The following is a 57,304-nucleotide window of genomic DNA, read 5'->3' as shown; positions in this document are numbered from 1 at the left end:
TGCGTGCTCTCGGCGTGCCGGCCGGAAGCCCTCGTACTGGACGTACTCGGGCTTTCGGCCGGTGCGGCGAGAGTGCGTGCCGGGCGTCGCGACGGGGCGAACGTTGCCTGTTGCGGCACTAGCGGCGGCGTTTCTTCGACGGGTTGCCCGAGCGGCGGGTGGTGCGCTTCTCGTAGTCCTCGCGGGCCTTGTCGTACTCGGCGCGGTGGAGTTTCTCGCCCGGGGCCTCGGTGAAGGTGCGGAAGAAGTAGGCCAGGAGCGAGCCGACGAAGCCGACGGCCAGCAGACCGCGCAGGGAGGCCTGGCGGTCGGGGTCGGGCCGGCTGGTGAAGCCCGACCAGGTGTGGCGGAAGGCCAGGGCGCTGCAGATCGCGAACATCACGATCATCAGCAGCGAGACGAAGCTGCCGATGTCGGCGATCTGGAGGCCCTGGTAGGCGATGCGGAGCACGAAACAGGCGGCGGCCGCCGCGGCGAGGGAACCGACGGCCAGGCCGGCCCGGCGGGCGGCGTAGCCGTTGTCGTGGTTCACCCAGGTCGTGCCGTAGAACCGGAGGGGTTCGGGGCGGGGGCCGGTGGGGGGCGTGGAGCCCGCGGGGGTGTCCGGGGTGCCGTTCTTGCCGTTCTCTGCGCTCACGGGTCGATTATGGCGCCGGAGGTGCCGCGGGCTCCGGGTGGGCTCGGGGCCGGGTGGGCTCGGGGCCGGGGGCCCTAGGAGCAGCGGGGAGCGACGTAGCCGTCGCTGCCGGTGCGGACGTACGCGTCGGAGATGTACTGGCCGTTGCCGATCTTGTCCCAGATGGACGAGGTGCCGTACGGGCCCGACACCCTCGTACCCGGCGTCTGGCAGCTGATCACGACCGAGGAGCCCTCGGGCAGGACCCGTACGACGGAGTAGCCGGTGCCGGGACCGCTGCGGACGTTGACCCGGTAGCCCGGCGCGACCGGGTAGGAGCGCAGGGCCGTGGCAGCCGCCGTGGTGACGGCCTCCGCGGTCGCGTCCTCGTCCCCGCCTCCGGATTGCGCGATCTGGTCGACAGACATGAGAAGACCTCCCCCGTTGAACCCCACGGCTGTCGTGGGGCCACGTTGATTCCCCTGTAACGGGAAGTGAAACGCGAGTTCGCAACTCGCACGCGGAGGCTAGCAAGCCTCCTCGGCCCCGTACGACTCATCGACTAGGCTCCGAGCGTCGCGCGCGCTACGGAACAGCACGGGGGTGGTCCCATGGCGCCACAGGAGAACGCCGGAGCGGGCGCGGAAGCGGAACTTCCGGAGTACGCCGGTCACTACCACCTGGAGTCCTGCCTGGGCTCGGGTGGCATGGGGGTCGTGCACCTGGCCCGGAGCACCTCCGGGATGCGGGTCGCGGTGAAGGTCGTGCACGCCCGGTACGCCATGGACCCAGAGTTCAGAGGGCGGTTCCGGCAGGAGGTGGCCGCCGCGCGGCGGGTGAGCGGGGCCTTCACCGCGCCGGTCGTCGACGCCGACCCGGATGCCGAACGGCCGTGGATGGCCACACTGTTCATTCCCGGGCCGACGCTCTCGGAAGAGGTGAAGCGGAACGGGCCGATGGACCCGGCCCAGTTGCGCCGGCTGATGGCCGGGCTCGCCGAGGCGCTGCGGGACATCCACCGGGTCGGGGTCGTCCACCGGGACCTCAAGCCGAGCAACGTGCTGCTCGCCGAGGACGGTCCGAAGGTCATCGACTTCGGCATCTCCCGGCCCAAGGACAGTGAACTGCGGACCGAGACCGGGAAGTTGATCGGTACGCCGCCGTTCATGGCGCCCGAGCAGTTCCGGCGGCCCCGGGAGGTGGGCCCCGCGGCCGACGTCTTCGCGCTCGGCTCGCTGATGGTGCACGCGGCGACCGGGCGCGGGCCCTTCGACTCCGACAGTCCGTACGTCGTCGCCTATCAGGTGGTGCACGACGAGCCCGACCTGACCGGCGTGCCGGAGACGCTCGCGCCGCTGGTGCTGCGGTGCCTCGCCAAGGAGCCCGACGAGCGGCCCACGCCGGACGAGCTGATGTTGCGGCTGCGGTCGGTGGCGGCGTCGTACGACACGCAGGCGTTCATACCCGCGCAGCGGACAGGGGACGCCGACACTCCGGAAGCCCCGGAAGCCCCGGAAGCCCCGGCGGGCGACTCGCCCGAGCCCAGGGGGGACGCGCCGGCCAGGCGGCCCGTACGGCGTCTCAGCACGCGGGCGTCCCTGGTGGCAGGGGCGCTCTTCCTCGCCGTGACCGGCGGCCTCGCCTCGGTCCAGGTGCTCGACAGCGCCGAACCGGCGCGCAGGACCGCCGCCGCGCAGAGCACGTCGGGCGGCTTCGGCGCGTGGGAGACGGTGGCTGACGCGGAGGGTGGTGGCATGCCCCAGTGCTCGTACGGGCCCGAGAGGCTGCTGTGCGCGCGGCCCGGCCTGGTCTTCGCGCTGGATCCGGCCGACGGCCGCACGCTGTGGCGGCACGAGGTCGTGGAGGCGACGCGGAACGAACCACCGGTCGTCTCGGGCGGGCTCGTGCAGCCCGAGGTCGGCCTGATCGGTGACCTGGAGGCGCTCGACCCCGCCACGGGCAGGCCGGTGTGGCAGGAGGACATGCCCGAGTACGACGGACTGCGGTGCGTGGGCGACATGCTGCTGCTCACCCGCGCGGACGGGACGGTCACCGGCGTGGACAGCGCCTCGGGCCGGACCAAGTGGTCCCACCGGATCCCGGGGCAGTCCGTGCCGTACTTCACCTCGTTCGCCGGGGACCCTTCGGCGTACGCGACGACCGTGTCCGGGGACGGGGCGAGCACGCACGTCACCGCGGTGGACCCGGTGACGGGCGAGGTGCGGTGGAACGCCGATCTGGAAGGGGCGCTGACGCCCGTGGGGGCGGCGGACGGGTCCGTGTACTTCCTCGGGGGCGGCGCCGTCCACGGGAACGCACAGGCCGTGGTCCGCCACACGCCCGGCACCGGATCCACCCGCCGGGTGACGCTGCCGGTGCCGGTCGAGCAGGCGGAGGCCGGCGTGCACGGGGCCACCGTGTACCTCATGGGCGCGGGCGGCTCACTGGTCGCCGTCGACATGGCCGCGGGATCCCAGCGTTGGCGGCTGGAGACGGGCGTGAGCCGGGGCTCGGTGCCCGTCTCCGACGGGCGGCACGTGTACGTCACCGCTCCCGACGGGCGGCTCCTCGGCGTGGACGCCCTGAAGGGCAGGCTCCTCGGGCAGACGCGCCCGCGTCTCGGTGCCGACTCCGACCGTGTCCCCGCTGCGCTGCCCGAGCCCGTGCTCGCGGGCGGCCACGTCTACGCCGGGGCGCCCGACGGGACCGTGTTCGGCGTGGCGGGAGGGGACCCGGCCGCCTGGTAACGGCCGCGGGCCCGCGAGTCCGGGCCAGGCCGGGACCGGGCCCAGCCGGACCGGAGCCAGGCCGAGGCCGGTCAGCCCAGCTTGGTCACGTCGCGCACCGCGCCCTTGTCCGCGCTCGTCGCCATCGCGGCGTACGCCTTCAGGGCCGCGGAGACCTTGCGGTCGCGGTTCTTCGGGGCGTACACGCCGTTCAGGGCCTGCTCGCGGCGGGCCAGCTCGGCGTCGTCCACCAGCAGCTCGATGGAGCGGTTCGGGATGTCGATGCGGATGCGGTCGCCGTCCTCGACCAGGGCGATGGTGCCGCCGGCCGCCGCCTCCGGCGAGGCGTGGCCGATGGACAGGCCCGAGGTGCCGCCGGAGAAGCGGCCGTCGGTGACCAGGGCGCAGGCCTTTCCGAGGCCGCGGCCCTTCAGGTACGAGGTCGGGTAGAGCATCTCCTGCATGCCGGGGCCGCCCTTGGGGCCCTCGTAGCGGATGACGACGACGTCGCCCTCCTTGACCTGCTGGGTGAGGATCTTCTGGACGGCTTCCTCCTGCGACTCGCAGACGACCGCCGGGCCCTCGAAGGTCCAGATGGACTCGTCGACGCCGGCCGTCTTCACCACGCAGCCGTCCACGGCGAGGTTGCCGCGCAGGACCGCGAGGCCGCCGTCCTTGGAGTAGGCGTGCTCGACGGAGCGGATGCAGCCGCCCTCGGCGTCCTCGTCCAGGGAGTCCCAGCGCTCGGACTGGGAGAAGGCCTCCGCCGACCGCACACATCCGGGAGCGGCGTGCCACAGCTCGACCGCCTCCTGCGACGGGGAGCCGCCGCGCACGTCCCAGGTCTTCAGCCAGTCGGCCAGGGACGGGCTGTGCACGGAGTGGACGTCCTCGTTGAGCAGGCCCCCGCGGTGCAGTTCACCGAGGAGGGCGGGGATGCCGCCGGCGCGGTGCACGTCCTCCATGTAGTACGTGCGGTCCTTGGCGACGTTGGGCGCGACCTTGGCGAGGCACGGGACGCGGCGCGAGAGGGCGTCCATCTCCGTGAGGCCGAAGGGGACCTCCGCCTCCTGGGCGGCGGCCAGCAGGTGCAGGATCGTGTTGGTGGAGCCGCCCATCGCGATGTCCAGCGCCATGGCGTTCTCGAAGGCCGCTGCGGTCGCGATGTTGCGGGGCAGGACCGAGTCGTCGTCCTGCTCGTAGTAGCGGCGGGTCAGGTCGAGCACCGTGTGCGCGGCGTTCTCGTAGAGCGCCTTGCGGGCGGTGTGGGTGGCCAGGACCGAGCCGTTGCCCGGGAGGGAGAGACCGATGGCCTCGGTCAGGCAGTTCATCGAGTTGGCGGTGAACATGCCGGAGCAGGAGCCGCAGGTGGGACAGGCGTTCTCCTCGATCCGGAGGATGTCCGCGTCGGAGATCTTGTCGTTGACCGCCTCCGACATCGCGTCGACCAGGTCCAGCGTGCGGACCGTGCCGTCGACCAGGGTGGCGCGGCCGGACTCCATCGGGCCGCCGGAGACGAAGACCGTCGGGATGTTCAGCCGCAGGGCCGCGTTGAGCATGCCCGGGGTGATCTTGTCGCAGTTGGAGATGCAGATCAGGGCGTCGGCGCAGTGGGCCTCGACCATGTACTCCACGCTGTCCGCGATCAGGTCGCGGGAAGGCAGGGAGTAGAGCATGCCGCCGTGGCCCATGGCGATGCCGTCGTCGACGGCGATCGTGTTGAACTCGCGGGGGATGCCGCCGGCCGCGACGACCGCCTCGCTGACGATCCGGCCGACCGGGGCGAGGTGCGTGTGGCCCGGCACGAACTCCGTGAAGCTGTTGGCGACGGCGATGATCGGCTTCCGCCCGATGTCCGCGCCGGGTACACCGGAGGCGCGCATAAGGGCGCGGGCGCCCGCCATGTTGCGGCCGTGGGTGACTGTGCGGGACCTCAGTTCGGGCATCGTCGCTCGCTCCTTCGGAGAGTTATGACTGCCGTCGAGCGTACGCCGGTCATCCAGGGATCGGGACGGGGCGTCCGAAATACGGGACGCGCGTCTCGTGGACGGCTCGGCTCCGCCGAAGGCGATCTCAGGGGCCGGTGAGGTGTTGCTGTACGACCGGTGCCACCCGCGCGATGATCCGCTCCGGGTCCGCCGAGGCCAGGTGCTCCACCTCACTTAGCGGAGCATCGCGCACCCCACCAGCTGCGCCGCCGTCGGCTCGGCGACCTGCTCCTTGGTACCGAAGCAGTGGTGCGCGAGCGCCGGGTCCACCCCGGCCGCCTTGGCGATGCCGCGTACGGACGTCTTCTCGTAGCCGCGCCCGGAGAACTCCTCACGGGCCGCGGTGAGGATGCGGTCGCGGGTGCCGGCGGACTCCGTGCGGGGGGGCGACCGCGGCGGCGGGTACCCCCGACGGCCTCGCTCACCGCCGGTGCGCCTTCGCCGACGGGGCCGCCGACGCCAGGTGCAGGCGGGTGAAGGCCAGCGCCTCGGCGAGATCGGCCTCACGTTCGGCGCTCGACATCGCGCGTCGGGTGTTGACCTCGATGACGACATGGCCGTCGAAGCCGATGTGCGCGAGGCGCTCCAGCACCTCCGCGCAGGGCTGGTCGCCGCGACCGGGGACGAGGTGCTCGTCCTTGGCGGAGCCCTTGCCGTCGGCGAGGTGGACGTGGCCGAGGCGGTCGCTCATGCGGTCGAGCATGTCGAGGGTGTCGGTGCGGGACGTGGCGGCGTGGCTGAGGTCGATCGTGAAGTGGCGGTAGTCGTCCTTGGTCACGTCCCAGTCGGGGGCGTACGCCTGCATCTCGCGGTCGCGGTAGCGCCAGGGGTACATGTTCTCGACGGCGAACCGCACGTCCGTCTCGTTCGCCATCCGCCAGATGCCGTCGACGAAGTCCCGGGCGTACTGCCGCTGCCAGCGGAACGGCGGGTGGACGACGACGGCGGACGCGCCGAGCTTCTCGGCGGCGGCCCGGGCGCGCTGGAGCTTGACCCAGGGGTCGGTGGACCAGACGCGCTGCGTGATGAGCAGGCAGGGGGCGTGCACGGCCAGGATCGGCATCCGGTGGTAGTCGCTGAGCCTGCGCAGCGCGTCGAGGTCCTGGCTGACCGGATCGGTCCACACCATGACCTCGACCCCGTCGTATCCGAGGCGTGCGGCGATCTCGAAGGCCGTCGCCGTCGACTCCGGGTAGACGGAAGCCGTCGACAGGGCGACCTTCGCGTCCGGGATGCGGACAACGTCCCTTGGTTCTGCCACGAGGGTCAGGTTACGGGGTGAGGGTTGGGGGGTGCGGAGTACCTGCTGGCCGTTGTGGTGATTGCCATACGCGCGGGTGCGGGTTTGCCGTGGTCGCTCGCGCCCACGCGGCGGAGCCGACAGTGACACGGCCGCCCCGCGTTCTTTTCGGGGTGGGTCATCCCTGACCCATGTGATCCAGGCTGCGCAGGATCACGCCCTCGCGCAGCGCCCACGGGCAGATCTCCAGGTTCTCCACGCGCAGGAGGTCCATCGCGGCCTCGGCCACCAGGGCGCCGGCCAGGAGCTGGTTCGCGCGGCCGTCCGAGACGCCGGGGAGCTCGGCGCGCTCGCCGGCGGTCATGGCGGCCAGGCGGGGCACCCAGGCCTCGAGGGAGACCCGCTTCAGCTCGCGCTGGACGTAGAGGCCCTCGGCGGAGCGGGCGGCGCCGGCGATGCGGGCCAGCTGCCTGAAGGTCTTGGAGGTGGCGACCACGTGGTCGGGGGCGCCGAAGCGGCTGAAGTCGCCGACCGTACGGGCGATCTCCGTGCGGACGTGGCGGCGCAGCGCCCTCACGTCGTCCGGGTGGGGCGGGTCGCCGGGCAGCCAGGAGGCGGTCAGCCGGCCCGCGCCGAGCGGCAGCGACACGGCGGTGTCGGGTTCCTCGTCGATGCCGTAGGCCATCTCCAGGGAACCGCCGCCGATGTCCAGGACCAGCAGCCGGCCGGCGGACCAGCCGAACCACCGGCGGACGGCCAGGAAGGTGAGCCGGGCCTCCTCGGCGCCGGAGAGGACCGTCAGCTCGACGCCGGTCTCGGCCCGCACGCGCGCGAGGACGTCGTCGGCGTTGCTCGCCTCGCGCACGGCGGAGGTGGCGAACGGCAGGAGGTCCTCGACGCCCTTGTCCTCCGCGGCCTGCAGTGCCTCCTTGACGACCGCGACCAGCCGGTCGACGCCGTCGGGGCCGATCGCCCCGGCGTCGTCGAGGAGTTGGGCGAGGCGCAGCTCCACCTTGTGCGAGTGCGCGGGCAGCGGGCGCGCGCCCGGGTGCGCGTCCACCACCAGCAGATGCACCGTGTTCGAACCCACGTCGAGGACACCGAGTCTCATGTACGGAACGCTACTGCGAGCGGGGCGGGCAGCGGTGCCCTCCCGCGGTCCGGGCGACTTACCCTGGACTGGTGCCAAAGACGAAAAAGGCGAAGGACGAAAAGCCGACCAAGAAGGACAAGGGCAGCAAGAAGACCAAGAAGGACAAGAGGGACGTGCTGGGCGGTATGGCGGCCACGGGTCCTTCGGCGCGCTCTTCTGCGGGGTCTCCTGTGGGGTCTTCGGCGGGTTCTTCGGGGGTTTCTTCGGGGGGCGACGAGAAGGGTCTCGACTTCGCGCGCGCGTGGGTGGAGTTTCCGGATCCGGCGGACGACGAGCAGGTCTTCCGGTGCGATCTGACCTGGCTGACCTCCCGCTGGAACTGCATCTTCGGCAGCGGCTGCCAGGGCATCCAGGCGGGCCGCGCGGACGACGGGTGCTGCACCCTGGGCGCCCACTTCTCCGACGAGGACGACGAGAAGCGGGTCGCCGGGCACGTGGCGCGGCTCACGCCGGACATCTGGCAGCACCACGCCGAGGGCACCGAGCACGGCTGGGTCTCCGAGGACGACGAGGGCTCCCGCCAGACCCGCCCGTACCAGGGCTCGTGCATCTTCCAGAACCGCCCCGGCTTCTCCGGCGGCGCGGGTTGCTCGCTGCACATCCTGGCCCTGAGGGAGGGCCGCGAGCCCCTGGAGACCAAGCCGGACGTGTGCTGGCAGCTTCCGGTCCGGCGGACGTACGAGTGGATCGACCGGCCCGACGACACGCGTGTGCTCCAGGTGTCGATCGGTGAGTACGACCGCCGCGGCTGGGGGCCGGGCGGGCACGACCTGCACTGGTGGTGCACGTCGGCGACCTCGGCGCACGGCGCGGGCGACCCGGTGTACGTCTCGTACCGGCCGGAGCTGATCGAGCTGATGGGCAAGGCGGGCTACGACCGGCTGGTCGAGCTGTGCGAGGAGCGGCTGGCCTCGCAGCTGCCGCTGGTGGCGCCGCACCCGGCGGACCCGGCCCGCTGAGCCCGGCGCCAGGGCCTGCCTGACCATTCCCGTCGTCCGCCCGCAGCGCGGCAGGCGGCAATGGTCAGACAGGCTCTGGCTAGGCCGGGGACCGGCTCGGGTCGCCGCTGTCGCCCGGCGGCGGTGACGAGCCGCCCGTGCCTCCGGTCGGGGACGGTTCGGTGGACGTCGGGCCCGGGTCCGGCGACGTGGGCGGCGGGTCGCCGGTGGGCGTGGGGTCGGGGGGTGCCGAGGCCGTCGGGGACGGGTCGGGGCCCGGGGCGGACGGGGACGGGGAGACGTCCGGCGTGCCGGGGCGGGAGGCGCTGGGCGCGGTGCCGTAGCCCTCGATGGAGACGACGGCGCCGACGGGCGAGACGGCCACCCGTGCGCTCCAGTGGCCGGACGGCTCGCGCAGGTGGTCGACGTACACCCTGATCGTCAACGCCTCGCCGGGGCGGAGGGTGCCCGACGCCTGGCTCAGGTAGAGCCAGGCGGCGTCGACGGACGCGGACCAGTGCACCGGTGCGTCGCCGGTCGCGGTCAGGGTGACGAGCGTGGTGTCGCCGTCGTGTCCGGCCGTCACCCGCAGGTGGCCGGCGCCCTTCTCGCCGGCGCCGGAGACGCTGACGACCTCCACGGAGACGTCGGCCTTGCCGTCCTCGCCGAAGCGGGCGCCGGGTCTGGTACTCGCGTTGCCGGCGTTCTCGTAGCCGTAGCCGCCGCCCGCCGACTCGCCCTCCAGACCGCCGGGGCCCTGTGCCTCGGGGGCGCTGGCCGAGCGGCCGTCCTCGCCCTCGACGACCGGGGTGCCGCGGTAGGCCGCCCACAGGGCGAGCACGGGGGCCGCGACGACGGTGGCCACGACGGTCGTGGTGACGGCACGCGCGCGGAGACGGTCCCGCCGGGCCGCGCGGTCCTTGGGGTCCATCGGGAAGCCGCGCCGGTCGAAGCGGGGGGCCGCGCCCCGCGCGCGCGGGGGGTGCGCCATGGCGAGGTGCAGTGCCGCGCGGGGTGCCTCCAGGACGGGCAGTTCGGCTGGCGTCACGCTCGTACCGGGCCAGCGGCCGGGGATCGCCCGCTCGGCGCCGCGGCGGCAGCGGGGGCAGTCGTCGACGTGCCGGACCAGCTCGCGGCGCAGGGCGGCGCTCAGCACGTACCGGTTGTCGCCGGTGAGGCGGGCGACGCCCGGACAGGTGCCGGACTCGACGACGGCGAGGGCGGCGCGGGTGCGCTCGACCTCACAGGCGGCCGAGGCGAGCAGTTCCCGCGCGGCGGCCAGGTCCATGCCGAGGACGGCCGCCACCTCGTGGGCGGCCAGGTGGTGGCGCACGGCGAGTTCGAGGGCCTCGCGCTGCTCCGGGGTGGTGCCGGCCGCCTCCGGCCAGGCGAGCTGGGCCAGCCGGCGGCGCTGCGCCTCCTGGTCGGTCCCGGCCGACGGTGCCGGGGGCACGGGCGGGATGGCGGGCTGCCGCGCGGTGCGCCGACGGCCGGGGACGGGGCGGCCCGCCGCGTGGCTGCTCGTACGTTTCTGCTTGGCCTCGGCCAGCTTGCGCAGGCATGCCCAGCGGGCCAGCGCGTACAGCCAGGCCCTGCGGTCCGCGGCGGACGCGGGTCCGCGGTGGCCGCGGCGCTCGGCCAGCGCGAGGGCGTCGCCCAGGGCGGCGGTCGCGGCGTCGTGGTCGCAGAGCACGGACAGGCAGTACGTGAACAGACCGTCCAGATGCGCGTCGTACGCGGCGTGGCGCGCGGGCGGCCGCTGCGCCAGCGTGCGCGCCGCGGCGCGGTCACGCGCCTCCCGGTGTGTCCGGTGTGTGCCGGTCGTGCGGGTCATGGTCTCCGGACTGCTCCTCATCACCCGGCGACCGTAGGGGGCCATGGGTGGCGCGGACTGGCGCGTTGGGCAGTTTTAATCCGTACGGGTGAAACGATCGCTCATAAGGGGACAGGAAGCCGGTGTTCCGCTGGCTGGTTCAGGGTGCCGGGTGGCCCGTTCGGGGGTGTGGGGCCTGTCGGGGGGCGGTCCGGGAGGTCCGTGTGGGGCTCCGATCGTCCGGGGCGGGCCGGCCGGAGGGCGGGCCGGTCGAGGTGGCGGCGGGCGGGCCGGTCGAGATGGCGGCGGGGCGGCGGAGCGGGGCGGGCCTCGTCGCCGTGGGACGGGCTGTCAGTGGGGGCGGTTACGGTTCGTGCATGGCTGCCCGTACGAAGACCACCAAGGAACGGCCGTCCTACCGCTGCACCGAGTGCGGCTGGCAGACGGCCAAGTGGCTCGGCCGCTGCCCCGAGTGCCAGGCCTGGGGCACGGTCGAGGAGTACGGCGCGCCCGCGGTCCGTACGACCACACCGGGGCGCGTCACCACCTCCGCGCTGCCCATCGGCCAGGTCGACGGCCGTCAGGCGACCGCTCGCCCCACCGGCGTGCCCGAGCTGGACCGGGTGCTCGGCGGAGGGCTGGTGCCCGGTGCCGTGGTGCTCGTCGCGGGCGAGCCCGGTGTCGGCAAGTCCACGCTGCTGCTGGACGTGGCGGCCAAGTCGGCCAGTGAGGAACACAAGACCCTGTACATCACGGGTGAGGAGTCGGCCAGTCAGGTGCGGCTGCGCGCCGACCGCATCCACGCCATCGACGACCATCTGTACCTGGCCGCCGAGACCGACCTCGCGGCGGTCCTCGGCCACCTGGACGCGCTCAAGCCGTCCCTGCTGATCCTCGACTCCGTGCAGACGGTGGCCTCCCCAGAGATCGACGGCGCCCCCGGCGGCATGGCGCAGGTGCGGGAGGTGGCGGGCGCCCTGATCCGCGCCTCCAAGGAACGCGGCATGTCCACCCTCCTCGTGGGCCACGTCACCAAGGACGGGGCCATCGCCGGCCCCCGCCTGCTCGAGCACCTCGTGGACGTCGTCCTGCACTTCGAGGGCGACCGCCACGCGCGCCTCAGGCTGGTGCGCGGCGTCAAGAACCGCTACGGCACCACCGACGAGGTCGGCTGCTTCGAGCTGCACGACGAGGGCATCACGGGCCTGGCCGACCCCAGCGGGCTGTTCCTCACCCGCCGCGCCGAGCCCGTCCCCGGCACCTGCCTGACCGTCACCCTGGAGGGCCGCCGCCCGCTGGTGGCCGAGGTGCAGGCGCTCACCGTCGACTCCCAGATCCCGTCCCCGCGGCGCACGACGTCCGGCCTGGAGACGTCCCGCGTGTCCATGATGCTGGCCGTCCTGGAGCAGCGCGGTCGCATCAGCGCCCTGGGCAAGAGGGACATCTACTCCGCCACGGTCGGCGGCGTGAAGCTGTCCGAGCCGGCCGCCGACCTCGCCGTCGCCCTCGCGCTGGCGAGTGCGGCGAGCGACACCCCGCTGCCCAAGAACCTCGTCGCGATCGGCGAGGTCGGACTCGCCGGTGAGGTGAGACGGGTCACGGGCGTGCAGCGCAGGCTCGCCGAGGCGCACCGCCTGGGCTTCACGCACGCTTTGGTACCGACCGATCCGGGCAGGGTCCCTGACGGCATGAAGGTCCTGGAAGTCGCGGACATGGGGGACGCGCTGCGGGTGCTTCCGCGGTCGCGTCGGCGAGAGGCCCCACGGGAGGCGGAGGACCGCCGGTAGACTTTGCCCTGGTCTCGCCCGTCCGTACGAACCGAGTACGCGAAACGGGGGCGCCCAGAACCTGCGACCGGAGGAGTGCAGTGGCAGCCAACGACCGGGCAGCAGCTCCCGGAAAGTCCGGTGGGAGTGCCGGTGCCGATGGCCTGATGCGCGCCTCGCTGAGCGCCGTGGCGCCCGGCACGCCCCTGAGGGACGGCCTGGAGCGGGTCCTTCGCGGCAACACCGGCGGCCTGATCGTGCTGGGCTCCGACAAGACCGTCGAGTCGATGTGCACGGGCGGCTTCGTGCTGGACGTCGAGTTCACCGCGACCCGGCTGCGCGAACTGTGCAAGCTGGACGGCGGCATCGTGCTGTCCTCGGACCTGTCGAAGATCCTTCGGGCCGGCGTGCAGCTGCTGCCCGACCCCACGATCCCCACCGAGGAGACGGGCACCCGGCACCGTACGGCGGACCGGGTCAGCAAGCAGGTCGGCTTCCCCGTCGTCTCCGTCTCCCAGTCCATGCGGCTCATCGCCCTCTACGTCGACGGTCAGCGCCGCGTCCTGGAGGACTCCGCGGCGATCCTCTCCCGCGCCAACCAGGCCCTGGCCACCCTGGAGCGCTACAAGCTCCGCCTCGACGAGGTCGCGGGCACCCTGTCGGCGCTGGAGATCGAGGACCTGGTCACCGTCCGGGACGTCTCGGCGGTCTCCCAGCGGCTGGAGATGGTGCGCCGCATCGCCACCGAGATCGCCGAGTACGTGGTGGAGCTCGGCACGGACGGACGCCTGCTGGCGCTCCAGCTCGACGAGCTGATCGCCGGCGTGGAACCCGAACGCGAGCTGGTCGTGCGGGACTACGTGCCCGAGCCGACGGCCAAGCGCTCCCGTACCGTCGACGAGGCGCTCACCGAGCTGGACAAGCTCAGCCACGCCGAGCTGCTCGAACTGATCACGGTGGCCCGCGCGTTGGGATACACCGGCTCTCCCGAGACCCTGGACTCCGCCGTGTCGCCCCGCGGCTTCCGGCTGTTGGCGAAGGTGCCGCGGCTGCCGGGGGCGATCATCGACCGCCTGGTGGAGCACTTCGGCGGCCTGCAGAAGCTGCTCGCCGCCAGCGTGGACGACCTCCAGACGGTGGACGGTGTCGGCGAGGCCCGCGCGCGCAGTGTGCGGGAGGGACTGTCGCGGCTGGCGGAGTCGTCGATCCTGGAGCGTTACGTCTAGAGGGTCCTGCCCGGACCCTCACTTCTGGAGCGTTGTGCGTCACGTCCGGCGCGGGTGCGGCCTCGGCGGTCGCGCCCGCGCCGTGTCGTCTCGGCCGTCGCCGTCGCCGTTCGCCTCGGTCGCCTCAGTCGCTCTTCAGCACGAACGACGTCTGCACCTTCGCGAAGCCCGCCGCCTCGACCTCCACCAGGTACGTCCCCGCCCCGGCCGACCCCGCCCCGGGCGTCCCGCACTCGGCGGCGCTCGGCTTGCGGTCCCACTTCACGGTGTAGGTGATGCCGCTGCCGGCGGCCACCCGGTACTGCAGGCTCCCCGTGCCCTTGACGCAGTCGTCGGACGACCAGTACGCGTCGTCGCCGCCGGTCGGCGTGATCGTCAACACCGCGTGCTTCGGGCCGAGATCGACCTTGCAGTCGCTGCCGGAGGTGTTGCGCGCGGTCAGTTCGAAGGTGGGCGTCTGGCCGGGCGCGTAGTTGTTGCGCACGCTGCGCAGGCTCAACTCGACCGCCCCGGGGGTGCAGTTGGGCAGGCCGGAGCCGCTCGGCAGCGCGTCGCCCGCGCCGACGCCGGTCGCCGCACCGCCCGCGGAGCCACCTCCGTCGCTCCCGCCGGAACCGTCGCCGCCCCCGGACCCACCGTCACCGGAACCGGATCCGTCGCCCGTACCGTCCCCGCCCCCGGACCCCGCGCTCGACCCCGAGCCGCCGGAGCCTCCGCTCCCCGACTCGTCCCGCCCGCCCGGGGCCTGACTGATCGCCGGCCCGGAACCCGAGGGCCCGGGAGTGATCGAGGGCGCGGGGTTCTTGCCGTTGGCGCCGTCCTCGTGGCCCTTCCCGCCGCCCCCGCCGCCGGAGACCACGACCCACGTGATCAGCAGCGCCAACAGGGCGAAGAGAGACAGCAGTACGGCCCTCCGTCGCCAGTAGATGGTGGAGGGAAGCGGCCCGACCGGATTGCGCAGAGATCCCACGGCGCAAACTGTACGAGAGATCGGCGCGTTCCCTTGTCCCACCCACCGCTTGGAGCGGCAACTTTTACGGATCATCATCCCGGAGACAGGCCCGGCACCCCTGTCGATCGTCAGGTGCCGTACGTGTCGATCGCAGGGTGTGACCGCACCACGGCTCTGACTACCGTCCGTGACCATGACCTTCGAGGACGACGAGCTCTACCGCGACATCACCGGCTTCGCCCACGACACCCCGACGTGGGTGCAGCACACGGCGGAGGTGTGGACGGAGGCGGGAATCCTGTTGTTCGGCGCGCTGTTCGTCGTCGCCTGGTGGCGGTCGCGCCGCGGCAGCCACCGCGCATTCGCGATCGCGGCCCTTGCACCCGTGGCCACAGGTGTGGCGTACGTGTGCAGCGAACTGCTCAAGTCCGGTTTCACGCAGGAGCGTCCGTGCCGGGCGGTCGCCGGGGCGGTGCCGTCCCTGGTGGAGTGCCCGCCGACCGGTGACTGGTCCTTCCCGAGCAACCACGCGACGATAGCGGGCGCCTCGGCCGTCACCCTGGCCCTGGTCCGGCGGGCGGTCGTCTGGCTGACGGCCCCGCTCGCCCTTCTGATGGCCCTGTCCAGGGTGTTCGTCGGCGTCCACTACCCGCACGACGTCGCCGCCGGGCTGTTGCTCGGCGCCCTCGTCGCCGCCGTGGCCGTACGCCTGGGCACGCGGCCGGTGACCCGGCTGACGGAGGCGATGCGTGCGTCGTCGGCGCCCGCGGTGCGGTGGCTGACCGGGCCGGGTCCGGCCGCCGTGCCCGCGACGGCGTACGTCACCTCGCACCGGCGCCGCTGACCGCGCTCAGGCGCCCGCCTCGACCAGTCCCGCCTCGTACGCCACGATCGCCGCCTGGACCCGGTTGCGTACCTCCAACCGGTCCAGGACCGCGCTCACATACGCCTTCACGGTGCCCTCGACGAGGTGCAGTCGGGCGGCGATCTCCGGGTTGGACAGGCCGGCGCCGACGAGGCCGAGCACCTCGCGTTCGCGGGGGCTCAGGCGCGCCACGCGCGCGCGTGCGTGCTCCTCGCGGGCGAGCCGACCGCCGCCACCGCCCCTGCCGAGGTCCTCGATGACGTACCGGGCGACCTTCGGCGACAGGAAGGCGGCGCCCTCCGCCACGGCCCGTACGCCGGCCATCAGTTCATAGGGGTCCCCCGACTTGAGGAGGAAGCCGGTGGCGCCGGCGGCCAGCGCGCGGGCGACGTAGGCCTGTTCGGAGAACGTGGTCAGCATGGCGACGGCGGTGCCGGGGACGGTCCGTACGATCTCCTCGGCCGCCGCGAGGCCGTCCAGGCGGGGCATGCGGATGTCCAGCAGGGCGACGTCGGGGCGGTGCGCGCGGGCCAGTTCGACCGCCTCGCGGCCGTCACCCGCCTCGGCGACGACCTCGCTCTCACCGCCGCTCGCCAGGATGGCGCGCACGCCGGCCCGCACCATCGCCTCGTCGTCGGCCAGCAGTACCCGGATCACCGTGCGGACTCCTCGTGTTCCTCGTGTTCCTCGTGTGGTCGGCCGACGCCGGGGACGACGTCCTTGGTGAGCAGCCGTCCCCGCTCGTCGAAGCAGAGCCGGAAGTGGTCGATGGAGGTGAGGAGTTCACCGCTCGCCCGGTAGTAGCGGCAGTCGGCGTCCGCCGGTGGTGCGGGGGCGCGTTCGGTGGGCGGGTCGTGGGCCTCGCGGTCCGGCAGTACGGCCGCGGCCTCGTCGTACGGCGTGCCCGGGCGCAGTTTCGCGTACGCGCTCGGGGTGAGCACCGAGTGCGTCTCGGTGTACGCGTACCAGCCGAAGGCAGCGCCGACCAGCACGGCGCCGACGCCGGCGGCGGCGCCCAGGCCGAGGGCGACGCGGCGGCGGGCGGCGGCGAGGGGTGCCACCGGGGCGGGCCGGGGGACGGGAGCGATCGTCTGCTGTGCGGGGACGTGCGCCCGCACCCGGAATCCGTCCCCGTGCGGGCCGGCCCGGAAGTCGCCGCCGACCGAGGTGACGGCGGCGCGCAGCCCGAGCAGGCCCGAACCGCCCGACGACGGGGGCGCCTTCTCGGTGGCAGGTCCGTTGGTGACGGTGACCGTCGTTCCGCGGGCCTGCCCGGTGACCGCTACGACGACGGGGGCGCCCGGCGCGTGCCGGGCCGCGTTGGTCAGCGCCTCGCGCACGATCCGGTGCAGCAGCCGTTCGGCGATGCCGCCGGGCTCCGGGGCGGGGGTGGCGGTGGCGGTGGCGGTGTCCGGTGCTTCCCAGCGGACGGGGAGTCCCGACTCGGCGGCGCGGGCGACGAGCTCCTCGACGCTCTCGCCCGCCGGGGTCAGCGGGACGGGCTCGTCGTCCTCGCGCAGTACGCCGATGATGCGGTGCAGGTGGTCGGTGGCGTCGGCGGCGGCGCCGCGCAGGTCGGCCGCGGCGGCCCGGTGGCCGTCGGCGAGGCCGGGGGCGACCTGGAGGGCGGCGGCGCGCAGGGCGAGCAGGCTCAGTTCGTGGCCGAGGGAGTCGTGCATGTCCTGGGCGATCCTGGCCCGTTCCCGGAGCCGGGCCCGTTCCTCGGCGTGCCGCTGCTCGTCCTCCAGCCGGGCCGCCCTGAGCCAGCCGGCCTCGGCCAGCGCGCGACTCTGCCGCCAGTAGCGTCCGCCGAGCCACGGGAAGACACAGCCGAAGAGCAGTGTGCAGGTCAGGACCAGGCACTCGGGGGGCGGGTCGACTCCCACGAGCACGATCCGCGCCGTGCCGACCGCGCCGACGGCGACGAAGCCGGCCACCGCGGGGCGCGCCCGTTCCGCGCGCAGGCCGAGCAGCAGGGCGAAGGTGCCGAGCGCCGGGCCGTAGGACACGGTGAACAGGGCCGGGGCGGCGGTCAGGCCCAGGCCGGCCGTCACCAGGAAGGAGCCGAGGGGCTGCCGCCGGGCCAGGGCGACCGCCACGCCGAGCACTCCCAGGCCGGCCAGCTGCTGCCAGAGGGTCCGCGGCTCGTTCAGCCCGATCCGGTCGGCGGAGACCGCCGGGAGGACGAGGACGGCCCAGAGCAGGGCACCTCTGCCCAGGGAAGCGAGCCCCGCGACGCGGGCGCGCCGCGGGGTGGGGGCAGTGCCGGGGATGGGGCCGGGGATGGGGGCAGTGTCGGGGGCGGGGCCGGGGATGGGCACAGCGTCGGGGGTGGGACCGGGGGCGGCACGGCGACCGACGCCGGTATCGCTGCCGGGGACGGCACCGGAGGCGACGCCGACGGCACCATGACCGGCGGCGCTGTCGCTCCCGGGGGTGGGACCGGGGGCGGCACGGCGACCGACGCCGGTATCGCTGCCGGGGGCGGTACGACGACCAGGGGCGAGGCCCGCACCGCGCACCGCGTGCCCATCGGTCCCGGCCGCATCGGCCGAACGGGTACCTTCCATGCGGCCGACGGTACAAGCGGCCGGCAGGGCGGCGCTCCTGCCGATCGTCAGGTGTCGTGGCCTCCTCCGGGTGGCGGTGCGCCCGTGCGGTGGTCCTCCCGTGGCAGGATCGGAGGGTCATGACTGCGCCCACTAAGCCCTCGCACAACGGCCCCTCCGACCCCGCCGCCGTCTCCGCGATCCCGCCCGCCACCGACCGGGCGACCGCCGCCACCGGCACCACCGGCACCACCGGCACCACCGGCACCACCGGCACCACCGGCACCGACCGGGTGTCCCTCGTCCCTCCGGCCGGCGAACGGGCCGTGTCCGGTGCGTCGCTGCACGCCCCCGTCATCGACTGGTTCGACGAGCACGCCCGCGATCTGCCGTGGCGGCGTCCGGAGGCCGGCGCATGGGGCGTGATGGTCAGTGAGTTCATGCTCCAGCAGACGCCGGTGAGCCGCGTCCTGCCCGTGTACGAACAGTGGCTGGCCCGCTGGCCGCGCCCCGCCGACCTCGCCGCCCAGGCGCCCGGCGAGGCCGTCCGTGCCTGGGGCCGGCTCGGCTACCCGCGCCGCGCCCTGCGCCTGCACGGCGCCGCCGCGGCCATAACGGAACGGCACGGTGGCGACGTACCGGCGGACCACGCCCAGCTGCTGGCGCTGCCCGGCATCGGCGAGTACACGGCCGCCGCGGTCGCCTCCTTCGCCTACGGCCAGCGGCACCCCGTGCTGGACACCAACGTCCGCCGGGTCTTCGCCCGCGCGGTCACCGGCGTGCAGTACCCGCCCAACGCCACCACCGCCGCCGAACGGAAGCTGGCGCGCGCCCTGCTGCCGCAGGACGACGCGAGTGCGGCCCGTTGGGCCGCCGCCTCCATGGAGCTGGGCGCACTCGTCTGCACGGCGAAGAACGAGTCGTGCCACCGCTGCCCGATCGCCGGCCAGTGCGCCTGGCGGCTGGCCGGCAAGCCCGCGCACGACGGGCCGCCGCGCCGCGGCCAGACGTACGCGGGTACCGACCGGCAGGTGCGCGGCCGGCTGCTCGCCGTGCTGCGGGAGTCGCACGGGCCGGTGCCGCAGGCGGCCCTGGACCAGGTGTGGCACGAGCCGGTGCAGCGCGCCCGCGCCCTGGACGGACTCGTCGCCGACGGTCTGGTGGAGCCGCTGGCGGACGGGCTGTACCGGCTGCCACTGAGCTGACCCACAGCCGGAGTGCAGGCGGAGCACAGCGGCGGGGTGCCCCCGTGACGGCTTCCGTCACAGTGACATCGTCCGGCACGGCCGCCTCCGCCGGACAAATCACCCCTTACCGTCTTCAAGTCACCCAGCGGTTCAGCCCGTTGCCGCCTCCGTTACACAACCGACGGACAGCCGAATGCTTGCCGCAGGCTGCTTCGCACAGCGCCGTGACAACGCTTCCCTACCTTCGTTCACGTGCCCCGCAGGCACAGGACGACTACGGACCACAGGCAGTGGGCCGACGGGGATCGGAAGGCGGTTGACCATGGCGCAGGGCGAGGTGCTCGAGTTCGAGGAGTACGTCCGCACCCGGCAGGACGCGCTGCTGCGCAGCGCCCGACGCCTGGTCCCGGACCCCGTCGACGCCCAGGACCTGCTGCAGACCGCGCTGGCGCGGACGTACGGCCGCTGGGAGACCATCGAGGACAAGCGGCTGGCGGACGCCTACCTGCGCCGGGTGATGATCAACACGCGGACCGAGTGGTGGCGGGCGCGGAAGCTGGAGGAGGTGCCGACCGAGCAGCTCCCGGAGTCCTGCGTGGACGACGCCACCGAGCAGCACGCCGACCGCGCCCTGCTGATGGACGTCATGAAGGTGCTCGCCCCGAAGCAGCGCAGCGTCGTGGTGCTGCGACACTGGGAGCAGATGTCAACGGAGGAGACGGCCGCCGCCCTCGGCATGTCGGCCGGAACGGTCAAGAGCACGCTGCACCGGGCGCTCGCCCGGCTCCGCGAGGAGCTGGTCGCCCGCGATCTGGACGCACGGGCGCTGGAGCGTGAGGAGCGGGAGCGTTGCGCGGCCTGACCGGCGGTCGGACACCCGGGGACCCCGGGAAGAACGTGCAGGCGACGAGTACGGCGGTGGCCGTGTTCGTCGCCCTCGGCGTTTCCCTCTCCGGCTGTGGCGCCGGCGGCACCGGAGCCCGTGACGAGGGGCCGGCCCACGCGGACGCGGTGGGCGGCGCCGCCTCCTCCTCGCCCGTGGCGTCCCCGTCGAAGGTCCCCGACCGCGTGGACGCGGTGCGGCTCGTCAAAGCGGACCCCAAGGTCTCCGCGGAGGTCAAGCGCGAGCTGAAGCCGTGCGTCGGGGACGAGTATCCCGTCGACGTGTCGTACGGGGAGCTGACCGGAGGTTCCGCCGAGGACGTGGTCGTCAACGTACTGACGTGCAGTGACGCCGTGGGTGTGGGCAGTTACGTGTACCGCGAGAAGGGCGGCGCGTACCAGAATGTGTTCAAGGCCGAGGAGCCTCCGGTCTACGCGGAGATCGACCGCGGCGACCTGGTGGTGACCAACCAGGTCTACGAGAAGGGCGACCCGGTGTCGAGTCCGTCCAGCGACAACGTGATCACGTACCGCTGGTCCTCCGACCGGTTCACCGAGGCGTTCCGCACCCACAACGACTACAGCAACTCGGTCGGGACCGCGCCGACGCCGGTTCCGGAGGGCTGACGCGCGCGTGAACCGATCGGGCCGTCCGCACCGATGGAGGAGCGACGGAGACGCGACGGGGGAAATGAACGCGGCGCGCGATCCGCGCGTCTGACGAGTGACCGCACACGAGGACTGAGAGCACCGGGATGGCAGAACAGACCCACGTCCTGTTCGTCGAGGACGACGACGTCATCCGCGAGGCCACGCAGCTCGCCCTGGAGCGGGTCGGCTTCGTGGTCACCGCGATGCCCGACGGGTTGTCGGGCCTGGAGGCGTTCCGGACCGACCGCCCCGACATCGCGCTCCTCGACGTCATGGTCCCCGGCCTCGACGGCGTCAGCCTGTGCCGCAGGATCCGGGACGAGTCCACCGTGCCGGTGATCATGCTGTCGGCGCGGGCGGATTCCATCGACGTCGTCCTGGGCCTGGAGGCCGGCGCCGACGACTACGTCACCAAGCCCTTCGACGGGGCCGTACTGGTCGCCCGTATCCGCGCGGTGCTGCGCCGCTTCGGCCACGCGGGCGGCGGCGACCGGGCGGACGCGGGGCTCGACGCGGACCACGGCGGGGTGCTGACCTTCGGCGAGCTGGAGGTCGACACCGAGGGCATGGAGGTGCGTCGGGCCGGGCGGCCGGTGGCGCTCACCCCGACCGAGATGCGGCTGCTCCTGGAGTTCTCCTCCGCGCCGGGCACGGTGCTCTCGCGCGACAAGCTCCTGGAGCGCGTGTGGGACTACGGCTGGGGCGGTGACACCCGGGTCGTCGACGTCCATGTGCAGCGGCTGCGCACCAAGATCGGCCAGGACCGGATCGAGACGGTCCGCGGCTTCGGCTACAAGTTGAAGGCCTGAGCGGGGACACAGGGATATGCGGGGGTTCTGCAGAGCCGCGCGGGAAACGCTGCGACGCCTCACCACCACGCCACTGCGGCGCACGGGCATCCGTACGGGTCTGAGGTGGAAGCTCAGCGCGGCCATCGCGCTGGTCGGCGCGCTGGTCGCGGTCGCGCTCAGCCTGGTCGTGCACAACGCGGCCCGGGTGTCGATGCTGGACAACGCCCGCGACCTCGCGGACGACCGGGTCGTGATCGCCCAGCGCAACTACGAGCTGTCGGGGCGGCTGAACTTCCCGAACGCCCAGATCGACGATCCGGGGCTGCCGGCGGAGCTGCGCCGGAAGATGGAGGCCGGGCGGCGGGCGACGTACGTGGCCGAGCGGTCGAACGGAGTGACGGACATCTGGGCGGCCGTGCCGCTCAAGGACGGGCACGTGATGTCACTGCACTCCGGGTTCACCGACCGCAGTGCCGACATCCTCAAGGACCTCGACCAGGCCCTGGTCATCGGCTCCATCGCGGTCGTCCTCGGCGGCAGCGCGCTCGGCGTGCTGATCGGCGGCCAGTTGTCGCGCCGGCTGCGCAAGGCCGCCACCGCCGCGAACGAGGTGGCCAGGGGCGAGCCGGACGTCCGCGTACGGGACGCCATCGGCGGAGTCGTCCGGGACGAGACCGACGACCTCGCGAGCGCCGTCGACGCGATGGCGGACGCGTTGCAGCAGCGGCTGGAGGCCGAGCGCCGGGTCACCGCGGACATCGCGCACGAGCTGCGCACCCCGGTGACCGGCCTGCTCACGGCCGCCGAGCTGCTGCCGCCGGGCCGGCCCACCGAGCTGGTGCTGGACCGGGCGAAGGCCATGCGCACGCTGGTGGAGGACGTCCTGGAGGTGGCCCGGCTGGACGGGGCCTCGGAGCGGGCCGAGCTGCAGGACATCATGCTGGGTGACTTCGTGACCCGGAGGGTGGCGGCCAAGGACCCGACCGTGGAGGTGCGGGTGATCCACGAGTCGGAGGTCACCACCGACCCGCGCCGCCTGGAACGCGTGCTGTTCAACCTGCTCGCCAACGCCGCCCGGCACGGACGGTCGCCCATCGAGGTGAGCGTCGAGGGCCGGGTGATCCGGGTCCGCGACCACGGCACCGGCTTCCCCGAGGCCCTGCTCGCCGACGGTCCGAGCCGCTTCCGCACGGGCAGCACGGACCGGGCCGGGCGGGGGCACGGGCTCGGCCTGACCATCGCGGCCGGCCAGGCCCGGGTGCTGGGAGCCCGCCTCACCTTCCGCAACGTCCGGCCCGCCGGAGCACCCGCGCACGTGCCGGCCGAGGGCGCGGTCGCCGTGCTGTGGCTGCCGGAGCACGCGCCGACGAACACCGGGAGCCACCCGATGCTGCCGGACCGGGCGAGCGGCGGGGCGTCGCCGTCCCGGGAGGCTTCACCGGAGACGTCCCGGAAACGGTGACATCCGGCTCGGCGCCCACCCGCCCGTAGCCTGAGGCGCCGGTTCCGGCAGTTGCCGACACGCTGGGCGAGGGCGAGGGCGGGCGCGGGCGCGGGCTCGTGATCGTCGCGGCGGTGGCCCACCGGTGGGGCGTCACGCCGTACGCGGACGGGCGGGGCGAGACGGTGTGGTTCGAGTGCGCCGGCACAGCGGCTCCGTCGTCGGCTCGTCCGTGACCGGCCTCTCGTCCCGCCGTGTGCCGCGCCGCAGCGAGCGTACGACGAAGGCCCCCGGGTGGCCGAGACCACGCGGAGGCCCTGTGGGCGAGGCAGGCGTCAGACCGCCTCGGTCACCGGCGCCTTCGCCGTCGCCGCGTCGTCGCCGTCGACCGGGGCGTCCGCCGCCTTCGGTCCCGCCCCCTTCAGCGGGACCTCCTTCACGAAGACCGCCGCGACGAGCGCGACCAGCGCCACCACGGCACCCAGCAGGAACGCCCCGTGGGTGCCGGAGGACACCGCGTGCTGGTAGGCCTCGCGCGCCGCCTCCGGCAGCTTGGCCAGGCTTGCCGCGTCGAGCTGCGCCGACTGCTCGGTCACCTTGGCGCCCACCGCCCCGGCCTGCTCGGCCATGACGTCCTGGACGCGGTGGTTGAACAGGGCGCCCATGATCGCGACGCCGAAGGAGGAGCCGAGGGTGCGGAAGAGGGTGGTGGACGAGGACGCGACGCCCATGTCCTTCATCTCCACGCTGTTCTGCGCCACCAGCATGGTGATCTGCATCAGGCAGCCCATGCCGAGACCCACGACGGCCATGTACACCCCGGAGGTGAAACGGCTGGTGTCGGTGTCCATCAGCGACAGCAGGTACAGGCCGACGACCATCAGCGCCCCGCCCGCCACCGGGAAGATCTTGTAGCGGCCGGTGTTGGTGGTGACCCGCCCCGCGACCATCGACGTGACGAGCATCGCGCCCAGCATCGGCAGGAGCAGCAGCCCGGAGTTGGTGGCGGACGCGCCCTGCACCGACTGCTGGTACAGCGGCAGGAAGAGGGTGGCGCCGAACATCACGAAGCCGGTGATGAAGCCGATGACGGACATCAGCGTGAAGTTGCGGCTGCGGAAGATGTGCAGCGGCACGATCGGTTCGGCGGCCCTGGTCTGCCAGAACACGAACCCGACCAGCGCGGCGACGCCGATGCCGATCAGCTCCATGATCCGCGCGGAGGTCCAGGCGTACTCGGTGCCGCCCCAGGTGGTGACGAGCACGACGGCGGTGATGCCGACCGTGAGCAGCGCGGCGCCCAGATAGTCGATCCGCGCCTGGCTGCGCTTCTTCGGCAGGTGCAGTACGGCGCTGATGGCCACCAGCGCGACCGCGCCGAGCGGCAGGTTGATGTAGAAGGACCAGCGCCAGCCCCAGTGGTCGGTGATGGTGCCGCCGACCAGCGGACCGCCGATCATCGCCAGCGCCATGACGCCGGCCATCATGCCCTGGTACTTGCCGCGCTCCCTGGGCGGTATCAGGTCGCCGATGATCGCCATGACGCCGACCATCAGACCGCCGGCGCCCAGGCCCTGGACGGCGCGGAAACCGATGAGCTGGCCCATGTCCTGGGCCATGCCGCTGAGCGCGGAGCCGACCAGGAAGATCACGATCGACGTCATGAACGAGCCCTTGCGCCCGTACATGTCGCCGAGCTTGCCCCACAACGGGGTGGAGGCAGCGGTCGCGAGGGTGTAGGCGGTGACCACCCAGGAGAGGTGTTCCAGGCCGCCCAGCTCGCCGACGATCGTCGGCATCGCCGTGCCGATGATCATGTTGTCGAGCATCGCGAGCATCATCGCGATCATGAGTGCGAGCAGGACCACCCGCACGCTCTTCGGCTGCTTGGCCCCGCCGGTGTCGACGACCCCTGCCACCGGTTCGTCCGCCATGGCTTCCACTCCCCCAGCTTCCGTGCTTACTTGCCGACCGGCAAGTTGACTACACTCGGGAAGGTAGACGCGTAACTAGCCGGTCGTCAAGTAAGTTTTTCGGAAAGTGCGCGGAGCAGGAGGTGCGTAGGAAGATGGGCGGCACGATGGACGGCACCAAGCAGCAGCGACGCCGCGGGGACACCCGCCAGCGCATCCAGGACGTGGCGCTCGAACTCTTCGCCGAGCAGGGGTACGAGAAGACCTCGCTGCGCGAGATCGCCGAGCGCCTGGACGTCACCAAGGCCGCGCTCTACTACCACTTCAAGACCAAGGAAGAGATCCTGGTCAGCATCTTCGCGGATCTCTCGCGACCGATGGAGGACCTGATCGCGTGGGGGCGCGAGCAGCCGCACACCCTGGAGACGAAGCAGGAGATCATCCGCCGTTACAGCGAGGCGCTGGCGGGCGCGGCGCCCCTGTTCCGCTTCATGCAGGAGAACCAGGCGACGGTGCGGGACCTGCGCATCGGAGAGATGTTCAAGACCCGCATGCTCGGCCTGCGCGACACCCTCATCGACCCGGAAGCGGACCTGGTCGACCAGGTCCGCTGTGTGAGTGCGCTCTTCACGCTGCACGCCGGGATGTTCGTGCTGCGGGACCTCGAAGGCGACCCCGAGGAACAGCGTGCTGCCGTTCTCGAGGTCGCCACCGATCTGGTGACCCAGGCACACCGGGGCACCGCGGGCGCGTAGCCCGGATCCTTAGACGGTCACGCCGTTGGAGCGCAGGAAGGCGACCGGGTCGACGGCCGAACCGTAGTTCGGGGTCGTGCGGATCTCGAAGTGCAGGTGCGGCCCGCTCGAGTTACCGGTGTTGCCGGACTTGGCGATGGACTGGCCGGTCTGCACGATCTGGCCGATCTTCACGTTGATCTGGGACAGGTGCGCGTACTGGGAGTACGTGCCGTTGCCGTGCTTGATGACGATCGCGTTGCCGTAGGCGGGGCCGTCACCGGCGCCGTTGCCGCCGGCCTTGACGACGGTGCCGCCGTGCGCGGCGACGACGTTGGTGCCGATCGGCACCGCGAAGTCCTGGCCGCTGTGCTTGTGCGCCCACATGCCGCCGTTCTGGGCGAAGCTGGCGCTGAGCGTGTAGTTCTTCACCGGGTCCACCCAGGAGGCGGCCTTCTTCTTGGTGGCCGTCTGCTTGGCGGTGACAGCCTTCGCCGCCTTGGCCTGCGCCGCGGCCTGGGCCTCGACGGCGCTCGCGACGGTGGAGGTGGTGGAAGCCGCCGTGGTACCCGTGGCGGCCGCGACCCCGGCTCCCAGTGCGACCGAGGCTCCGATGCCTGCGGCCATCACCGCGGCGCGAGTGCGGATGGTCGTACGGGAAGAACGGGACGTGACACGCGAGAACATTCGAACCTCATGGGGACGGGAACAGAGGGATGCCCCTCCGGCGTGACGCCGAGGCGCTCACCGGGCGGGCTCCACCTTGGTAACCCGAAGACCCCGAACCGCACAAAGGTGTGACCTACGACGATATTTAGTACATACCTGCGCAACTTCATGACCCCTGACAGAGCTCCCATTCTGGACAAAACCAGCTCAGAGCCCCGGAAATCGGCCGACACCGGGGTCCGATGTGTCCGCTTTCGTAGTTCTTGCGGCTTCCACTATTCCTTCTAGTAGGGGCCGGATCCCCTGTGCGGCACGTCACCGGCGGCCCCGGCCGAAGGGCCGGTGAATGTGACGGGGGCTACTCCCCTCGCGGCCGGTCCGACCCCCGCACAGGGCGGTTCACCTGCGCCCGAACCGTGGCCCACGCCACAGCGAACGGGCGTGCTCCACCCGACTACCGACCGGTAACCCGGCCGTCGCCTCCCCGCCACCTGTTCCGGTGAGCATGCACGCGACAACCTGATGCCGTCAGGCATCCGCGCAGGCATGAGAGGACCCCATCCCCCATGACCGGACAGACCGGACAGGCCGAGCAGACCGACCGGACGGGACAGGCCCGGCGTACCTGGAAGCGTGCCGCCGGCACGGCCGCCGTCACCGCGGCGGCGCTCACCGCGACGATCACGCCGGCCGTCGCCGCCCCGGCCGGGACGCCGCACGCCACGGTGGCGACGTCCGCTGCGGCGGACGTCGACCGCGAGACCTGGCAGAAGGACTGCCGGGCCGTGATGGACCAGGCGCTGCCGTACCTGAAGGAGCGGATCGCCGACGCCCGGCCCGGCGAGAAGCAGGTGATCGTCCTCGACATCGACAACACCGCCCTGGAGACCGACTTCGGCTTCAGCTACCCCCAGCCCGCCAACCGGCCGGTCCTGGAGATCGCCGAGTACGCCCAGGAGCACGGCGTCGCCCTGTTCTTCGTGACCGCCCGCCCGGGCGTCATCAAGGCGCCCACCGAGTGGAACCTCGCCCACGCCGGCTACGAGTCCTCCGGCCTGTACGTGCGCGGCTTCCTCGACCTGTTCCGGGACGTCGCCGAGTACAAGACCGCTCAGCGCGCCGGCATCGAGGCGAAGGGCTACACGATCATCGCCAACATCGGCAACAGCCCCACCGACCTGTCGGGCGGCCACGCCGAGAAGACCTTCAAGCTGCCGGACTACGACGGCCAACTGTCCTGACGCTCGATAGGCTCCCCCCGTCGATCGACCACGGGGGTGGCGCATGGAACCGGCGGTACTCGGCGGGAAGTTGGCGTCCAGCCTGGTCGCCCCGCTGGTGAAGAAGCTGTTCGTGACGGGCGGACCGGGCGCCGGGCTGGTCGACCGGCCGGTCCGGCTGACGCAGCTGGTGTCGTTCAGGGGCGAGCAGCGCCACCTCGGCGAGGCGGAGGTGCGCAAGCTCGCCGGGCGGCTGGTCGGGGCGTCCCTGGACTCCCCCGGCGAGCCGCCCTTCCCGCCCGATGAGGCGGACGCCGTCACCGCCGCCCTGACGTCCCGTCTGCTCGCCCTCGGGGAGCTGGACATGGACGACGTCCAGGCGGTCCGGCTGGGCCACCAGGAGCTGGCCAAGCAGTTGCGGGTCCGGGCGCCCTCGGCCACCGGGGGCCTGTCCGCCGACGCCTGCCACCTCCTCGACTCGGTGACGGAGTGGGCCTGCCTGCACATCCTGGAGTTCTTCACCCGGCGCTCCACCTTCGTCGCCCGGACCCTGGTGACCCAGACCCGCGGCCAGGCCGAACTCATCGCGAAGGTCGACGAACTGATCACGCGCACACCCCGGCCGGACGCCCGGGACACGGCGTTCGAACGCCGGTACCTGCCCTATGTGGCCGAGCGGCACAACCACCTCACCATCTACGGCATCGACCTGCGCGACTCCCCCGACCGCTGGCCCCTCGAAGTCGTCTATCTGACGCTGGAGGCGACCACGGGCGAGGAACGCGCCGCGCTCCCGGGGGAGTACGCCGAACCGGAGCGCACCGTCCGCCTCCCCGCCGAGGACGCCCTCCTCACCCACGACCGCGTGCTGCTGCGCGGCGACGCGGGCTCCGGCAAGACGACCCTCGTGCAGTGGCTGGCGGTGACCGCGGCCCGGGACGGCGACCGGGTCCCGTACGTCCTCCCGCTGCGCACGCTGATCCGCACGGGGGCCGTTCCCTCCCCCGCCGCCTTCCTCAGCGCTGTCGGCTGCCCGCTGACGCCACCCGACGGCTGGGCCGAACGCGTCCTCACGGCCGGCCGGGGCCTGCTCCTCGTCGACGGCCTGGACGAGATCCCCGCCGCCGAGCGGCACCGCACCCGCGACTGGCTGCTCGCCCTGGTCCGCGCCTTCCCCGGCAACCGCTGGCTGCTCACCTCCCGACCCACCGCCGTACGCCCCGACTGGCTGGCCACCGAGGGCTTCCGGGAACTGGCCCTGACCCCCATGGGCCAGGCCGACGTCACCACCTTCGTGCGGCGCTGGCACACGGCGGCGCAGGCCCCTGAGTACGAGGCGAAGCTGCTGGACGCCCTGCGCACCAAGCGCGACCTGGCCCGCCTCGCCACCAACCCGCTGCTGTGCGGCCTGATCTGCGCCCTGCACCGCGAGCGTCGCGGCTATCTCCCCACGGGCCGCAAGGAGTTGTACGACGCCGCACTCACGATGCTGCTCGCGCGCCGGGACCGCGAGCGGGGGATGGGCGCGGTGGACGACGGGGTGGAGCTGGGCGAGGAGGCCCAACTGGAGCTGCTCCAGCGGCTGGCGTACGCGCTGGTGCTGAGCGGGCGTACGGAGATGGACGTGGCCACGGCCGAAGGGATCGTGGAGCGCTCGCTGCCGTCGGTCGCCTCGGCGGCGGGACAGGGCGACGCGGCGACGGTCCTGCGGGCGCTGGTCCTGCGCAGCGGGCTGCTGCGGCAGCCCGCCGAGGGAGTGCTGCACTTCGTCCACCGCACCTTCCAGGACTACCTGGGTGCCCGGTACGCGGTCGAGGAGGGCCATCTCGACGTCATCGCGGGCCGCGCGGACGACACGCAGTGGGAGGACGTGATCCGCATGGCGGTGGCCCACGCCCGGCCCGGGGAGCGGGCGGTCCTGCTGCGGCGGCTGCTGGCGGAGGACACCACCCGGCTGACCCTGCTCGCCCTGGCCTGCCTGGAGCACGCGACCGCCCTGGACCCGGCGGTACGGACGGAGGTGGAGGCGCGGGCGGCGGCGCTGATCCCACCGCGGTCGAAGGAGGACGCGAAGGCGTTGGCGGCGGCCGGGCCGCTGGTGCTGGAGCTGCTGCCGGGGCCGGAGGGGCTGACGGACGCGGAGGCCCACGGCGTCACCGTCGCGGCCTCACTGCTGGCCGAACGCGAACCGGGCGGTGCCCTGGCCGTACTGCGCCGGTTCCGGGAGCACGCGGCTCTCGATGTGCGGCGGCAGCTCGTGGGGACGTGGGACCGGTTCGAAGCGCGGGAGTACGCGACGGAGGTGCTGGACCACCTGGACCGTACGGAGCTGACGCTGACGTGCGGCACGGAGGCCCAGCGCAGGACCGTCGCCGGTATGCGGTCGTGGAGCCGACTGGAGTTCCGGGGTGATCACCGGCTCGGCGACAGCACCGCCGCCGTGACGGAGCCCGACGTCGTCGAGGTACTGCGGCTCCTCCACAACAGCGCGCCGGTCGACCTGGGGGCGCTGTGGACGTTCCGCGCCCTGCGGCGCCTGGTGCTGATCGACTGCCCGTCGGCACGCGGATTCGAGCAGCTCGCGGGGCTCCCGCTCCGGGAGCTCGTGACCGCGCGGGTCGGCGATGTCACCGGCCTCCGCGAGCTGAACTCACTCCGGCTGCTGTCGTTGACGCAGAGCCTGCCCGGTACCCGGGTGGCGCGGGTGCTCCCGGCGTCCGCGCCTCTGGAGTACCTCTTCCTGGGCCGTGGCACCACGGAGCACGGCGGCCTGCGCGGGCTGTCCCACTGGAGCACCCTGAAGGTGCTCAGCCTGGCGCTCACCGCGCCGCTCGAAGCGGAGGACTGGACGGAGATCGGTCGACTGCCCGAGCTCACCGGCCTGTATCTGAGCGCGTCGCTCTTCCCTCACCGTCTCGGCCCGATGCCTGTGCTGCCCGGCGTCATCGAGCTGCGCCTCGCCGCCTTCGAGGGGGACGAGGACGTCTCGGCCCTCCGCGGCCGCCTGCCCGGTGTCCGCAGACTCGTCGTGGAGACGGCTCCCGGCGCCCGCTTCGACACCACCCCCTTCGCCGCCCTCTTCCCCGGCGCCGATGTGGTCCTGAACGAACGCTGACGCGGCAAGAGGAAAGGGGCTGCTCCGGGACCGAAGTCCCGGAGCAGCCCCTTTCCGGGCTCGCCCCGGAGGGTTACGCCTCCTTGCTCAGGTTCGGCCCGGCACCGCCGGCCGCCTGCTCGATCGGCGGGACGTCGGGGAGCGCCGACTTCTCCTCACCCCGGAAGGTGAAGGTCTTGGCGTCGCCCTCGCCCTCGGTGTCCACGACCACGATGTGACCGGGACGCAGCTCGCCGAAGAGGATCTTCTCCGACAGCGTGTCCTCGATCTCGCGCTGGATGGTGCGACGCAGCGGACGCGCGCCCAGCACCGGGTCGTAGCCCTTCTTGGACAGCAGCTCCTTGGCGGACTGGGAGAGCTCGATGCCCATGTCCCGGTCCTTGAGCCGCTCGTCGACCTTGTTGATCATCAGGTCGACGATCCGCAGGATGTCCTCCTGGCTGAGCTGCGGGAAGACGACCACATCGTCGACGCGGTTGAGGAACTCGGGCCGGAAGTGCTGCTTGAGCTCGTCCTGGACCTTGTTCTTCATGCGCTCGTAGTTGGTCTTCGTGTCGCCCGCGGCGGCGAAGCCGAGGTTGAAGCCCTTGGAGATGTCCCGGGTGCCGAGGTTGGTCGTCATGATGATGACCGTGTTCTTGAAGTCCACGACCCGGCCCTGGGAGTCGGTCAGGCGACCGTCCTCCAGGATCTGCAGCAGCGAGTTGAAGATGTCCGGGTGGGCCTTCTCGACCTCGTCGAAGAGGACGACCGAGAACGGCTTGCGGCGCACCTTCTCCGTCAGCTGGCCGCCTTCCTCGTAGCCCACGTAACCGGGGGGCGAACCGAAGAGGCGGGAGACCGTGTGCTTCTCGCTGAACTCCGACATGTCGAGGGAGATCAGCGCGTCCTCGTCACCGAAGAGGAACTCCGCGAGCGCCTTGGACAGCTCGGTCTTACCGACACCGGACGGACCGGCGAAGATGAACGAGCCACCCGGACGCTTCGGGTCCTTCAGACCGGCACGGGTACGGCGGATCGCCTTGGACAGCGCCTTGACGGCGTCGACCTGGCCGATGACCCGCTTGTGGAGCTCGTCCTCCATGCGCAGCAGGCGGGACGACTCCTCCTCCGTGAGCTTGAAGACCGGGATGCCGGTCGCCGTGGCGAGGACCTCGGCGATCAGCTCGCCGTCGACCTCGGCGACGACGTCCATGTCGCCGGCCTTCCACTCCTTCTCCCGCTTGGCCTTGGCGGCCAGGAGCTGCTTCTCCTTGTCGCGGAGGGAGGCGGCCTTCTCGAAGTCCTGCGAGTCGATCGCGGACTCCTTGTCGCGGCGGACGCCGGCGATCTTCTCGTCGAACTCGCGCAGGTCCGGCGGCGCGGTCATCCGGCGGATACGCATCCGGGAACCGGCCTCGTCGATCAGGTCGATCGCCTTGTCCGGCAGGAAGCGGTCCGAGATGTAGCGGTCGGCGAGCGTGGCCGCCTGGACGAGCGCCTCGTCCGTGATGGAGACACGGTGGTGCGCCTCGTAGCGGTCCCGCAGACCCTTGAGGATCTCGATCGTGTGCGGCAGCGACGGCTCCGCGACCTGGATCGGCTGGAAGCGGCGCTCGAGGGCCGCGTCCTTCTCCAGGTGCTTGCGGTACTCGTCCAGCGTGGTCGCACCGATGGTCTGCAGCTCACCACGGGCCAGCATCGGCTTGAGGATGCTCGCGGCGTCGATGGCGCCCTCGGCGGCACCCGCACCGACCAGCGTGTGCAGCTCGTCGATGAACAGGATGATGTCGCCGCGGGTGCGGATCTCCTTGAGCACCTTCTTCAGGCGCTCCTCGAAGTCACCGCGGTAGCGGGAGCCGGCGACCAGCGCGCCGAGGTCCAGGGTGTAGAGGTGCTTGTCCTTGAGGGTCTCGGGCACCTCGCCCTTGACGATGGCCTGCGCGAGGCCCTCGACGACGGCGGTCTTGCCGACACCGGGCTCACCGATCAGGACCGGGTTGTTCTTGGTGCGGCGGGACAGCACCTGCATGACCCGCTCGATCTCCTTCTCGCGCCCGATGACCGGGTCGAGCTTGGACTCACGAGCGGCCTGGGTGAGGTTCCGGCCGAACTGGTCGAGGACCAGGGACGTCGAGGGGGTGCCCTCGGCAGGGCCGCCGGCGGTGGCGGTCTCCTTGCCCTGGTAACCGGAGAGCAGCTGGATGACCTGCTGCCGCACCCGGTTGAGATCTGCGCCCAGCTTGACCAGGACCTGGGCGGCGACGCCCTCGCCCTCACGGATCAGGCCGAGCAGGATGTGCTCCGTGCCGATGTAGTTGTGGCCCAGCTGAAGCGCCTCGCGGAGCGAGAGCTCCAGGACCTTCTTGGCACGGGGGGTGAAGGGGATGTGACCCGACGGGGCCTGCTGGCCCTGCCCGATGATCTCCTCCACCTGCTGACGGACCGCCTCGAGCGAAATCCCGAGGCTCTCAAGGGCCTTGGCGGCGACACCCTCACCCTCGTGGATCAGGCCCAGGAGGATGTGCTCGGTGCCGATGTAGTTGTGGTTGAGCATCCGGGCTTCTTCCTGAGCCAGGACGACAACCCGCCGCGCGCGGTCGGTGAACCTCTCGAACATCGTTAATCGCTCCTCAGAGCGGTCAGGCAGTAAGGGGAACTTCCCCTCCCTGTCCTTCCGCAGCTTAGTCCCGCAAGCGGGGACCGCTCATTCCAACTGCCGACACCGTCGATGGCCTCCTGACCCCTGACGCCGACATCTGCCACAACCCGATGGTGCGAGACGATGTTCCCGCAGGCCAGGCACTTACCCCACTCACCAGTACGCCGATGGCGAACGTGAGACGGCCCATTTTGCGTATCGCCCCCTCCCACTAGGGATGTCTTACCCGCAGGGACTGACACTCCATGCCGCGCGCACCGGTTCCCTCCGCTACGGGCGAACAACCTTGCGCCACCCCACACCCCTGCACGCCCCCTTTTTCGGCACTCTGTGCATTCACACCAACACACAGCGTAACTCCGGTGTTCCTCGGGCTGTTGCACTTGGCATGATCGGCACCTCGCCCTCGGCGTCCCCCGCGGTTCCCGCCGTGCCGCTCCCCCGTCGGCCGCTCACGGCGGGCGGCGCGGGGGGACAGGAGCGGATGCGGTGGTGGTACGAGAGCGTGCTCGGCTGGCCGACCGCACCCGGAGCTCCGGTACGGCTGCGCGTGGGCGACCGCTTCGACGTCCTGGACGTCCCGGCCGAGGCCGGCCACGCGGCCCTGCGGCGGCTCGGGCGCCCCGGCCCGGCTTGCGAGGGACCCCGCTTCCCGGTGGCCGTACGGGGCGAGCGGATGCTGCTGCTCGTGGCGGCGGGCGGCGCGGACGAGCTGCCCGGGCTGCTGGAGTGGCTGGAGTGGGGTTCGCTGGAGCTCGACCTGACGGCGGTCGGCGCGGGCGGCCTCATGCGAGCGCCCCTGGTACCCGGCACCGACCCCGCCGGCCTGCCGCCGCGGACCCCGGGCCGCGACGGCTCGCAGGGGGCCGCCGTATGGCTGCGGCCCCCGGAGCCGGGGTGCGAGGCAGAGGCCTCGCTGCCGACGCTGTCGGCCCTGGGGGGAACTGGCACCGCCCTCGATCTCGCAGGGCTGGTCCGCGCACTGGCGACGCAGTGCCACCGGGTCCGGCTCTCCCGGGCGACGCGCTGAGGGGCGCTCGGGACGGACTGTGCGGCGCGGGCCGGGTGATCAGCCGTTGGCCTTCTCGTACGCCTCTCGAATGATGGCGGGAACACGGCCGCGGTCGTTGACCTCGTAGCCGTTCTCCTTCGCCCAGGCACGGATCGCCGCGGTGTCCTGGCTGCCGCCGGAGGAGGCGCGCACCTTGCCGCGTCCGCCCGAAGCACGGCCCCCGGTACGACGACCGCCCTTCACGTAAGGCTCGAGAAGGCCACGGAGCTTGTCCGCATTGGCGGTGGTGAGATCAATCTCGTACGTCTTGCCGTCCAGCGCGAACGTCACGGTCTCGTCCGCCTCGCCGCCGTCGAGGTCATCGACAAGAAGGACCTGAACCTTCTGTGCCACCGGATTTCCTTTCATCGATAACTTGAGGGCCGGAGGTCCGCCGGCGTCCGCCGTATCGCCGTCCCCTTGTTATATGCAGTACTGCAGTACGCCGGAAAGCAAACCGCTTTTGCCGGAAAAACACAAACCCCCGGCAGAGGCCGGTAGCCGCCCTCGGACCGGAAAGATACGCGTTTCGGACATAGGGAACCCATGTGGGGTCCAGTCGGTGGTCCCCGGTGCCCGACGGTCGAATAAACCTGGCGAAGGGTTGCGGATGTCCGCCGGGGCCGGCGATCACAGATGCAGAAGCATCCGGCTGTTGCCCAAGGTGTTCGGTTTCACTCGTTCGAGACCCAGGAACTCCGCTACGCCCTCGTCATAGGAACGCAGCAGCTCCGCGTAGACGTCGGTGTCGACGGGCGTCTCCCCGATCTCCACGAAGCCGTGCTTGCCGAAGAAGTCCACTTCGAAGGTCAGACAGAAAACCCGGCGAACACCGAGCCAGCGCGCCGTGTCCAGCAACTTCTCCAGCAGCCGGTGTCCGACGCCGACGCCCTTCAGGCCGGGCTTCACGGCGAGAGTGCGTACTTCCGCGAGGTCTTCCCACATCACGTGCAGGGCGCCGCAGCCGACCACCTCGGCGTTGTCGTCCCGTTCCGCGACCCAGAACTCCTGGATGCTCTCGTAAAGCGTCACCATCGCTTTGTCGAGCAGGATGCGGTCACGGACGTACGTGTCGAGGAGCCGGCGTACGTCCGGGACATCGCTGGTGCGGGCCCGTCGGACGGTGATGGCTTTTGACATGTGGGGACGCTATCGCTCGCCCACGTCCGGTACCGAGCCGGGGTTGGGCGCGGGGGTTTCCGGTCCCCGCATGATGCGGATGGCGTCTCCCAGCGCCTGGCGCTGTTCCTCGCTCATCATGCCGAAGAAGGCGATGAGGGCCGCGGTGGGGTTGTCGCTCTGGGACCAGGCGTCGTTCATCAGCGCGGCGGCGTAGGCGGCGCGGGTGGAGACCGCCTCATATCGATAGGCACGGCCTTCGGACTCGCGGCGCACCCAGCCCTTCTGATGGAGATTGTCCAAAACGGTCATCACCGTGGTGTAGGCGATCGAGCGTTCCTGTTGGAGATCTTCCAGGACTTCTCGAACGGTCACCGGGCGGTTCCACTTCCACACCCTCGTCATGACCGCGTCTTCGAGTTCTCCCAATGGGCGAGGCACTCTCCGAACGATAGTGGGAGATCCCGGCGATCGCGTGCCGGACGTGCGCTTTTGGTGGCAAACGGGCACAAAAGGGGCGTACGACTCCTTGCGATGGGCGCGTGGAGTCGTACGCGGGTGCCGGCGGCGGGGGGGCTCGGTCAGGCCTCGGGGTGTGCGGACGGCCGGTGGGCGGCCTCCGCTCGCGCGAGGGCGGCGTCGACGGCCGCGTCCTCCTTGGCCTTGTTGGCGCCGCCCTGGGTCTTCACGATCACCCTGATCACGCCGATGAAGAACACGGCCATCACGGCCGGGGGCAGGAGCGCGGAGACGTAGTCCATGGATCCAGGGTAGCCAGGCCGGGTCAGCCGGCCGCGAGGTGGTGCCGGGAGCCGGGGACGGGCGGGGCCGGGTTGCGGCGGGGGATGACCTCGCCCGGGGTGGGGACGGGGCGCTTGGGGGCGGCCGGGGCGGGGTGGGGGGCCGGTTTCTGGGCGGGCTTCTGGGGGGGCTTCTTGTCGGCCTGCTGCCCGCCGGGGAGGGCGAGGAGGTGGGTGCGGGCGGCGGGGAGCACGACCCTGGCCGTCGCGGACCGCGTGGGGGGCGTGGGCCCGCAGCGGGCCAGCAGGGCGGCCGCGGCGGGGTTGCCGCGCAGGGCTCCGAGGGCGGCGAGGTCGTCCGCGTCCGGGCGGTGTCCGGCGCCCAGCGCCTCGTCCAGGAGCGCGAGGTAGCCGGTGGCGGTGCCGGGGAGGGCGGCGCGGTACCGGGCGAGGTCGGCCACCAGGAAGGCGCGCAGCCGGGCGCTCTCCCGCATCGCCTCGTCGAGCGACTCCGCGAGGTGGAGGCAGTCCTGGGCCTCCTCGGCCGAGACGGGGCTGGGGTTCAGGGCGAGGGCGAGGGCGCGCCGGAGCACACGCAGCTCCTGAGCGCCGAACGCCATGCCGCCGCGGGGTCCGTAGGGCGTGGGCATGCGGCGACGATACGCGCTTAATCAGACAAACTCGGCATAACGGGTGGGTGTGGCGTGGGGTGCCACCCGGATGCGGGTGCCTGCGGCGGCCTGTGACGGGTTGGGTGGGGTGCGGGGTGCACGTGGGGTGGGGTGGTGGGGGGGGGGGGGGGGGGGGGGGGCCCCCCCCCCCCGCCCCGCCCCCTTCCCGCCGTACCCGGCTCTCCCGCCGTGGCTGCCTAGCTGCGGACAGCCGGTTCCGCGTAGCTGCGGGCAGTCGTGCCTCCCCCAGTGCCTGAACGGCCTGGGAGGTGCCCCCAGAGCGGCACGGGTGGGCGGTGGGGGTCCCCCCGCTCATGGGGGTCCCCCCGCTCGAGCGAAGCCGAGAGTGGGGGAGGCACCCCGCAGCGCCGGGCCGCGGCACCCGCCCCCGCCCCACACCCACGCCGGGCGCCAGGCCTCCTACATGCGGGACACGTTTCGCTCGTACACCAGGCGCAGCCCCATCAGCGTCAGCCACGGCTCGTGTTCGTCGATGACCGACGACTCGCCCAGGACCATCGGCGCGAGCCCGCCCGTGGCGATGACCGTGACGTCGTCCGGATCGTCGGCCAGTTCGCGGGACATGCGGTTGACGACCCCGTCGACCTGGCCGGCGAAGCCGTACACGATGCCGGACTGCATCGCCTCCACCGTGTTCTTGCCGATCACGCTGCGCGGCCGGGCCACCTCGATCTTGCGGAGCTGGGCGCCCTTGACGCCGAGCGCCTCGACCGAGATCTCGATGCCGGGGGCGATGACCCCGCCGACGTACTCCCCGCGCGCGCTGACCGCGTCGAACGTCGTCGCCGTGCCGAAGTCCACGACGATCGCCGGACCGCCGTAGAGCTCGACGGCGGCGACCGCGTTGATGATGCGGTCGGCGCCGACCTCCTTGGGGTGGTCGGTGAGGATGGGGACGCCGGTCTTGACGCCCGGTTCGACCAGGACCGCGGGGACGTCGCCGTAGTAGCGGCGGGTGACCTCGCGGAGTTCGTGCAGGACCGAGGGGACCGTCGCGCAGATGGCGATGCCGTCGATGCCGTCGCCCAGCTCGTCGCCGAGGAGCGGGTGCATGCCCATCAGTCCCTGGAGGAGGACCGCGAGCTCGTCGGCCGTGCGGCGCGCGTCCGTGGAGATGCGCCAGTGCTCGACGATGTCCTCGCCGTCGAACAGGCCCAGGACGGTGTGTGTGTTGCCTACGTCGATCGTCAGCAGCATGGGGTCTACTCCGCCGCTCGCAGGTCCAGGCCGATGTCCAGGATGGGGGAGCTGTGGGTGAGGGCGCCCACGGCCAGGTAGTCGACGCCCGTGGCCGCGTACGCCTTGGCGTTGTCGAGGGTGAGCCGGCCGGACGCCTCCAGGGCGGCTCGGCCGGCGACCAGGGCGACCGCCTCCTCGCACTCGCCCGGCGTGAAGTTGTCCAACAGGATCAGGTCCGCACCCGCGTCCACGACCTCGCGGAGCTGGTGCAGGGTGTCGACCTCGACCTCGATGGGGACGTCGGGGAAGCGCTCGCGGACGGCCTGGAAGGCCGCTGCCACGCCACCGGCGGCCACCACGTGGTTGTCCTTGACCAGGGCCGCGTCCGACAGGGACATGCGGTGGTTGACGCCGCCGCCGCAGCGGACCGCGAACTTCTCCAGGCCGCGCAGGCCGGGAGTGGTCTTGCGGGTGTCGCGGACCCGGGCCTTCGTGCCGTCCAGGACGTCCGCCCACGCGCGCGTGGCCGTCGCGATGCCCGACATGCGGCACAGGAGGTTCAGGGCGCTGCGTTCCGCGGTCAGGATGTCGCGGGTGCGGGTGGTGACGGAGAGGAGCTTCTGGCCGGCTTCCACGCGGTCGCCGTCCTCGACGTGGCGTTCCACCTCGAACTCGTCCGTGCAGACGACCGACATCACCGCCTCGGCGACCCTGAGGCCCGCCACCACGCCCGCCTCCCGCGCGGTGAAGTCGGCGGTGGCCACGGCGTCCTCGGGGATGGTCGCGACCGTCGTGACGTCCACGCCGCCCGCCAGGTCCTCCTGGATGGCCACGTTCGCGATGTCCTCGACCTCCACCGGGTCGAGTCCGGAGTCGAGCAGGAGGGCCGCGAGCGCGGGGTCGAGGCCGCACTCCATGTAGGTCTCTTCGTCGTTTTCCGCGCCGCAGGCGCAGCCGTCGCCGCAGCCTCCGGCGGAGGCGAGGGGAAGGTCGGGGGTGTTCACTGCTGTCACTGCTCCTGGGGACGCTGCGTCGGCTGGTCGCTGTGGGTGGTCGGGGGGAATTCTGGCGTGTTCGTGGTGTGCACGGCGAGGGAGCGGTCCGGGTTCAGGCGTACGACGATGTGGCGGCGCCAGGTGGTGTCGTCGCGGTCCGGCCGGTCCTCGCGCCAGTGGCAGCCGCGGGTCTCCTCGCGCTGTGCCGCCGCGGCCACCAGGACCCGGGCCACGCACAGGAGGTTGGTGGCCTCCCAGGTGTCGACGCCCGGCTCGGACGTCTTGCCGTTCTCGTGCAGGGCCTCGCGGGCCTCGGCGTGGAGGTGGTGCAGCTGGTCGGCCGCCCGCGTGAGGGAGTCCGCCGAGCGCAGGACACCGGCGCCCTCGGTCATGATCCGCTGGATCGTGAGGCGGGCCTCGGGCGGGAGGAGGGGGTGCTCCGGGTGTTCTCGGTGCGGGAGGGGTGCGGGCACGCGCGCGTGGAGGGTGCCGTCGGCGTGGCTCGCCGCGATGTCGGTGGCGATGCGCTCCGCGTAGACCAGGCCCTCCAGGAGGGAGTTGGAGGCCAGCCGGTTGGCACCGTGCACGCCCGTGCAGGCGACCTCGCCGCACGCGTACAGGCCCGGGACCGTCGTACGGCCGTGGGCGTCGGTGCGGACGCCGCCGGAGGCGTAGTGGGCGGCCGGGGCGACCGGGACGGGCTCGGTGACCGGGTCGATGCCGTGCGCGCGGCAGGCGGCGAGGATCGTGGGGAAGCGGTGCTCCCACATGGCCGCCCCGAAGTGGCGCGCGTCCAGGTACATGTGCTCGGCGTCGCGCTCCTGCATGCGGCGCGTGATGCCCTTGGCGACGATGTCCCGGGGGGCCAGTTCGGCCAGCTCGTGCTGTCCCTGCATGAAGCGCACGCCGTCCGCGTCCACCAGGTGGGCGCCCTCGCCGCGTACCGCCTCCGAGACCAGGGGCTGCTGGCCCTCGGCGTCCGCGCCCAGGAAGAGCACCGTGGGGTGGAACTGGACGAACTCGAGGTCGCTCACCTCGGCGCCCGCGCGCAGGGCGAGCGCGACGCCGTCGCCCGTGGAGACGGACGGGTTCGTCGTCGCCGAGAAGACCTGGCCCATGCCACCGGTCGCCAGGACCACGGCGGGGGCGTGGACCGCGCCGACGCCGTCGTGCTGGCCCTCGCCCATGACGTGCAGGGTGACGCCCGCGGTGCGGCCGTCGGCGTCGGTGAGGAGGTCCAGGACGAGGGCGTTCTCGATCGTGCGGATCCCCCGCGCGCGTACCGCCTCCACCAGGGCCCGGGAGATCTCCGCCCCCGTGGCGTCGCCACCGGCGTGGGCGATGCGGCGGCGGTGGTGGCCGCCCTCACGGGTGAGTTCCAGGGCGCCCTCGGCGGACTCGTCGAAGTGCGCGCCGGTGGCGATGAGGCGGCGTACGGCGTCGGGGCCCTCGGTGACCAGGATGCGCACCGCGTCCTCGTCGCACAGACCCGCGCCGGCGACCAGGGTGTCGTCCAGGTGCTGCTGGGGGGTGTCGCCCTCGCCGAGGGCCGCGGCGATGCCGCCCTGCGCCCAGCGGGTGGAGCCGTCGTCGAGGCGGGCCTTGGTGACCACGACCGTCGTCAGGCCGGCCGCCTCGCAGCGCAGGGCGGCGGTGAGGCCGGCGACGCCGGAGCCGACGACCACCACGTCCGCGGCGATGGCCCAGCCGGGCGCGGGGGCGTGCAGTCGTATGCCTGTGCTGGTCACGAGGCGGCTCCGAAGACGAGGGGGACGTTGTCGATCAGCCGGGTCGCGCCGACCCGGGCTGCGACGGCGAGGACGGCCTCGCCGGTGTGGTCGTCGCCGACCTCGGTGAAGTCGGACGGGTCGACCAGGGCGAGGTAGTCCAGGTCCAGCGGCGGGTCGAGGCGGGCGGCGTCGTCCAGGACCAGGCCGGCGGCGGCCCGGACGGCGTCGGGGCCGCCCGGGACCGCGTGCGAGACGGCGTGGGCGTCGGCCGCCGCGCGGGACTCGCCCAGGGCGTTGAGCGCCTCGGCGCGCGCGTGCGTGGCGGGCACTTCGCGGGCCCGCGCGCGCAGCGCCTCCTGGGCGGCGTGCCGGTCCAGTCCCGCGAACAGCGCCTGGGAGAGCGCGAGGGCCGTGCGACGCTCCCGGGGCGACAGGTAGCGGTTGCGGCTGGACAGGGCCAGGCCGTCCTCCTCGCGCACGGTGGGGACGCCGACGATCTCCACGCCGAAGTTCAGGTCGCGGACCATGCGGCGGATCAGGGCGAGCTGCTGGGCGTCCTTCTGGCCGTAGAGGGCGAGGTCCGGGCGGGTGAGGTGGAGCAGTTTGGCGACGACGGTGAGCATGCCGTCGAAGTGGCCGGGGCGGGACGCGCCCTCCAGGCGTTCGCCCATGGGGCCCGCGGTGACGCGGACCTGGGGCTCGCCGCCCGGGTAGACCTCGTCGACGGCAGGGGCGAAGACGGCGTCCGCGCCCGCCTGCCCGGCGATCGCCAGGTCGGCGTCCAGGGTGCGGGGGTAGCGGTCAAGGTCCTCGCCCGCGCCGAACTGCAGCGGGTTGACGAAGACGGTGACCACGACCTCGCCGTCCGGGCCGGCGATCCGGCGCGCGGTGCGGATCAGGGTGGCGTGGCCGTCGTGCAGGGCGCCCATGGTCATCACGACGGCCCGGCGGCCGTGACGCACGCGTGCGTGCAGTTCGCCGGCGGTGCGCAGCAGGGTGGGCGGGGCGGTGGTCATCGGGCGTCTCCCTCGGAGCCGGTTGCGGTGCCGGTGGTTCCGCCGGTGGCGTCGGCGAGTACCCCGAGGAGGTCCTCGGCGAGTTCGGGCTTGAGGAGGCCGTGGGCCAGCGCCCGGTCGGCGGTGGCGCGCGCCATCACCAGGTAGCCGGCCACGGCCTGCGGGGCGTGGTCGCGCAGCTCCGCGATGTGCGCGGCGACCGTGCCCGCGTCGCCGCGCGCGACGGGGCCGGTGAGGGCCGCGTCGCCGGAGCGCAGGGCGTTGTCGAGGGCGGCGCCCAGCAGGGGGCCGAGCATCCGGTCGGGGGCCCCGACACCGGCGCCGCGCAGCAGCTCCATGGACTGGGCGACCAGGGTGACCAGGTGGTTGGCGCCGAGGGCGAGCGCCGCGTGGTACAGCGGGCGCTTGTCCTCGGCGATCCACTCCGGCTCGCCGCCCATCTCGATGACCAGGGCCTCGGCGGCCAGCCGCAGCTCCTCGGGCGCGGTGACGCCGAAGGAGCAGCCGGCCAGGCGCTGGACGTCCACGGGGGTGCCGGTGAAGGTCATCGCCGGGTGCAGGGCGAGCGGCAGGGCGCCGGCCCGCAGCGCGGGGTCCAGGACCTTCGCGCCGTACCTGCCGGAGGTGTGCACGAGCAGCTGGCCCGGTCGCACCGCGCCGGTCTCGGCGAGCCCGGTCACCAGGTCGGGCAGGGCGTCGTCCGGGACGGTCAGCAGCACCAGCTCGGCGCGCTGGAGGACCTCGGCGGGCGGCAGGAGCGGCACATCGGGCAGGAGCGCCGCTGCGCGCCGCCTGGAGGCGTCGGAGACCCCGGAGGCGGCCACCGGGCGGTGCCCGGCGAGCCGGAGGGACGCGGCCAGCGCGGGGCCCACGCGTCCGGCGCCGACGACGCCTACGGTGAGCCGCGCGGGGCGGTCCTTGGGGTCTGGCTGTGGGCTTGTGTTCACGCGACTGCGGCCTTCCCGTTCCAGTCCGCTCGGGGTACCGGACGATTTCTCGTCATGTTAACGCGATCGGTCCGGGGGGCGTCCGGTTGTCCACAGGCTGTGGGTTTCCGTGCGGTGGCGGGGCATGCCTCCCCGCGCGGGTGGGGACGCGTGGCGGAACCTGTGGGAAACCCGGGTGCCCGGGGCGGCGTCCGCACGGCATGATCCCGGCATGAGCGATACGGCGGCACACACCGAGCAGGCGGAGCGGGCGGCGGAGTCGACGGCGGAGCGGAACCAGCGCCTCCGTGAACGACGCGTGGCCGCGCACCGGGGCGCACGGCGCGTGCTCGCGCGCCCCGGTTTCGGCACGACCTTGCGGGAGCGCCTCGCCCTGCTGGACGGAGCGGACGGGCTGTACGACCTGGACGAGCCGTCCGACATGTACGGCAACGGCATCGTGCAGGCCCTCGAGGAGAAGGTCGCCGCCCTGCTCGGCACCGAGGCCGCCGCCTTCTTCCCGACCGGCACCATGGCCCAGCAGGTGGCGCTGCGCTGCTGGGCGGGCCGCACCGGCAACCCCGTCGTCGCCCTGCACGGGCTCAGCCATCCCGAGCGACACGAGCGGAACGCCTTCAGCCGGGTCAGCGGGCTGCACCCGGTACACCTGACCGGCGCGCCCCGGCTGCCGACCGCCGACGAGGTACGCGACTTCGAGGAGCCGTTCGGGGCGCTGATGCTGGAGCTGCCGCTGAGGGAGGCCGGTTTCGTCCTGCCCACCTGGGAGGAGCTCACCGACGTCGTCGGGGCCGCGCGGGAGCGCGACGCGGTGGTCCACTTCGACGGGGCCCGCCTGTGGGAGTCCACCGTCCACTTCGGCCGCCCCCTGGCGGAGATCGCCGGCCTCGCGGACAGCGTGTACGTGTCGTTCTACAAGTCCCTCAAGGGCTACGGCGGAGCCGCCCTGGCCGGCCCCCGGACGCTGGTCGAGGAGGCCAGGGCCTGGCGGCACCGGTACGGCGGCGCGGTGTTCCAGCAGTTCCCGACGGTGCTGTCGGCGCTGGCCGGCCTGGAACGCGAGCTGCCCCGGCTGCCGGAGTACGTGGCCCACGCGCGCGTGGTGGCCGCCGCGCTGCGGGAGGGCTTCGCGGCGGCCGGGCTGCCGTCGGCCCGGGTGCACCCCGAGGTGCCGCACACCCACGAGTTCCAGGTCTGGCTGCCCCGCGACGCCGACGACGCGGGCGAGGCCGCGGTGCGGCAGGCCGAGGAGACGGGGACGGCCCTCTTCTCCTGGGCCTGGGACGCACCCGGCCCGGGGATCGCCGTCACCGAGGTGGGGGTGGAGGCGCCGGGCCTGGAGTGGACTGCCGACGACGTGAAGGCGGCGGTCGCCGACTTCGCCGCGCGGCTGACCGGCTGACCGGCTGACGTCGGATCAGGAACGACGGCGTGGTCAGCCGGTGGCGTGCGACCGCGCCGCCCACCACCGGCGCAGGGCCCGCCGTACGCGGCCGCGCACCGGACGGCCGGCGAGGACCGCGCGGAACCGGCGGTGGTCGTGCCACTCGCGCACGACCCGCCAGTCGTGGGTGCCGGGCGCGGGCGGCACGGGCACACCGAGCTGCCGGGCGCGGTAGGTGTCGAGGAGGTACTGCTGCGTGACGCTCATGGCGGATCGCCTTCTCAGCGGACGTAGGAGGGGGAATCGGGCTCCGCGGCCGCCCCGGTGACCCCAGACTGCTCCCGTACGGATCCGCGGTCGCGCCGATTGACGGCGGCGGTCAATCGGCGGCGGCGTTGTCAGTGGCGGCGTGCACCATGGGGGCATGAGCGTGCGCATCGACATCGCGGGGCTGCGGCCGGAGAGGATCGCCGTCGTGCCGTCGCCCCTGGCCGAGCTGGGCATGGCCCTGCACGCGCTGTCCGAGCCGGGGCACCACCCCGGCCTGCAGGGCTGGGCGACTGGCGTGACCGCGCGGCTCGACTCGCACCTGGCCGACCGGATGTGCGAGGCCGACTTCCTGTGGCGGACGACGTTCTCGGACCTGTTCCTGCCGTTCGCCGGTGTCCCGGGCCGCAGCACACTGCCCGGGGCCACCCTCGCCGAGGACCTGGACCTGCTCGACAAGCTGTCCGACGAGCAGTTCGTGGACGCGGCTCTGGAGTTCACCTGCGCCCTGCCGTACAGCACGGGCGGGGTCTCCGCGCTCACGGACGCGGTGGTGCGTCGGCGCGCGCTGGACCTGGCCGCCGCGCGGGGGCCGCAGCAGTTGCGCTTCAGCGAGCGGCTGCTGGCCGACCCGCCACGGATCCGGGGCTGGTTCAGGCAGTTCGCGCAGGACTGCGACAACGCGTTCTTCGCGGAGGCCTGGTCCCGGCTGCGCCACCAGCTGGCGGCGGACGCCCGCCTCAAGACCGACTTGCTGCGCCGCAAGGGCCTGGCCGAGGCGCTGGCCTCGGTGTCCCCGGCGGTCACGCTGGACGAGGCCGCCGCACGGATCACGGTCGACAAGTTGGGCGACGGCCGCTCGGCGACGGCGGACGGCGGGCTCCTGCTCGTCCCGACCAGCCTGGGCTGGCCGCACCTGATGGTCCTGCACCGGCACGACTGGCAGCCGGTGCTGCACTACCCCGTCGGCTCCCCCGAGATGGCCTCGCCGCCCTCGGTCGAGCAGCTCTCGCTGCGGATGGCCGCGCTGTCCCACCCGGTCCGCATGCGGATCTGCCGCCACCTGGCCCGCAGCGCGTACACCACGAGCGAGCTCGCGCAGGCCCACGGCATGACGGCCCCGGAGATATCCCGGCACCTGAGCGTGCTGAAGAAGGCGGGACTGATCACCACACGGCGCCGCGGACGGTATGTCCTGCACCAGCTGGACGTGACGATGGTGGCCCGGCTGGGCAGCGACTTCCTGGAGGGGATACTCCGCTGACCCGCGGGGGTGCGGTCAGTCGAACCGGATGTGCCGGATCCCGACCCGCGCCTGCCTGATCCGAGTGCGCAGCGCTCCCTCGTCGTTGGGGTTCAAGGTGAGGCCCGCCAGTACGGCGATCCGGTCGGCGGTCTTCGGGACGGTCGTGCGGTCCGTCCACAGGTGCTCGGCGAACTCCGGTTCGGCCAGCCGCTCCAGACAGTGGTCGAGCTGTTGCACGGCCCAGCTCTCGCGGCGCGGTCCGGCCCCCTTGCCGGCGACGTACCGCAGAAGGTGCCCCAGGCCGCGCTCGCGCAGCCGTCGCAGTACGGTCCCGCGATCCGCGAGGAGGGTGAAGTGGCGGACGTCGTGGCCCAGCTCGCGCAGGCGGCCGACGGTCTCGGCGAAGTACCCGGAGTCGGTGACCGTCATGGGCGCGATCACCACGCCGTCGTGCCGGGTGAGGGCCAGATCCAGGACCTCCACGACACCCTGCCGCCAGGAGGTCAGGTCCTGGAAATCGCCTCGCAGCTCGGGCGGCAGCATGCGGCGCAGGCCGAAGCCGGCGTGCTCGGGGTCGCAGATGACGCTGCCGGGCAGGCGGCGCCGTATCTCGTGCGCGGTTTGTGTCTTGCCGCCCCCGAAGGGCCCGTTGATCCACAGGAGCATGCGCAGACCCTACCGACGCGGGCCCCGCCGCGGGGCGCTGTCAGCCCTGTCCGCCGCCGGCCCGCACCAGCCCGGTCTCATAGGCGAGGACCACCACCTGCACCCGGTCGCGCAGGCCGAGCTTGGTCAGGATGCGGCCCACGTGCGTCTTCACGGTCGCCTCCGACAGCACGAGCCGGGCCGCGATCTCCCCGTTGGACAGGCCCTGCGCGACCAGCACCATCACCTCGCGCTCCCGTTCGGTGAGCCGCTGGAGCTCCTTGTGCCGGGGCTCCTGGTGGGTGGCCGGCAGCATCGGCGCGAACCGGTCCAGGAGCCGGCGGGTGGTCGAGGGGGCGACCACCGCGTCGCCGCTGTGCACCGAGCGGATGGCGGCGAGCAGTTCGCCGGGCGGTACGTCCTTGAGCATGAAGCCGGAGGCGCCCGCCTTCAGCGCCGAGAAGGCGTACTCGTCGAGGTCGAAGGTGGTCAGGATCAGCACCTTCGGGGCGTCCGGGTCCGCACAGATCCGGCTGGTGGCCTCGACGCCGTCGAGCTTGGGCATGCGGACGTCCATCAGGACGACGTCCACGGCGGTGGAGCGCAGCACCTGGAGTGCCTCGACGCCGTCGCCCGCCTCCGCGACGACCTCCATGTCCGGCTGGGCCGCCAGCACCATCCGGAACCCGGTGCGCAGCAGCACCTGGTCGTCGACGAGCATTACGCGGATCGCCATCGGGGCCTCTTCCTTACAGGTGTCAACGCCGTACATGCGTACGGGATGCGGATATCAGTGTGCGGGTTTCAACGGCAGCAGCGCGCTGATGCGGAATCCGCCGCCCGGGCGCGGACCCGCGTCCAGGGTGCCGCCGACCATGCCGACCCGCTCGCGCATGCCGATCAGGCCGTGACCCTGGCCGTCGGTGCCGCCGTCCTCGTACAGCTCGTGCGGGGCGCCCTTGCCGTCGTCCTCGACGAGCAGTCCGAGTCCGTCGTCGAAGTAGACCAGGCGCACGCTCGCGCCCGCGTTGGGTCCGCCGTGCTTGCGCGTGTTGGTGAGCGCCTCCTGCACGATGCGGTAGGCGGTGAGCTCGACGCCGCTGGGCAGCTCGCGCGGAGTGCCCTCGACCTTGAAGTCGACGGGCAGTCCGGAGGTACGGCACTGCTCGACGAGGTCCTCGATCTGCTGGACGTCGGGCTGCGGGACGTACTCGCCGGCCTCCTGGTGCTCGCCGGTGCGCAGCACGCCGAGCAGGCGGCGCATCTCCGCGAGCGCCTGGCGGCCGGTGGAGGAGATGGTCTCCAGGGCCTTCTTCGCCTGGTCGGGGGCCGCGTCCAGGACGTAGGCGGCGCCGTCGGCCTGCACCACCATCACGGAGACGTTGTGCGCGACGACGTCGTGCAGCTCCCGCGCGATCCGGGCGCGCTCGGCGGCGACCGCGACCTTGGCCTGTGCCTCGCGCTCCTTCTCCAGCCGGGCGGCCCGCTCCTCGAGCTGGGCGAAGTAGGCGCGGCGGGTGCGGATGGAGTCGCCCAGCACCCAGGCGAGGGCGAACGGCACCGCCTGGAAGACCGTTATGGCGATGTTGCCCGCCACGCTGGCGTCCGTCGTGGGCCAGCGCAGCTGGGCGAGGGGCGCGGCGCACAGCCCCATGACCAGCGCGGTCCGGGAGGCCCAGCGGGCGCCGGTCGCGGCCACCGTGTAGACGATCACCAGGAGGGCGAAGTCGGCCGGCATCGTCGACACGTCCAGCACCAGCTGTCCGAGGCCCAGTGCGGCGGCCAGCAGCAGCATCTTCTCCGGCATGACCCGGCGCAGCGCGATCACCACGCACAGCAGCAGGACGAACGGAACGATCAGCGCCGTGACGTCCGTCCCCCGGGCCTCCTGCTGCGGGGCCACGGACATGACGGAAATTCCGAGCAGAACGAGAGCCCAGAAACAGTCGACCCCGGTCGGGTGTCTGCGGAGGAAGTCGTAGAGGCGCTGCACGTAACCCAGAGTAGGGAAGGGTGATAGGTGCAGGGGTCAACCGAAGGGCCGATCCGGATGCCCCGCGCATACTCCGCAAGGTGGAGGCGTCGTTCTCCTGTGCCCCTAGCCTGAACCTGTGACACGAGGGACAGCAGACCCCGGCGGGGCCTCAGAGACGCAGGGCCAGTGGCGGGGCTGGCGGGAAGCCACCCGGGACGCGCTCTACGGGCCGGCCGGGTTCTACCGCGGACCCGAGGGGCCGGCCGGGCACTTCCGGACGTCCGTCCACGCGTCGCCGCTGTTCGCCGGCGCGGTGGCCCGCTTGCTGTGCCGGGTCGACGAGGCGCTGGAGCGGCCCGCGCCGCTGGACTTCGTCGACATGGCTGCCGGGCGCGGCGAACTGGTCACCGGGGTGCTGGCCGCGCTGCCCGCCGACGTGGCCGCCCGCACGCGCGCGTACGCCGTGGAGGTCGCCGGACGCCCGGAAGGGCTGGACCGCCGGATCGAGTGGCTCACCGAGCCGCCGCGCGGGGTGACCGGGCTGCTGTTCGCCAACGAGTGGCTGGACAACGTGCCGGTGGAGGTGGCGGAGGTGGACTCCGCGGGCGTGGCACGGCGGGTGCTCGTGCGGGACGACGGGACCGAGCGGCTCGGGGAGCCGGTGGACGGGGTGGAGGCGGAGTGGCTGGCGCGATGGTGGCCGCTGCCGGGCGAGGAAGGGCTGCGGGCCGAGATCGGGCTCCCCCGGGACGTCGCCTGGGCGTCCGCCGTCTCGGCGGTGGACGGGGGGCTCGCCGTGGCCGCCGACTACGCGCACACGGTGGACTCCCGCCCGCCGTTCGGGACGCTCACCGGCTTCCGGGAGGGGCGGGAGACGGCCCCGGTGCCGGACGGGACGTGCGACATCACCGCGCATGTCGCGCTGGACGCGGTCGCGGCGGCCCAGGCCGCGAGGCGCGCTCCGGAGCGCACGCCCCCGGGTGCTCTTCCGCGCCCCGCTCTTCTGCCCCCCGCTCTTCTGCGCCCCCAGCGCGAGGCCCTGCGCGCCCTCGGTGTCGCCGGCGTACGCCCTCCGCTCGCGCTCGCCTCCACCGACCCGGCGGCGTACGTACGCGCCCTCGCGAGCGCCTCGGAGGCCGCCGAGCTGATCGCGCCCGGTGGGCTGGGCGACTTCGTGTGGCTGCTCCAGCCGGTGGGGGCCGTCGACGCCGCCGCGCTACTTGTCGATGTCCCCGACCACGAAGAACAGTGACCCGAGGATCGCCACCATGTCCGCGACCAGCGTGCCGGGCAGCAGCTCGGTGAGCGCCTGGATGTTGTTGTACGAGGCCGAGCGCAGCTTCAGCCGGTACGGGGTCTTCTCACCCTTGCTGACCAGGTAGTAGCCGTTGATGCCGAGCGGGTTCTCGGTCCAGGCGTACGTGTGGCCCTCGGGTGCCTTCAGCACCTTCGGGAGCCGCTGGTTGACCGGCCCGGGCGGCAGCTCGGCCAGGCGGTCCAGGCAGGCGTCGGCGAGGTCGAGGGCGTTGTGCGTCTGCTCCAGGAGGCACTCGAAGCGGGCGAGGCAGTCGCCCTCCTGGCGGGTGACGACCTTCAGGGTGTCCTGGAGTTCGCCGTAGGCGAGGTACGGCTCGTCGCGGCGCAGGTCGAAGTCGACGCCGGAGGCGCGGGCGATCGGACCGCTGACGCCGTAGGCGTGCACGGCCTCCGGAGTGAGGGCTCCCACGCCCCGGGTGCGCCCCCGGAAGATCTCGTTGCCGAGCACCAGGTCGTCGAAGACGTCCATGCGCGAGCGCACGGCGGCGACGGCGGCACGCGCGCGGGTGGTCCAGCCGGCCGGCAGGTCCTCCTTGAGGCCGCCGACGCGGTTGAACATGTAGTGCATGCGCCCGCCGGAGACCTCCTCCATGACGTTCTGGAGGACTTCCCGCTCCCGGAAGGCGTAGAAGACCGGGGTGATGCCGCCCAGCTCCAGCGGGTACGACCCGAGGAACATCAGGTGGTTCAGCACCCGGTTCAGCTCCGCGAGCAGCGTCCGCAACCACACCGCGCGCGAGGGGACCTCCATGCCGAGCATCCGCTCCACGGCGAGGACCACGCCCAGTTCGTTGGAGAACGCCGACAGCCAGTCGTGGCGGTTGGCGAGCACGATGATCTGGCGGTAGTCACGGGCTTCGAACAGCTTCTCCGCACCGCGGTGCATGTAGCCGATCACGGGCTCCGCGCTCGTGATGCGCTCGCCGTCCAGCACCAGCCTGAGCCGCAGCACGCCGTGCGTGGAGGGGTGCTGCGGCCCGATGTTGAGCACCATGTCGGTGCTCTCCGCGGCGCCGCCGATACCGACCATGGTCTCCGTCGTAGGAGTCATGCGCACAGTCTCCCCTACGTACGTCCCCTACGTACGCTGGCCTCATGGAGACGGGGAGCCCTGACGACACGGGCACGGCGCGGGCGGCGAAGGGCACGGACACGGCGCGGGACGAGCCGGTGTGGACCGGGCTGCCGCCGGGGCTGCTACGGATGCGACGGCTGTTGCTGGTGGTGTGGCTCGGACTGCTCACGCTCGCCGCCGGACTGCTGCCCTGGTTCCTCATAGGTCCCGTCTGGGCGGTGCTCGCGCTGCTGCCACTGGCCCTGGCGGCGTGCGGCTGGGTGATGCTGGAACGCAACTGGCGCTCCTGGCGGTACGCCGAGCGCGCCGACGACCTGCTGATCAGCCGGGGCGTGCTGTGGCGGGAGGAGACCGTCGTCCCGTACGGGCGGATGCAGCTGGTCGAGGTGACCTCCGGCCCGGTCGAGCGCCACTTCGGCCTGGCCAGCGTGCAACTCCACACGGCGGCCGCCGCGACCGACGCGACCATCCCGGGCCTCGACCCGACGGAGGCGGAACGACTCCGCGACCACCTCACCGAACTGGGCGAGGCCCGATCGGCGGGGCTGTGACCGGGGGCGGGGCAGGGGACGGCGCGGCTGGGACCGAGGGCCCCCCGACCGGGGGCGAGGTCGGGGGCGAGCGGGCCGGATCCGGCGAGGTCTCGGCCGGGCCGCAGGACGGCTCCGAGAGGGCCGAGAGCGTCGAGCGGCGGTTGCATCCCGTGACGCCCTTGCGGCGGGCGTGGGCGCCGGTCGCCGTGCTCGTGGGGTGGGCCGTGCACGACCCCGACCAGACGCAGCGCCAGCTGGCCCGGCTGACGACCACCACACTGCTGCTCGGCCTCGCCGTGCTCATCCCGGCAGCCGCCCTGTACGGCTTCCTGACCTGGTGGTTCACCCACTTCGCGGTGACGGACACGGAGCTGCGCATCCGTACCGGACTGCTGTTCCGGCGCACCGCGCACATCCGGCTCGAACGGATCCAGGCCGTCGACGTCACCCAGCCCCTGCTCGCCCGGGTCGCGGGGGTCGCCAAGCTGAAACTCGACGTCATAGGGACCGGCAAGAAGGACGAGCTGGCCTTCCTCGGCGAGGACGACGCGCGTGCGCTGCGGGCCGAGCTGCTCGCGCGCGCCGCCGGCCTCGCGCCCGAGACCGCGCACGAGGTCGGCGAGGCACCCTCCCGGCAGCTCCTCCACGTGCCGCCCGGCGTGCTCGCCGTCTCGCTGCTGCTGACCGGCGCGACCTGGGGGACGCTGATCGCCGCCGTCGCCGTACCGACCCTGCTGTGGCTGGCCACCGACAATCTGTGGACGGTGCTGGCGACCGCCCTGCCGCTGCTGGGCGCGGCGGGTGCGAGCAGCGCGGGCCGGTTCGTCGCGGAGTACGACTGGACGGTGGCCGAGTCCCCCGACGGGCTCCGCATCGACCACGGGCTGCTGGACCGCACGCACGAGACGGTGCCGCCGGGCCGCGTGCAGACGGTGCGGATCGTGGAGCCGCTGCTGTGGCGGCGGCGCCGCTGGGTGCGGGTGGAGCTGGACGTGGCCGGGTCGTCAAACTCCGTGCTGCTGCCGGTCGCCCCGCGCGAGATCGCCGAGTCGGTCGTCGCGCGCGTGCTGCCCGGGGTGACCGTGCCGACGGGCGCGTCGCTGACGCGTCCGCCGCGGCGCGCGGGACGGTGCCGGCCGCTGTGGTGGCGCGGCTACGGTCTCGCCGTCACCGACGCGGTGTTCGCCGCCCGGTACGGGCTGTTGCGCCGCAGCCTGGCGCTCGTGCCGCACGCCAAGGTGCAGAGCGTCCGCCTCACCCAGGGGCCGTGGCGGCGGGCACTGCGGCTCGCCGACGTACGGGTGGACACGGGGGCGAACAAGACCGTGACCGCACGGCTGCGGGACGCCGACGAGGCGGCGGAGCTGCTGCGGGGACAGGCGGAGCGCTCCCGGACCGGGCGGCGGGACGCGCTGCCGGACCGGTGGATGGCCTGACGCCGCACCCGGTGGCGGCCGGTGCGGTTCGGTCTCAGGAAGCCGCGCTGCGCAGCCCCTGTACGTCGATCTGCTCCGTCTCGTCGTGGGCGGTCAGGTCGATCACCTGGCCCACGCCCCGGGACTCCTCGCCGGCCGGCTCGGATGCGGCCTCCGTCTCGGCCTTGTGCAGGGCGAGGGCCTCCTGGCCGACCACGTCGGCGAGATCCTCGTTCTGAACGGCCTCCAGGGTGTCGGGCGACGACGTCCCGTCCTCGGGGTTCTTCGTGCCGAAGAAGTCGAAGCCGCCCTCGGACACCGGACGCCGGGTGGGCGCGGGCGGTACGACGGCCGCCGCGGTCGGCACCGTGAAGTGCCCGTCGGCCTGCCGGGTGGGCCGGGTGGGCTGCACGGGCGGCTCGTCGGACTGGGTCGTCGGGGTGGCGGTGCGCTCGTGTCCGTCGGCCGCCGCGGGCTGCCCCAGCGACTCGCCCTCCTGCGCGGGCTCGGCCGCCGCGCTCTCGCCACCGCCGTTGCCGCCGCCGTTCCCGTCGTCGTCACCGCCGGGAGCACTGCCGCCGGAGGCGCTGTCGCTGTCGCGATCACCGCCCTCCGGACCGCCGGAGGACGCCTCGTCGAACCGGGCCAGCGCCGCGTTCGCCCGCAGGAACAGCCTCGATCCCTCGGGAGAGAAGACGGCGGGAACCTCGTCGCTCCCGGAGACCTCCTCGTCGCTCCCGGCGTCCATCGCCACCGTCTCCGCCGTTTCCACCGTCTCCGCCGTTGCCGCCGCCGGTGCCGGTCGTGCCGCGGGCAGGGCGGGCACCGGCGGCACGGCCTCTATCTCCAGCAGGCGACGGCCCTCCAGCGCGCTGGCGCGCTCGGTCTCCGCGGTCGCGTAGCGCCGCAGCAGGGAGGCGTGCTCGTTGCGCAGCCCCGCCAGCTCCGTGCGCTTCGCTCGCAGCCGGTGCTCCAGCTTCACGCGCAGCTCGCGCGACTCCTCCAGGTCGGACTCCAGTTCCGCGACGCGTTCCTCGTAACGCCACTCGTCGCTCGCACGCGCGCGCGTGAGGTCGGCGACGCGCCTGCCCGCCTGCGCGTCCCAGTGACGCATGACGACCGCGCCGGCGACCGCCGTCACCGCGGCGGCCGCGGCCAGGGAGCGCAGGATCATCGTCTCGCTGAACACCCAGGGGCCGAGGGCGCAGACGACGGAGACGCCTGCGATCGCCGACGGAGGAAGCAGCCTGTGCAGAGGCGGGGAATGGCGGTGACGTCCACGTGGCATGGCCAGAAACTTACCGCGCGTAGGCGAATCTTGGCGCCCCGCCCCGTAAAAACACAGCCGTCTCCGACGCGTTCACAGGGCATCAGGAATCCACCGGTTGCCCGTCGCGGCTCACCGGCAGGCGAATTAAATCAAGATCATTTCTGGTGGCCCCCGCCGTCACCGGCCACCCGGCCGCCCGGCGGCCCGTCGAGCCGCTCGCTGAGCCACTGCAGTGTCGCGGGAATCTCGCGCCGCCAGGTATTGAAGTTGTGCCCGCCGCTTTCCAGGATGATCGACGAGATCCGCGTCGGCTTCTTCTCCTTCACCCGCTCAATGAACTTCAGCGTGTCCTTGTAGTTGGTCTCGCCGGACTTGCTGCTGGTGACGAGCAGTGAAGTGTCGGGCGCCGCCGCGTTCTTGAGAAACCACCACAGGTCGGCCCGGTTCTTCCGCCCCTTGTCACCCTGGAAGAGGTCACCCGTGGTGGGATCGCTGGGCGCGTTGTAGTAGGCGGACAGACCGGCCCCGGCGGCGTACGTCCCGGGGTGGTGCATGGCGAGCTTCAGGGCGCAGTAACCGCCGGTCGAATTGCCGACGATGCCCCAGCTTCCCGGCCCCTTGCCCACGCGGTAGTGGGCGCCCACGGCCTCCGGCAGGTCCTTCGCGAAGAACGTCTCCGTCTGCGGACCGCCCGGGACGTCCACGCACTCCGTGTCGCGCGGCGGCGCCACCGTGGGCCGCAGCATCACCAGGATCATCGGCCGCATACGTCCGTCCTTGGCCAACTCCAGCGCCGTGCGCGGGTAGCGGAGCTTGTCGACCAGTGCCTCGGCCGTCCCCGGGTAGCCGGTCAGGACGACGGCCGCGGGGAACGTACGGGCGCTGTGGCGCGTCTGGAAGTACTCCGGCGGCAGATAGACGTACGCGGGTGTGGCGATGCGCGTGGTGCGGCCGACCACCCGTATCTCCTCGACCCGGCCGGCCGTCTCCGGCCGCGCCCCGCCCGCCTGCGTCACCCGCCGCTCACCGACGACCCGGAGATGTCCGTCGGTGGCGCCGGCCGAGTGGTCCACGACCACGCCCTGACCGGTCTCCCGGCCGAACAGGTCCGCCCAGCTGGCGTAGAACCCGAAGGACTGGTTCGCGGCGAGGCCGACGGCGGCGAAGACCGCCACCTGTGTGACGAGCAGCAGGCCGACCCGCCCGGCGAAGGCCCGCAGGGACCGCCCGGCCAGCCGCGGCCACAGCCACACCGTGCCGCCGAACAGCAGCACGCCGGACAGGACCGCCAACGCCAGCACCTTGTCACTTGTGAGACCCATGCGTTGTTACCTGCCTGCGCTTTCCATACGTCCGTCCGGGCTTTCCGTCCGGCTTCCCATCGGGCTTCCGTCGGAGGTGAGTGAACCTCTCCCCCCAAGACACCGTCCTAGAGGGCGCAATGTCGCCGGATGCCCCATACGGGCCCGGATCCACGATCTCTCGCAGAACTACAGGTGCGATGTCTGCCAGGACAGATGAGGAAATGTCGGGTGGGGTTCCGACGAAGCTCACCAGCGTACGTCGGGTGCTGCGCGGCCCCGCCCCGGAGGCCGTTCCCCTCCTCGTCGGCCGCGCCTGCGCGCTCGTGGGCCTGCTGGACATCGCCGCCGGCGTCTTCCCCCGCTTCCGGCACAGCCGCATGCACGCCCTCGCCGAGGTGCTGCCCGGAGCGTTCGGCCCGTTCGCGGCGGCGCTCTCGCTCAGCGCCGGCGTCCTGCTGCTGCTGCTCGCCCACGGTCTCAAACGCCGCAAGCGACGGGCGTGGCGGGCGGCGGTGGCCCTGCTGCCGCTCGGCGCCGTCGCGCAGTTCACCTACCGGCACTCCCTCGCCGGAGTACTGATCTCCCTCGCGCTGCTCGCGCCCCTGCTGCGGCACCGGAACCAGTTCGCGGCACTGCCCGACCCGCGCAGCCGCTGGCGGGCGCTCGCCAACTTCGTACTCATGGGCGCCGGTTCCCTCGCCCTCGGCCTCGTCGTCGTCAACGCCCACCCGCACCGCATGATCGGCGACCCCAGCCTGGCCGACCGCATAGCCCACGTGCTGTACGGCCTCTTCGGTTTCGAGGGCCCGGTCGACTACCGGGGCAACACCTCCTGGACGGTCGCCTTCTCCCTCGGCGCCCTCGGCCTGCTCACCGCCATCACCACCGTCTACCTGGCCTTCCGCCCCGAACACCCCGCCGCGCACCTGACGGAGGACGACGAGGCACGCCTGCGCGCCCTGCTGGCCAAGCACGGCGACCGGGACTCCCTCGGCCACTTCGCGCTGCGCCGCGACAAGGCCGTCGTCTTCTCCCCCAGCGGCAAGGCCGCCGTCACCTACCGCGTCGTCTCCGGTGTGATGCTGGCCAGCGGCGACCCGATCGGCGACGTCGAGGCCTGGCCGGGGGCCATCGAACGCTTCATGGACGAGGCCCGCGCCCACTCCTGGACCCCCGCCGTCATGGGGTGCTCCGAGACCGGTGGCGAGGTGTGGACCCGCGAGACCGGGCTCGACGCCCTCGAACTGGGCGACGAGGCGGTGGTGGACGTAGCGGATTTCTCCCTCGCCGGCCGCGCGATGCGCAACGTGCGCCAGATGGTCAAGCGCATCGAGCGCGCCGGTTACGAGACCCGGGTACGGCGCGTGGCTGACCTCGGCACCACCGAGCTGGACCGCATCCGCCGGGCCGCCGACGACTGGCGGGGCACGGACACCGAGCGCGGCTTCTCCATGGCGCTGGGCCGCATCGGCGACCCCGCCGACGGGAACTGCCTGATCGCGACCGCGCACAAGGCGGGCGAGGAGCCGGGTGAGTACGGCGACCTGAAGGCGATCCTGCACTTCGTGCCCTGGGGCGCCGACGGGGTGTCGCTCGACCTGATGCGCCGCGACCGCTCGGCCGACCCCGGCATGAACGAGCTCCTGATCGTGGCCGCGCTCCAGGCCGCCCCGAGGTTGGGCATCGAGCGCGTCTCCCTGAACTTCGCCATGTTCCGCGCGGCCCTCGCCCGCGGCGAGAAGATCGGCGCGGGGCCGGTGCTGCGTGCCTGGCGTGGGCTGCTGGTCTTCCTGTCCCGGTGGTTCCAGATCGAGTCCCTGTACAAGTTCAACGCCAAGTTCCGCCCCCGCTGGGAACCCCGTTTCGTGGTCTACCGCGCCTCCGCCGACCTGCCCCGCATCGGCTTCGCCGCCATGCAGGCCGAGGGCTTCGTCACCCTCGCCCCGCCGCTCCCCCGCTTCCTGCGCCGCCGCACGGCCGGCCGCCGCCCCTGCGCGCACCGGGTTCCGGAGCAGGAGGCCCGGGCGGTCTGACACCGCGGCGGCCTGCCTTGCACCCGGCGTGGGTGCGGGGCGCTGCGCGGCCGGGGCGTGGGCCGGGCACCCGGCGTGAGTGTGGGCCGGGTGCGGGTCGCGCGGCCCGGCGCTACCAGGGTGCCGCTGCGCCCACCCGTGCCGCCCCAGCGGCACGACTGCCCGCAGTTACGCGGGCGGAAAGCCGCGTACGGCGGGAAGGGGGCGGGTCGGGGGGTGTCCGCCCGCAGCGGTTGGCGCGTCCACGCCGTCACTTCCGTGGCCGACCGATTCCGCGCCGTTCCGAGGACGGACACCC

Annotated in this window: 49 protein-coding genes and 1 pseudogene; 20 read left to right on the top strand and 30 right to left on the bottom strand. The window is 72.8% G+C overall.

Annotated elements, in window-relative coordinates; genetic code table 11:
- Positions 1–118: 118 nt before the first annotated feature.
- Positions 119–637, bottom strand: a complete 519-nt coding sequence (locus RM812_RS31765; protein ID WP_311580327.1) for an EamA/RhaT family transporter — start codon at positions 635–637, stop codon at positions 119–121.
- A gap of 74 nt (positions 638–711) precedes the next feature.
- Positions 712–1,044 carry an SH3 domain-containing protein gene (locus RM812_RS31760; protein WP_311580323.1) on the bottom strand — a complete coding sequence of 111 codons (333 nt, stop codon included), beginning with the start codon at positions 1,042–1,044 and terminating at the stop codon, positions 712–714.
- Between the two features lie 183 nt (positions 1,045–1,227).
- Here RM812_RS31760 and RM812_RS31755 point away from each other — a divergent pair, with 183 nt between their 5' ends.
- Positions 1,228–3,363: a serine/threonine-protein kinase gene (locus RM812_RS31755; protein WP_311580319.1), complete on the top strand. Its 2,136-nt coding sequence runs from the start codon at positions 1,228–1,230 to the stop codon at positions 3,361–3,363.
- A gap of 71 nt (positions 3,364–3,434) precedes the next feature.
- On the opposite strand, the gene ilvD is transcribed toward RM812_RS31755, so the two are convergent.
- From ilvD to RM812_RS31735, 4 genes and pseudogenes are all read right to left on the bottom strand, one after another.
- Positions 3,435–5,288, bottom strand: coding sequence for a dihydroxy-acid dehydratase (gene ilvD, locus RM812_RS31750; RefSeq protein ID WP_311580317.1), 1,854 nt, complete (start codon positions 5,286–5,288; stop codon positions 3,435–3,437).
- Between the two features lie 127 nt (positions 5,289–5,415).
- Positions 5,416–5,755 (bottom strand): annotated as a pseudogene (locus tag RM812_RS31745) (helix-turn-helix domain-containing protein).
- A complete protein-coding gene (locus RM812_RS31740) occupies positions 5,752–6,591 on the bottom strand; it encodes a sugar phosphate isomerase/epimerase family protein (RefSeq protein WP_311580315.1) in 840 nt (279 codons plus the stop codon). Before RM812_RS31740 ends, RM812_RS31745 begins: the two are co-directional and overlap by 4 nt.
- Before the next feature lie 157 nt (positions 6,592–6,748).
- Entirely contained in the window at positions 6,749–7,681 is a 933-nt protein-coding gene (locus RM812_RS31735) for a Ppx/GppA phosphatase family protein (protein ID WP_311580312.1), read from the bottom strand.
- Between the two features lie 71 nt (positions 7,682–7,752).
- On the opposite strand from RM812_RS31735, the gene RM812_RS31730 reads away from it, so the two are divergent.
- Entirely contained in the window at positions 7,753–8,682 is a 930-nt protein-coding gene (locus tag RM812_RS31730; protein ID WP_394816541.1) for a hypothetical protein, read from the top strand.
- A 79-nt stretch (positions 8,683–8,761) separates the two neighbouring features.
- On the opposite strand, the gene RM812_RS31725 is transcribed toward RM812_RS31730, so the two are convergent.
- Positions 8,762–10,519: a BACON domain-containing protein gene (locus RM812_RS31725; protein ID WP_449657852.1), complete on the bottom strand. Its 1,758-nt coding sequence runs from the start codon at positions 10,517–10,519 to the stop codon at positions 8,762–8,764.
- 332 nt (positions 10,520–10,851) lie between these two features.
- On the opposite strand from RM812_RS31725, the gene radA reads away from it, so the two are divergent.
- Both radA and disA read left to right on the top strand, forming a co-directional pair.
- A complete protein-coding gene (radA, locus tag RM812_RS31720; RefSeq protein WP_311580309.1) occupies positions 10,852–12,261 on the top strand; it encodes a DNA repair protein RadA in 1,410 nt (469 codons plus the stop codon).
- An 80-nt stretch (positions 12,262–12,341) separates the two neighbouring features.
- Positions 12,342–13,466 carry a DNA integrity scanning diadenylate cyclase DisA gene (gene disA / locus RM812_RS31715; protein WP_311580306.1) on the top strand — a complete coding sequence of 375 codons (1,125 nt, stop codon included), beginning with the start codon at positions 12,342–12,344 and terminating at the stop codon, positions 13,464–13,466.
- A gap of 124 nt (positions 13,467–13,590) precedes the next feature.
- On the opposite strand, the gene RM812_RS31710 is transcribed toward disA, so the two are convergent.
- A complete protein-coding gene (locus RM812_RS31710; RefSeq protein WP_311580303.1) occupies positions 13,591–14,436 on the bottom strand; it encodes a hypothetical protein in 846 nt (281 codons plus the stop codon).
- A gap of 175 nt (positions 14,437–14,611) precedes the next feature.
- Between RM812_RS31710 and RM812_RS31705 the strand changes: the two genes are divergently transcribed.
- Entirely contained in the window at positions 14,612–15,262 is a 651-nt protein-coding gene (locus tag RM812_RS31705; RefSeq protein ID WP_311580299.1) for a phosphatase PAP2 family protein, read from the top strand.
- Positions 15,263–15,268: 6 nt separating this feature from the next.
- Here the strand turns inward: RM812_RS31705 and RM812_RS31700 are convergent, their stop codons facing one another.
- Positions 15,269–15,940 (bottom strand): response regulator transcription factor, encoded by a 672-nt coding sequence (locus RM812_RS31700; protein WP_311580296.1) that lies wholly within the window; start codon positions 15,938–15,940, stop codon positions 15,269–15,271.
- The gene (locus RM812_RS31695; RefSeq protein ID WP_311580292.1) at positions 15,937–17,853 is read right to left on the bottom strand and encodes a sensor histidine kinase; all 1,917 of its coding nucleotides are present in this window, start codon (positions 17,851–17,853) and stop codon (positions 15,937–15,939) included. Before RM812_RS31695 ends, RM812_RS31700 begins: the two co-directional genes overlap by 4 nt.
- A gap of 119 nt (positions 17,854–17,972) precedes the next feature.
- On the opposite strand from RM812_RS31695, the gene RM812_RS31690 reads away from it, so the two are divergent.
- From RM812_RS31690 to cseC, 5 genes are all read left to right on the top strand, one after another.
- A complete protein-coding gene (locus tag RM812_RS31690; RefSeq protein WP_311580289.1) occupies positions 17,973–19,037 on the top strand; it encodes an HhH-GPD family protein in 1,065 nt (354 codons plus the stop codon).
- A gap of 304 nt (positions 19,038–19,341) precedes the next feature.
- Positions 19,342–19,881 (top strand): SigE family RNA polymerase sigma factor, encoded by a 540-nt coding sequence (locus RM812_RS31685; protein ID WP_311580285.1) that lies wholly within the window; start codon positions 19,342–19,344, stop codon positions 19,879–19,881.
- Entirely contained in the window at positions 19,869–20,528 is a 660-nt protein-coding gene (locus RM812_RS31680; protein WP_311580282.1) for a hypothetical protein, read from the top strand. The genes RM812_RS31685 and RM812_RS31680 overlap by 13 nt, the downstream gene beginning before the upstream one ends.
- 128 nt (positions 20,529–20,656) lie before the next feature.
- Positions 20,657–21,361, top strand: coding sequence for a two-component system response regulator CseB (gene cseB, locus RM812_RS31675; protein WP_311580279.1), 705 nt, complete (start codon positions 20,657–20,659; stop codon positions 21,359–21,361).
- Positions 21,362–21,377: 16 nt separating this feature from the next.
- Complete coding sequence (gene cseC / locus RM812_RS31670; RefSeq protein ID WP_311580275.1) at positions 21,378–22,805, top strand: two-component system sensor histidine kinase CseC; 1,428 nt, start codon at positions 21,378–21,380, stop codon at positions 22,803–22,805.
- A 314-nt stretch (positions 22,806–23,119) separates the two neighbouring features.
- On the opposite strand, the gene RM812_RS31665 is transcribed toward cseC, so the two are convergent.
- Positions 23,120–24,718 carry an MDR family MFS transporter gene (locus tag RM812_RS31665; protein ID WP_311580272.1) on the bottom strand — a complete coding sequence of 533 codons (1,599 nt, stop codon included), beginning with the start codon at positions 24,716–24,718 and terminating at the stop codon, positions 23,120–23,122.
- Positions 24,719–24,852: 134 nt separating this feature from the next.
- On the opposite strand from RM812_RS31665, the gene RM812_RS31660 reads away from it, so the two are divergent.
- On the top strand, positions 24,853–25,452 hold the full coding sequence (locus tag RM812_RS31660) for a TetR/AcrR family transcriptional regulator (protein WP_311580351.1): 600 nt from the start codon (positions 24,853–24,855) through the stop codon (positions 25,450–25,452).
- A gap of 9 nt (positions 25,453–25,461) precedes the next feature.
- On the opposite strand, the gene RM812_RS31655 is transcribed toward RM812_RS31660, so the two are convergent.
- Positions 25,462–26,118, bottom strand: a complete 657-nt coding sequence (locus RM812_RS31655) for a M23 family metallopeptidase (RefSeq protein ID WP_311580268.1) — start codon at positions 26,116–26,118, stop codon at positions 25,462–25,464.
- A 548-nt stretch (positions 26,119–26,666) separates the two neighbouring features.
- Between RM812_RS31655 and RM812_RS31650 the strand changes: the two genes are divergently transcribed.
- Both RM812_RS31650 and RM812_RS31645 read left to right on the top strand, forming a co-directional pair.
- Positions 26,667–27,341 (top strand): HAD family acid phosphatase, encoded by a 675-nt coding sequence (locus RM812_RS31650; protein WP_311580265.1) that lies wholly within the window; start codon positions 26,667–26,669, stop codon positions 27,339–27,341.
- Between the two features lie 43 nt (positions 27,342–27,384).
- On the top strand, positions 27,385–30,435 hold the full coding sequence (locus tag RM812_RS31645) for an NACHT domain-containing protein (protein WP_311580262.1): 3,051 nt from the start codon (positions 27,385–27,387) through the stop codon (positions 30,433–30,435).
- A 73-nt stretch (positions 30,436–30,508) separates the two neighbouring features.
- Here RM812_RS31645 and RM812_RS31640 read toward each other — a convergent pair whose 3' ends face one another.
- Positions 30,509–33,034, bottom strand: coding sequence for an ATP-dependent Clp protease ATP-binding subunit (locus RM812_RS31640; protein WP_311580259.1), 2,526 nt, complete (start codon positions 33,032–33,034; stop codon positions 30,509–30,511).
- A 430-nt stretch (positions 33,035–33,464) separates the two neighbouring features.
- Between RM812_RS31640 and RM812_RS31635 the strand changes: the two genes are divergently transcribed.
- A complete protein-coding gene (locus RM812_RS31635) occupies positions 33,465–34,106 on the top strand; it encodes an SCO3374 family protein (RefSeq protein WP_311580256.1) in 642 nt (213 codons plus the stop codon).
- A gap of 39 nt (positions 34,107–34,145) precedes the next feature.
- On the opposite strand, the gene RM812_RS31630 is transcribed toward RM812_RS31635, so the two are convergent.
- The 10 genes from RM812_RS31630 to RM812_RS31585 form a co-directional block, all read right to left on the bottom strand.
- On the bottom strand, positions 34,146–34,481 hold the full coding sequence (locus tag RM812_RS31630) for a histone-like nucleoid-structuring protein Lsr2 (protein ID WP_311580252.1): 336 nt from the start codon (positions 34,479–34,481) through the stop codon (positions 34,146–34,148).
- Between the two features lie 276 nt (positions 34,482–34,757).
- Complete coding sequence (locus tag RM812_RS31625) at positions 34,758–35,267, bottom strand: amino-acid N-acetyltransferase (protein WP_311580248.1); 510 nt, start codon at positions 35,265–35,267, stop codon at positions 34,758–34,760.
- Positions 35,268–35,276: 9 nt separating this feature from the next.
- On the bottom strand, positions 35,277–35,675 hold the full coding sequence (locus RM812_RS31620) for a BlaI/MecI/CopY family transcriptional regulator (protein WP_394816542.1): 399 nt from the start codon (positions 35,673–35,675) through the stop codon (positions 35,277–35,279).
- Positions 35,676–35,827: 152 nt separating this feature from the next.
- Positions 35,828–36,007, bottom strand: coding sequence for a hypothetical protein (locus tag RM812_RS31615; protein WP_311580242.1), 180 nt, complete (start codon positions 36,005–36,007; stop codon positions 35,828–35,830).
- A 23-nt stretch (positions 36,008–36,030) separates the two neighbouring features.
- Positions 36,031–36,636, bottom strand: coding sequence for a hypothetical protein (locus RM812_RS31610; RefSeq protein ID WP_311580239.1), 606 nt, complete (start codon positions 36,634–36,636; stop codon positions 36,031–36,033).
- Between the two features lie 441 nt (positions 36,637–37,077).
- Positions 37,078–37,875 (bottom strand): type III pantothenate kinase, encoded by a 798-nt coding sequence (locus tag RM812_RS31605; RefSeq protein WP_217144674.1) that lies wholly within the window; start codon positions 37,873–37,875, stop codon positions 37,078–37,080.
- A gap of 5 nt (positions 37,876–37,880) precedes the next feature.
- Positions 37,881–38,861 carry a carboxylating nicotinate-nucleotide diphosphorylase gene (nadC, locus tag RM812_RS31600; protein ID WP_311580348.1) on the bottom strand — a complete coding sequence of 327 codons (981 nt, stop codon included), beginning with the start codon at positions 38,859–38,861 and terminating at the stop codon, positions 37,881–37,883.
- Between the two features lie 5 nt (positions 38,862–38,866).
- On the bottom strand, positions 38,867–40,600 hold the full coding sequence (locus RM812_RS31595) for an L-aspartate oxidase (protein WP_311580234.1): 1,734 nt from the start codon (positions 40,598–40,600) through the stop codon (positions 38,867–38,869).
- Positions 40,597–41,598 carry a pantoate--beta-alanine ligase gene (gene panC, locus RM812_RS31590; RefSeq protein WP_311580231.1) on the bottom strand — a complete coding sequence of 334 codons (1,002 nt, stop codon included), beginning with the start codon at positions 41,596–41,598 and terminating at the stop codon, positions 40,597–40,599. The genes RM812_RS31595 and panC overlap by 4 nt, the downstream gene beginning before the upstream one ends.
- Entirely contained in the window at positions 41,595–42,545 is a 951-nt protein-coding gene (locus RM812_RS31585; protein ID WP_311580227.1) for a Rossmann-like and DUF2520 domain-containing protein, read from the bottom strand. Before RM812_RS31585 ends, panC begins: the two co-directional genes overlap by 4 nt.
- Positions 42,546–42,756: 211 nt before the next feature.
- Between RM812_RS31585 and RM812_RS31580 the strand changes: the two genes are divergently transcribed.
- On the top strand, positions 42,757–43,944 hold the full coding sequence (locus RM812_RS31580) for a threonine aldolase family protein (protein ID WP_311580224.1): 1,188 nt from the start codon (positions 42,757–42,759) through the stop codon (positions 43,942–43,944).
- A 33-nt stretch (positions 43,945–43,977) separates the two neighbouring features.
- Here RM812_RS31580 and RM812_RS31575 read toward each other — a convergent pair whose 3' ends face one another.
- The gene (locus RM812_RS31575; RefSeq protein ID WP_311580222.1) at positions 43,978–44,193 is read right to left on the bottom strand and encodes a hypothetical protein; all 216 of its coding nucleotides are present in this window, start codon (positions 44,191–44,193) and stop codon (positions 43,978–43,980) included.
- A gap of 157 nt (positions 44,194–44,350) precedes the next feature.
- On the opposite strand from RM812_RS31575, the gene RM812_RS31570 reads away from it, so the two are divergent.
- Positions 44,351–45,457: a DUF5937 family protein gene (locus tag RM812_RS31570; protein WP_311580219.1), complete on the top strand. Its 1,107-nt coding sequence runs from the start codon at positions 44,351–44,353 to the stop codon at positions 45,455–45,457.
- A gap of 15 nt (positions 45,458–45,472) precedes the next feature.
- Here RM812_RS31570 and RM812_RS31565 read toward each other — a convergent pair whose 3' ends face one another.
- Genes RM812_RS31565 through RM812_RS31555 form a run of 3 tightly spaced genes read right to left on the bottom strand, consistent with a single transcriptional unit; the run spans position 45,473 to position 48,077 of the window.
- Positions 45,473–46,105 carry an AAA family ATPase gene (locus tag RM812_RS31565; protein ID WP_311580216.1) on the bottom strand — a complete coding sequence of 211 codons (633 nt, stop codon included), beginning with the start codon at positions 46,103–46,105 and terminating at the stop codon, positions 45,473–45,475.
- Between the two features lie 40 nt (positions 46,106–46,145).
- Entirely contained in the window at positions 46,146–46,820 is a 675-nt protein-coding gene (locus RM812_RS31560; protein WP_311580213.1) for a response regulator transcription factor, read from the bottom strand.
- A gap of 54 nt (positions 46,821–46,874) precedes the next feature.
- A complete protein-coding gene (locus RM812_RS31555) occupies positions 46,875–48,077 on the bottom strand; it encodes a sensor histidine kinase (protein ID WP_311580210.1) in 1,203 nt (400 codons plus the stop codon).
- Between the two features lie 118 nt (positions 48,078–48,195).
- Between RM812_RS31555 and RM812_RS31550 the strand changes: the two genes are divergently transcribed.
- On the top strand, positions 48,196–49,311 hold the full coding sequence (locus RM812_RS31550; protein WP_311580207.1) for an SAM-dependent methyltransferase: 1,116 nt from the start codon (positions 48,196–48,198) through the stop codon (positions 49,309–49,311).
- On the opposite strand, the gene RM812_RS31545 is transcribed toward RM812_RS31550, so the two are convergent.
- Entirely contained in the window at positions 49,276–50,427 is a 1,152-nt protein-coding gene (locus RM812_RS31545; protein WP_311580204.1) for an NADH-quinone oxidoreductase subunit D, read from the bottom strand. The two genes, RM812_RS31550 and RM812_RS31545, sit on opposite strands and share 36 nt — an antisense overlap.
- A 44-nt stretch (positions 50,428–50,471) precedes the next feature.
- On the opposite strand from RM812_RS31545, the gene RM812_RS31540 reads away from it, so the two are divergent.
- Together RM812_RS31540 and RM812_RS31535 are read left to right on the top strand one after the other, a co-directional pair.
- On the top strand, positions 50,472–51,002 hold the full coding sequence (locus tag RM812_RS31540; protein WP_311580201.1) for a PH domain-containing protein: 531 nt from the start codon (positions 50,472–50,474) through the stop codon (positions 51,000–51,002).
- 143 nt (positions 51,003–51,145) lie between these two features.
- Positions 51,146–52,420, top strand: a complete 1,275-nt coding sequence (locus tag RM812_RS31535) for a PH domain-containing protein (protein WP_311580345.1) — start codon at positions 51,146–51,148, stop codon at positions 52,418–52,420.
- A 34-nt stretch (positions 52,421–52,454) separates the two neighbouring features.
- On the opposite strand, the gene RM812_RS31530 is transcribed toward RM812_RS31535, so the two are convergent.
- Both RM812_RS31530 and RM812_RS31525 read right to left on the bottom strand, forming a co-directional pair.
- Entirely contained in the window at positions 52,455–53,687 is a 1,233-nt protein-coding gene (locus RM812_RS31530) for a hypothetical protein (RefSeq protein WP_311580198.1), read from the bottom strand.
- A 137-nt stretch (positions 53,688–53,824) separates the two neighbouring features.
- Positions 53,825–54,991 carry an alpha/beta hydrolase gene (locus tag RM812_RS31525; protein WP_311580195.1) on the bottom strand — a complete coding sequence of 389 codons (1,167 nt, stop codon included), beginning with the start codon at positions 54,989–54,991 and terminating at the stop codon, positions 53,825–53,827.
- Positions 54,992–55,194: 203 nt separating this feature from the next.
- Between RM812_RS31525 and RM812_RS31520 the strand changes: the two genes are divergently transcribed.
- Positions 55,195–57,006 (top strand): phosphatidylglycerol lysyltransferase domain-containing protein, encoded by a 1,812-nt coding sequence (locus RM812_RS31520; RefSeq protein ID WP_311580193.1) that lies wholly within the window; start codon positions 55,195–55,197, stop codon positions 57,004–57,006.
- Positions 57,007–57,304: the final 298 nt, after the last annotated feature.

The sequence above is a fragment of the Streptomyces lancefieldiae genome, assembly GCF_031845825.1.
Taxonomy (GTDB): domain Bacteria; phylum Actinomycetota; class Actinomycetes; order Streptomycetales; family Streptomycetaceae; genus Streptomyces; species Streptomyces lancefieldiae.
The sequence above is the reverse complement of the archived record's forward strand: the minus strand, read 5'-3'. Positions and strand labels throughout refer to the sequence as shown.

Coding starts and splice junctions, on each gene's coding strand:
- RM812_RS31760 (WP_311580323.1), bottom strand. CDS start 1,044: ATGTCTGTCGACCAGATCGCGCAATCCGGAGGCGGGGACGAGGACGCG.
- RM812_RS31755 (WP_311580319.1), top strand. CDS start 1,228: ATGGCGCCACAGGAGAACGCCGGAGCGGGCGCGGAAGCGGAACTTCCG.
- ilvD (WP_311580317.1), bottom strand. CDS start 5,288: ATGCCCGAACTGAGGTCCCGCACAGTCACCCACGGCCGCAACATGGCG.
- RM812_RS31735 (WP_311580312.1), bottom strand. CDS start 7,681: ATGAGACTCGGTGTCCTCGACGTGGGTTCGAACACGGTGCATCTGCTG.
- radA (WP_311580309.1), top strand. CDS start 10,852: ATGGCTGCCCGTACGAAGACCACCAAGGAACGGCCGTCCTACCGCTGC.
- RM812_RS31705 (WP_311580299.1), top strand. CDS start 14,612: ATGACCTTCGAGGACGACGAGCTCTACCGCGACATCACCGGCTTCGCC.
- RM812_RS31695 (WP_311580292.1), bottom strand. CDS start 17,853: ATGGAAGGTACCCGTTCGGCCGATGCGGCCGGGACCGATGGGCACGCG.
- RM812_RS31690 (WP_311580289.1), top strand. CDS start 17,973: ATGACTGCGCCCACTAAGCCCTCGCACAACGGCCCCTCCGACCCCGCC.
- RM812_RS31685 (WP_311580285.1), top strand. CDS start 19,342: ATGGCGCAGGGCGAGGTGCTCGAGTTCGAGGAGTACGTCCGCACCCGG.
- cseB (WP_311580279.1), top strand. CDS start 20,657: ATGGCAGAACAGACCCACGTCCTGTTCGTCGAGGACGACGACGTCATC.
- cseC (WP_311580275.1), top strand. CDS start 21,378: ATGCGGGGGTTCTGCAGAGCCGCGCGGGAAACGCTGCGACGCCTCACC.
- RM812_RS31665 (WP_311580272.1), bottom strand. CDS start 24,718: ATGGCGGACGAACCGGTGGCAGGGGTCGTCGACACCGGCGGGGCCAAG.
- RM812_RS31660 (WP_311580351.1), top strand. CDS start 24,853: ATGGGCGGCACGATGGACGGCACCAAGCAGCAGCGACGCCGCGGGGAC.
- RM812_RS31655 (WP_311580268.1), bottom strand. CDS start 26,118: ATGTTCTCGCGTGTCACGTCCCGTTCTTCCCGTACGACCATCCGCACT.
- RM812_RS31650 (WP_311580265.1), top strand. CDS start 26,667: ATGACCGGACAGACCGGACAGGCCGAGCAGACCGACCGGACGGGACAG.
- RM812_RS31645 (WP_311580262.1), top strand. CDS start 27,385: ATGGAACCGGCGGTACTCGGCGGGAAGTTGGCGTCCAGCCTGGTCGCC.
- RM812_RS31640 (WP_311580259.1), bottom strand. CDS start 33,034: ATGTTCGAGAGGTTCACCGACCGCGCGCGGCGGGTTGTCGTCCTGGCT.
- RM812_RS31635 (WP_311580256.1), top strand. CDS start 33,465: ATGATCGGCACCTCGCCCTCGGCGTCCCCCGCGGTTCCCGCCGTGCCG.
- RM812_RS31625 (WP_311580248.1), bottom strand. CDS start 35,267: ATGTCAAAAGCCATCACCGTCCGACGGGCCCGCACCAGCGATGTCCCG.
- RM812_RS31615 (WP_311580242.1), bottom strand. CDS start 36,007: ATGGACTACGTCTCCGCGCTCCTGCCCCCGGCCGTGATGGCCGTGTTC.
- RM812_RS31610 (WP_311580239.1), bottom strand. CDS start 36,636: ATGCCCACGCCCTACGGACCCCGCGGCGGCATGGCGTTCGGCGCTCAG.
- RM812_RS31605 (WP_217144674.1), bottom strand. CDS start 37,875: ATGCTGCTGACGATCGACGTAGGCAACACACACACCGTCCTGGGCCTG.
- panC (WP_311580231.1), bottom strand. CDS start 41,598: ATGACCACCGCCCCGCCCACCCTGCTGCGCACCGCCGGCGAACTGCAC.
- RM812_RS31580 (WP_311580224.1), top strand. CDS start 42,757: ATGAGCGATACGGCGGCACACACCGAGCAGGCGGAGCGGGCGGCGGAG.
- RM812_RS31575 (WP_311580222.1), bottom strand. CDS start 44,193: ATGAGCGTCACGCAGCAGTACCTCCTCGACACCTACCGCGCCCGGCAG.
- RM812_RS31570 (WP_311580219.1), top strand. CDS start 44,351: ATGAGCGTGCGCATCGACATCGCGGGGCTGCGGCCGGAGAGGATCGCC.
- RM812_RS31565 (WP_311580216.1), bottom strand. CDS start 46,105: ATGCTCCTGTGGATCAACGGGCCCTTCGGGGGCGGCAAGACACAAACC.
- RM812_RS31560 (WP_311580213.1), bottom strand. CDS start 46,820: ATGGCGATCCGCGTAATGCTCGTCGACGACCAGGTGCTGCTGCGCACC.
- RM812_RS31545 (WP_311580204.1), bottom strand. CDS start 50,427: ATGACTCCTACGACGGAGACCATGGTCGGTATCGGCGGCGCCGCGGAG.
- RM812_RS31540 (WP_311580201.1), top strand. CDS start 50,472: ATGGAGACGGGGAGCCCTGACGACACGGGCACGGCGCGGGCGGCGAAG.
- RM812_RS31530 (WP_311580198.1), bottom strand. CDS start 53,687: ATGCCACGTGGACGTCACCGCCATTCCCCGCCTCTGCACAGGCTGCTT.
- RM812_RS31525 (WP_311580195.1), bottom strand. CDS start 54,991: ATGGGTCTCACAAGTGACAAGGTGCTGGCGTTGGCGGTCCTGTCCGGC.
- RM812_RS31520 (WP_311580193.1), top strand. CDS start 55,195: ATGTCGGGTGGGGTTCCGACGAAGCTCACCAGCGTACGTCGGGTGCTG.